We start from the raw sequence: 56,907 nt of genomic DNA, 5'->3' as shown, positions 1-56,907 counted from the left end.
GTGATCGTGGCCGGCTCGACGACGCTGCTGACGGCGCTGACCGTCCTCGGCTCGGTGTACCTGGTGTGGCTCGGCTGGAGCGTCCTGGCGGGCCCGGTGAGCCCGCAGGCGGCCGCCGAGCCCCTGGCCGCGTCCCGTTGGCGGATCGCGTGGAAGGGCGTCGGGACCAGCGGCCTCAACCCGAAGGCGCTGCTGCTGTACTTCTCGCTGTTCCCGCAGTTCATCCACCCCGACGCGGCCTGGCCGGTGGCCGCGCAGAGCGGGGTGCTCGGCATCCTGCACATGGCGAGCTGCGCCGTGGTCTACCTGGGGGTCGGCGTGCTGGCGGGGGTCGTCCTGAAGGCCAGGCCCTCGGCGGCCCGCGCGGTGACCCGCGCCAGCGGCGTCATGATGATCGGCATCGGCGCGTTCCTCCTCGTGGAGCGCCTGGCCGGGTGACCCCGTCGGCGGCCCGGACCGGCGGGCACGCCGGGGTGCGTCGCCGTGGCCGTGCGTGTACCGGCCCGCGACCTCCTCGTCCGCCTCCGCCTCGCCACCCCGAAGTCACGGTCGCCTGGGCCGACTCGGCCTACGGCGGCGACCTCGTCCCGTGGGCCAGGTCCTTCCTCGGCATCACCCTGCACACCGTCCCGCGCGCAAGAGCCAGGACGGCTTCGCCGTGGCCAAACGGTGGCGGATGGAACGCGCCACCTCGTGGAGCATGCGGCCCCGCCGAAACGTGCGGGACCACGAACGGCTCATCTCCCACAACGAGGCCCACCTCACCTGGTCCAGGCTCACCCTCATGGCCCGCCGTCTCACCCGGCCGCCCCGCCCCCCGTTACCTTCTTCGTGGCTCCGCAGTGGGGCCACCGGCCTTCGGGTCCGGCATGGCTTCCCCCCTTATTGCGGTTGATGATCCGGGGGGTGGTGTCACCGGGCCCGGAGGCATCGACGGACCGCTGATGAGGGCCTTGAGCACCGGCTTCACCGAGCCGGAACAGCTCTCCGTGACGTGGATGTGGCAGCTCGGTGCCGAGGCAAGGCCGGATGAAAGCGTGATGGAGGGGCCTGCACGTGATCGACACCGGCGACATCGACGTCTTCCTCGGCCTGGACGTCGGAAAGGGCGAACACCACGCCACCGCCGTCACCCCGGCCGGGAAGAAAGCGTTCGACAAGCGCATGCCCAACACCGAACCCAAGCTCCGCGAACTTTTCGCAAACTCCAGGCCAAGCACGGGACGGTACTTGTCGTGGTCGACCAGCCGGCCTCGATCGGGGCCCTGCCGCTGGCGGTCGCCAGGGACATGGGCTGCCCGGTCGCCTACCTGCCGGGCCTGACGATGCACCGGATCGCCGACCTCTACCCCGGCGAGGCCAAGACCGACGCGAAGGACGCGTTCATCATCGCCGACGCGGCCCGCGCGATGCCGCACACGCTGCGGGCCATCGACGGCGAGGACGAAACGATCGCCGAGCTGGAGATGATCGTCGGCTTCGACGACGACCTGGTCGGCGAAGCCACCCGGGTCGCGAACCGGCTCCACGGCCTGCTGACCCAGACCCATCCTTCGCTGGAGCGGGTGCTGGGGCCGCGGTTGCAGCACCCAGCCGTCCTCGCCGTGCTGGAACGGTTCGGCTCCCCGGCACAGATACGCAAGGCCGGCAGGCGGCGCCTGGTCACGCTGCTGCGGCCGACGGCCCCGCGGATGGCCGAGCGGCTGGTCGAAGAGATCTTCGACGCCCTGGACGAGCAGACCGTGACGGTCCCGGGCACGGAGGCGGCCGCGCTGATCGTCCCGAGCCTGGCCGCGTCGCTCACGTCCGAGCTCGACCAGCGCAAGCTGTTGGCCAGGCGGATCGAGGAATTGCTGGAGGGCCACCCTCTTTCGAAGGTCCTGACGTCCATGCCGGGCGTCGGCGTCAGGACCGGAGCCAGGACTCTGATCGAGGTCGGTGACGGCAGCACTTTCCCGACCGCCGGCCACCTCGCCGCCTACGCCGGACTCGCCCCGGCGACCCGGAGCTCGGGCTCCTCGATCCGCGGTGAACAGCCCTCCCGGAGGGGAAACAAGCAGCTCAAACGGGCCTTCTTCCTCTCCGCGTTCGCCGCCCTTGGCGACCCCGCGTCCCGGACCTACTACGACAAGAAGATCGCCCAGGGCAAGCACCACACCCAGGCCCTGCTCTGCCTCGCCCGCCGCAGGGCCGACGTCCTCTTCGCGATGCTCCGCGACGGAACCTCCGCACCGGCAGCCGCCCAGTCTTCGCGATCGACCCGCTCGCCGCCGCCCGTTACCGCGACCGGCACGGCGTCAGCCGCAAGAAGGCCCACCCCGGCGACGCCCTGGTCCTGGCGAACATCCTGCGCACCGACATGCACGCCCACCGGCCCTTGCCTGCCGACTCAGAACCCGCCCAGGACATCACGGTCCTGGCCCGAGCTCAGCAGGACGCCGTCTGGGCCCGGCAACAGCTCGCCAATCAGGTCCGCTCCCTCCTGCGCGAGTACTACCCCGCCGCCCTGCCGGCCTTCCAGGGCAAACAAGGTGGCTTGACCAGGGCGGATGCCCGCGTCGTCCTCACCCTCGCGCCGACCCCGGCCAAGGCCACGAAGCTCACCGTCACCCAGTTGCGGGCCGCTCTCAAACGCAGCGGCCGCCTCCGCGGCTCCGACGCCGAAGCGGAGCGGCTGCGGACGATCTTCCGCGCCGAGTACGCGCACCAGCTCCCCAGCGTCGACGACGCCTTCGGCCACCAGCTCCTGGCCCTACTCAAGCAGTCTGGACGCGACCTGCCAGGCCGCGGACGACCTCGCGGAAGCGACCACCGCCGCCTTCCACCAGCACGCCGACAGCGAGATCCTGCTCAGCTTCCCCGGCCTGGGCCCCATGCTCGGCGCCCGCGTCCTCGCCGAGTTGGGCGACGACCGGACACGATTCGCCGACGCCCGGGCGCTGAAGTCGTACGCCGGATCTGCCCCCGTCACCCGGGCCTCCGGCAAGAAGCGCTTCGTCGGCCGCCGCTTCGTCAAGAACAACCGCCTCATCAACGCCGGCTTCCTCTGGGCCTTCGCCGCCCTCACCGCCTCACCGGGTGCGAACGCGCACTACCGGCGCCGACGCGAGCACGGAGACTGGCACGCCGCCGCGCAACGGCACTTGCTGAACCGCTTCCTCGGCCAGCTCCACCACTGCCTCAAAACCCGGCAGCCGTTCGACGAACAACGCGCGTTCGAACCGTTCGTTCAAGCATCTGCGTGACCTGGAGGTAGGTACGGGTGAACGTAGGGAGCCAGTAGCCGCCTCTGTGACCTGTCAGCTAGCGGTCGTCGGCGGTTCCGCGGTGCCCATGATGAAGCTGCCGCCCACAGTCCGGACATCGGCTGACCACCCCAGCGTTGCGAGCGCGCCCGTGAGCTCGCTGGGGTCGTGAAAGACCTTCACGATGCGATACGGCTGACCGTCGTCGAGTCGGCGCAGCGCCGCAGGGATGGGCTGCTGAGCGAGAACCTCCTCGCGGGCGGCCTCTGCGGGGCCATCGTCGATAAAGACCGCTTTGCCGTTTGGCGCGAGTGCGCTGGCGACGGTGTCCCAGAACCCTGGCAGGCGGGACGGCGGGATGTGGGAGAGCCAGAAGGCGAAGAACACGGTGTCGTAGCGGCGCGGGGGCCGCCAGGTGAACAGGTCGGCCTGGACGAACTGGACGTTAGGGGAAGTGACCCTCGTACGCGCGACGCCGAGCGTCGCTGTCCATGGCCGGGACCCTACCGATCGGGGCGCCCTTCCGTCCCGCTCAGTGCGGCACTGGATTCATCGCGTGACCGAAAGATCACATCTTCCTGACCCACGTACCGACTGTCGAGGGGCCGCTTGACTTCTTAGCCCTCTGAGATGTCTTGACCAAAGACATAGGGGCACCTCCCCACCGCATCCCATCCTCCGGGGCGGGCCGACCGGGCGGCCGAGCTTGTGTCCATCCGTATCCGGACGCGCGCGCAGCAGCACACGGTCCGTCGCTCCCACAGCGTTGGCCTGAGGCGTGTGTCTGGCACGCGATGGTGATGACCTGAGCTTTCGGCGGCGGCGATGCCTGTCGGTGACCGCCTCGCACCAGAAATCGAGTTCGGCGCAGAGAGCCTGACAGCCCGCCCTTGACCCGTCCCCCAAGGTCCGGGTTTAGCGTTCTGGACGAAGCGAGGAGGTGCACATGCGTGCAGGTGAGGCGGCGGCCGCCGCCGGCGTGACGATCAAGGCGCTGCGCTACTACGAGGATTGCGGGCTGCTCAGCCCCGGCCGTGCGGCCAACGGCTACCGCGACTACACCGGGGAAGACGTCCGGCTGGCGGAGGAGATCCGCAGCCTCGGGGCGCTCGGTCTCACCCCCAAGGAGACAGGGCCATTTCTTGCCTGCCTTCGCGCGGGACACGATACGGGCGACCACTGCGCGGAGTCCCTGGCGGCCTACCAGCAGAAGATCGAGGCACTTGACCTCCTCGTCGCCCGGCTGACGCACACCCGGGAACAGTTGATCAGCCGCCGGGACGCGGCGGCCCGGAGAGGTTTCCCCTCCGCCACCGACCCATCGAAGGAGCCCGACGAGATGCTGTCCAAGGCCGACCCCCTGCCCTCCGACCTGCCGGTCCCGGTGGACGACGGCGCCGCGGCCCATCTGCCGGGCCGAACGCTCCCCGCCCTGTCGTTCCACGGCACGGACGGCAGCGACATCCGCCTGGACACGGTCCCCGACGGCCGTTGGGTGCTCTTCCTCTACCCGCTCACCGGGGACCCGGCCGCCGACATCCCCGAGGGCTGGAACGAGATCCCCGGCGCCCGCGGATGCAGCCAGGAAGCGTGCAGCTTCCGCGACAACCTGGACGCCCTCAGGGCGGAAGGCGTCGACCGTGTTCTCGCCCTGTCCTCGGACCGAGTCGAGTACCAGCAGGCGCTCGTGGACCGCCTGCACCTGCCTTATCCGATGCTCTCCGACCCCCGGCTCACGCTCGCGGACGAGCTGAAGCTCCCGACGTTCGAGGCCAACGGCCAGACGCTCTACCGGCGTCTCACCCTCGTCCTGCGCGGCGCCACGATCGAGCACGTCTTCTACCCCGTCTTCCCACCGGACACCCATGCCGACCAGGTCGCGCAGTGGTTCCGGAACCATGGCGACGCGTAACTGAACCGACGAGGGCCGCCACCCCTCCCGGGTGGCGGCCCCTCTCCGCTGTGGGCAAGGACGTGCGAGGTCGCGCTGCCAAGGTGGGAACCAGTGCGGCCGATGCCGACTAGGCTCACCACCATGTCCGAGCCAGCCCCTGACCCTCGCATGCAGTCCTTGATCAACCAGCTCCTCCTGCCGGGGGCTGTGAGAACGGTGAAGGTCATCGGGTTCGACGGAGCGGACGTCCTGGTGGAGCTTGTGGATGCCGACGGAGGGATGGAGATCGGCCTGATTCCTTCACAGGAGGCGTCGATGCGTCGGATGGAGCATCCATCCGAGCTGTTTGAGGTCGGCCAGGAGATCAACGCCGAGGAGATCGGGCGTTGGCACGAAGGCCGGCTCCACCTCTCCGCCAGGGCATGCGAGATTCCGGCCTTGAGGTCCTTTCTCCTCGCGTGCGAACCAGGGCAGGTCGTCACTGGGACGGTCTCCGAGGTTCACAACTTCGGGGTCTTCGTCCACGTCGACGGCGAACCGGACGGCCTCCGCACCGGCTTCATCCGGGTGCCGGACCTGACGTGGGACTGGATCAGCCACCCCTCCGAGGCAGTCGAAGCCGGCCAGCGGATCACCGCTGAGGTGATCATTGCCGAGACGCGCTCCGGGCAGGTCACCCTCTCGTTGAAGGCTCTGCAGGAAGATCCACTCATTCGGTTCGCGGATCAGGTCGGTCGGATTCTCACCGGGCCGATCACCAAGATCGTTCCGTTTGGCGTGTTCGTGCAGCTCGCTCCCGACGTTGTGGGATTCCTTCACCTCTCGGAGCTGGCTGCTGACGAGCCGGTGGAAACCCCGGATCAGCTTGTCGATGAAGGCGAGCTGATCACGGTTGAGGTCACCGAGGTCGACCTCCGGCATCACCGGGTGCGGCTGGGCGTCACCGGCGGAGCGGACAGAACCTAGCGCATGAGCATGCAGGTGCCCGATCCGATCTCCTCGATGAGGGTGTCGCCGTGCTGGCACAGGAGTCCGCGCAGGGCCGCGTAGAGCGGCGCGCCGCAGTGTCTGTCCGCGCGAGCGGACGCGTTCTTCGAGCTGGACGACGCGTTGTTGTGTGCCGATGGCCCGACCAGGACACCCGTCGAACTGCCGCTGTTGGCCGAGCACCAGCGCGGCTACGGCTCGCTGTGCGGCGCCCTGAACCATGGTCGACTCGACACGAGCGCCCTGCGGGACCTGCTGGTTTCCCTGCCGCTTCCGCGATTCGACGGGCGGATCGTGCTCACCGTGGACGTCTCGCCGTGGCTGCGCTCGGACGCCGCCTGCTCGCCGGAGCGACTGTTCTGCCTGGTCCACGGCCGCAACGGCCGCTCATCGGACCATGTGGTAACGGGCTGGCACCTGGGTCCTGCGTGACCTGCCCGTCGAGCTGGTCGGGCGTCTGCGCTCGGACCGCGTTCTCCGGCTGCCGAAGCCACCGCGCCTCTACGATCCCAGGGGCGGCCGGCCGCCCCGGCACGGCAAGGAGTTCAGCTTGGCCAGGCCCGCCTCCCGGCCCGAGCCGTCCGTGGTCACGGTGAACGACACAGCCCGCTACGGCAAGGCCGAGGCCCATGCCTGGGACCGGCTGCATCCCCGGCTACAGCAGCGGTCCGCGTGGATTGACCATGACGGTGAACTCCCGGTCGGCGACAGGGACGTTGGTCCGGTTCAACGTCGATCACCTACCTGGCGACCGGGACGCGCCACCGGTCTGGCTGTGGTCCTCCGCCACCGATGCCACCCCGGACGACGTCGACTTCGTCTGGTCGTGCTACCTGCGCGGATTCGATCTGGAGCACACGTTTCGCCTGTTCGAGCAGTCCCTCGGCTGGACACGGCCCCGGCTTCGTGCCCCGCAGGCTGCGGCCCGCTGGACCTGGCTCGTGGTCGTCGCGCACACCCAACTCCGCCTCGCCGCACCGCTCGCGGCCGACCGACGCAAGCCCCGGGAGAGGGCCACGCGACCCTGCGAGACGTTGACGCCGACTCGCGTCCGGCGCGGGTTCCGGCACATCCGTCCGCACCTCGCGTGTCCGGCCCGTGCCCCGAGACCCAGCCGCCCCGGCCCCGGACGCCCGCCCGGCTCCAGGAACCGGCACCCCGCCACCCGTTACGACGTCGGCAAGACCCTCAAACGCTCCGCGACCCTCACCGAACGTGACCGCCGAGGATGAGGAACAAGCTCACGCCGCGCCCGCGAGGGCCACCAGGGCGAGTGTCGTCACGGCCAGGGCGGCGTACACCGCGGCCGCCACCCGCAGGCCGAAGCGGAGCAGGGTGTGCTCGGTGACGCCCGCCTGTCCGGCGCGGTCCCCCGCCACCGCCAGGATCAGCATGATCATCGGGAGTGAGGTGAAGACGGCGTGGCCCGCGGCGCTGTTCTGCACGGCGGCGAACCACGTGCCGAGGTCCGCGCCGCTCGGCGCCAGGCGCTCCTGGAGCGGCATCATCAGCGCGTTGCCGCCGACGTTGGAGCCGGTGAGGAAGCCGCTGAGCATGCCGAGGGCGGGGGCGGCCAGGGCGATCACGAGGGGCGGGGCCCCGGCGACCGCCGCGCCGAGCTCCTCGATCATGCCGCTGTCCGCCATCAGCCGCCCGAGGGTGACGAAGCCCGTCAGCGCGAGCAGCGGCCGGGCCACGCGGCTGAGCGCGGCGCGCGCGTCCGGGCCGTGCGGCCTGCCGCGGTCCAGCACCAGGGCGGCGGCGAGGAGCGGCAGCCCGGGCGAGGTGAGCAGCGCGAAGCCGACGTCGCCCGCGCGCAGCTCCAGCGGCGGGACGCCCGCAGCCTTGGCGAGACGGGTCAGGGCGATGCCGCCCAGGACCAGGCCGTAGGCCGACAGGACTGGCCGCGGCGGCAGCAGCCGGCCGCCTGTCCGAGCGCCGTGCCGGCCGCCGGCGCGGCGCGCGCGGACGGCGGTGAGCAGGAGGCCGACGGCGGTGGTCACCAGGCCCGCGAGGACGCCCGCGGGCTGGACGGCGCCCGCCCGGTTGAGGGCGAGGAACCCGAGCGCGAGCACGGCGACCGCGCCCGCGGCCGCCACGGCGGTACGGAGCCGGCGCCGCGGCCGGGCGAGCAGCGCGGCCCAGGTGGTCACCAGGGGGAAGACGAGGGCGCTGGTGACCGCGGTCGCGGTGCCGAGCGCGGCCGTGCCGGTGGAGACGAGGGCGGCGCCGATGACGGTGGCCAGACCGAGGGTGCCCCACGGCATGATGTTCAGGCCCAGCATGGCCTGCCGCAGCGCGGTCGCCGGGGGCGCGAGGGCGAGCAGCACCGGCACGGTCACGAGCAGCGAGACGCCGAACCCGGTGAGGGACTCCACCGTCGGCGCGATGCCCGCCACGACGAGCGCGGTCGTCGCGGGCCCCGACAGCGGCAGGGCGCGCACCCACTCCTGGAGCGACCGGTGCACCGCGCGGCGGGTGAGGACCTGGCTGAGGTAGACGCCGGGCAGCATCACCGCGGCGGCGTTGAGGACGAGGAGGGCCGCTCCCGCCCCGGTCCCGGCGAGCGCGTCGCGCGGCAGCGCGAAGTCCGGCACCCACCGGATCAGCGCGGCCGCGACGACGACCCCCGCGACCGCCGCCCAGTGCGCCGCCCGGCGCAGCCCGGTGATCATCCCGAGGACCACCACGATCGGTGACACCGCTATCGCCCACACCATCCCGCTCAGGCCGCCTTCCTTGGTTCGTCACCCGGCGGGAGCAAGCCTGGCGGCGCGGGGGCCGGCGGTCTTGAACGAAAGTCGCGGCACCGCGGTCCGGCCGCGCACGGGCGACCGGACCGCGGCGCGGGTCACGGCTCGGTGGGGTCGGCGGCCCCGCGCCCCTGGCGCGAGGCGGCGTACGCGGCCTCCCGGAGCCCGCCGAACCGGGGGGTCGGCCGCAGGTGGGGAAGGCGGTTGAGGTAGGGGTCGTACGCGACGCGGTCGTCGGGCGGCCGGTCGTGCACGGGGCCGGTGGTGAGGGTGCCCAGGGCCCGCCAGCCCCGGCCGGGCGGCGCGGCGCACAGATGGAAGGCCAGAGGCTCGGCCTCCACGGCCGCGCGCAGCCGCGTCAGCGTGTTGGGGACGAGGGGCGAGGTGACGGCAGGGTGGACGGCCAGCAGTGCCTCCTGGCTGCCGATCCGGTAGGGCAGCAGGGTGGAGTACGGACCGGCCAGGGCGTCGAGGCGCGGCAGCGGCAGGTGCCGTGTCCGCCGCCCGCTGCCGCTGCTGGTGAGCAGCAGGTCCAGGAGGCTCCCCGGTCCGCCCGCGTCGTACACGCGTACCGCGAGCCCCAGGGCGTCCGGCAGTCGGCCGGGCAGGCCGACGGCGCGTGACCAGCGCAGCCTGACCGCGTACTCGCCGGGCTCGTCGAGCCACGGCTCGCCCCAGGGGCGCCCGGCAGGCCGGACGGTGAGCAGGCCGTCGCAGATGACGCCGTACGGGTGCAGGGCCGGGGCGTGGCGCCGACGCGCGACGCGGTGGGCCACGCGGGCCGCGAGTCCCGCGCCCGCGGGCGGGTGGGTGCGGGCGTCCGTGGGTCGGTGGGTGCGTGTGTCCGTGGTCTCGTCGGGCGGCACGGTCTCGTCGGGCGGCATGGGCCGCTCCTTCCGGTCGTGCGCGGTGGGGACGGGCCGGGTCACGCGCTGTTCTTCTGGATGAGGTTGTCGTAGCTCAGTTGCATGACGTCGGCGGCCGCCAGGGCGGTGACGCCTCCCGTCACGGCCCGGGTGGCGCGCGGCCACAGCAGATGGGCGCCGGTGAGGGTCGCCGTCATCCAGACGCTGAGGCAGAACGGGCAGGTGACGAGTTCGCCCACGGTCGACCTCACGGTGCCGCCCCGGGCGTCCTCGCTGACCTCGGCGGGGCCCGTCGCCTCCTCGTAGCGGGTGAACGGCGCCCGCAGCGGGCTGGTGACGGAGCCCTTGCTGAGCAGTCGGCTGAGCCGGAAGGTGGCGGCCGCCGTGAACAGGACGTCCAGGGGGTCGTGGCGGTCCGGCAGTTTCGCCTTGCGCGCGCCGACGGCCACGCCCCAGGCTGCCGTGTAGGCGCCGAAGGCGGCGACGGCCGCCAGGTGTCCGCGCAGTCCGCGGTTCTCCTGCGGGGAGTAGGCCCTGCCCACCTGCCGGAGCACATCTTTCACCCGTTGCACAGGGGTGTCTTCCCTTCACACGTCGTGGTCCACGGCGGTCCCGCCGCGTGCCGTCGTCGTCGCGCTCGCTGTCCGGCGCCGCGAGCCGCTTCGTACGACGGTTCGGCCGTGCGCGCCCCTGGTGCGTCCGTTCCTCCGTGGGTGCCGGCGGCACCGGTGCGGAGGCGTACGTCCGCGGGGCGCGCGGGGTTCCGCGCGTGCTGTCGTCCTGAGAGACCGTCCCGACCCGTCCGGCAGCGGCGCGGGCCACCGCGCCGGTACCAGCGTAGGCAGCCGTCGCGCTCCGTTCCCGGGGAAGCTCCCGGGAGACTCCCCGAGGAGACGGTCGTGGCGGTCATGGGCGCCGGGTATCCGCCGGGCGGCCGGGGAAACGGCCGAGCGGGCTCGGAACGCGACATCAGCGCCCTGGTGGTGCGACAGGCGTGCCCTGTGGCGCGCGCCAGGGCCTCGTCGGCCCCCGTACCGCCATCCGGGTGGTCCGGCGGTGACGGGCGGACGCGATCCCGTCGGGTGGGGCGAACGGGGTCGCGTCGCGCGGGGCGGCGGTGATCCCGTCGCGCGGGGCGGACGCGGTCCCGTCGCACGTGGGGGTGCCCGCCGCTCACGGCGCCGCCGTCTCGCCGGTGACGAGGGCGGTGACCGCCGCCACCCCGCCCTCGGCGAAGGCCTGGCGCTGCCGGTCGGCGGGGGTGCCCTGGCGCAGCAGCCGGTGGACGAGGGAGGTGACCTGGCGGAAGTCGCCCGCCGCCTCCAGCGCGGGCTCGATGTGCTCCATGAGCCGGGCCACCGCGTCACCGGCGCTCAGGCGCCTCCCTGCCGGGTCGAGGAGGGAGCCGCTCAGGCCGTGCCGGGCGGCCTGCCAGTGGGCCGCCTGCAGGAGCTCCGGCAGGCAGTCGGGCTCCTCGGTGCCGTTCTTGATGTCGGTGACGGCGGTGCTGACCAGGCCGCGGACGATCCCGGCGAGCATGACCGCCTCGTCGGCGCGCAGTTGCACGTCCGGGCACCGCACCTCGACGGTCGGGTAGCGGCGGGACGGGCGGGCCTGCCAGTAGAGCTGGCCGATGTCCTGGATCACGCCGGAGGCCAGCAGCCCGCGGACGCGGTCCTCGAAGTCCGCCAGGTCAGCGAAGCGGGGCGGCGGGCCGCTGACGGGCCAGCGGCCGAAGACGACCGTGCGCCAGCTCGCGAAGCCGGTGTCCTGCCCCTCCCACAGGGGCGAGTTCGCCGACATGGCGCTGAGGACGGGCAGCCAGAGCCGGATGCGGTTCAGCACGGCCACGCCCACCTCCGGCGAGGGCACGGCCACGTGGACGTGCATCCCGTTGATGAGCTGTTCGTCCACGAGCTGCGGGGCCTGGGCGTAGATGGCGCGGTAGCGGGGCTCGTCGGTGACGGGCACCGGTGCGCGGCTCCTCGCGGGCGCCGTGGCGCAGGCGGCGAGGCGGCAGCCGACGCTCTCGGCGGCGGCCGCGAGCGCGAGGCGCAGGCGCAGCAGGTGCCCGCCGACCTCCTCCAGCTCCTCGCACACCGGGGTGGCGACCTCGAGCTGCGCCTGGAGGAGCTCGGACTGCACTTCCTTCTCCTCCGCCAGCGGCGCCAGGTCGGCGGCGGCGCGTACCTCGTCGGCGCGGGGCAGGGGCAGCCCGGTAGCCGGGTCGAGCAGCAGGTACTCCTCTTCGACACCGACTGTGATCATGTTCTCTCCCGGCACGGTCACTCGGCGCCTCTTCCGGCGCGGGTCACTCGGCGTCGTCGTCCTGGCGCGGGTTACGCGGTGCCGTCGTCCTCGGTGGCCTCCGGCGTGTCCTCGCCCTCCGCCTGCGACGGGGTGGTCCGGGGCGCGTCGCGGCCCTCGGACGTCTGCGGCTCCCCGTCCGTCGCGCCGTCCTCCGGTCGCTCGCCCTCGGCCTGCGACGGTGTGTGCTCGCTCATGTCGGTCCTCCGTGTCGATGTCTCGTGGATGTGTGTCTTGTGGACGTGTGTCTCGTGGGCCTGTGTCTCGTGGGCCTGTGTTCCGTGGGCCTGTGTTTCGCAGACCTGTGTTTCGTGGATGTGCTGTCGACGTGTCGTCGGTGATGCCGGGGTGCGTCCGGGTGTCCCGGCTCAGGGGTGTGTCCGCGTGTGCCGGGCGGTACGGCGGGTGCGTCGGGCGCGCCGGGCGCGTGCCGGGCCCCGGGGGCGCGGGGCGCGCAGCCAGGCGGCGATCCAGGCCGCCTCCATCGCGGCGTCGAGGAGGTACGTGGGGCGGATGCGGCCGCGGGACACGTAAGCCAGGTCGACCGCCAGCAGGGTCAGGGCGGTGCCGAGGCCGACGCGGCGGGCGTGCGCGGAGCCGTGGGGTTCGGTGGCGGCCGCGAGCTGGGCGAGGCCCGCGGAGACCAGCAGCCCGCCCGTCGTCCGCTGCAGCCATACGTCCGTCTTCGGCCCGAACACCCAGGTGAAGCTGCGCAGGTGCGCCAGCGGCCACAGTCCGCCCACGACGTTGAAGGCACCGTGGGCGAGCGCGAGCGCCTGCCCGGGCCCGGGCACGGGCCGCTTCGCCGTCCTGTCCATGCTGCCCCCTTCCTCTGCTCACTCGGCTGCCCCGGCCGGGCCTGCTCGTCTGCTCACTCGGGTGCCCCGGCCGGCCCGGCTCCAAGCGGAGGCAGTGCCACCGTCGTCGTGACCCGGGTGAGGGCGGGCCGGCGCGGCACCGAGCCGAAGCCGAAGCGCACCGGTGGCGCGACCGGGGCCATGGGCCCGAGGTCGGTGCCGTCGAGCACGGCCGAGACCGCGCGGATGGGGCGCAGGTCCCGCGCCCCGTACCACTCCGTGCGGCCCCTGCCCGCGCTGCCGCGGGTCCGCACCCCGGGCATCAGGGCACGGGCCGGCCAGTAGGTCAGGGTGCTCCACGCCGGCCGGCGGGCGAGCGCGGTGGGCACGGTGCGCAGCGCGCGTCCCAGCAGTCCTCGCCCACCGGTGGTGAAGCGCAGTTCCAGCGGCTCCGTCATGACGGTCCAGGTGTCACCGGCGACGTCCACCTCGACGGGGACGACGTCGACGGCATCGAAGGTGTAGGTGTCGCTGACGAAGTCCGCCGTCTCCCGCGTGGGGGCCAGCAGCCGCCGTCCTCCGCCGGCGTCTTCCAGCATCACATCACTGAACGGTCCGAACGGCGACCGCTGCCAGTGGCCGAGCACGATCCGCGTCCCCGACGCCGTACCGGTGCCCGCGATCCAGCCGTCGAAGCGCAGCCGCGGGCGCCGTCCGGCGCGGTCGGTCCCTGTGGTCATCCGAGGTTCCTCGTGTGGTCGGTGGCGTGCGTACGGCGACGTCACGGCATGTCGGCCCCCTGGCCGCGGCCGCACACGCTACGCGCACCCGCCGCCGCCCACCGGCACCTCAGGGCGTTTCGGGCCGGGCGGCCTCCCGGGCACCTGATCGGCCGCGGGCCGGTCCGACGGTGCCCGGCGTCACCCCGAAGTAGCGCTTGCACACCCGGGTGAGGTGGGCCTGGTCGGCGAAGCCCGTGGCGGCGGCGACCTCGGCGGGCCGCCGCCCGGAGAGCAGCAGCCGGCGGGCCCGGTTGGCGCGCAGCCGCAGCAGGTAGGCGTGCGGCGGCAGCCCGTACGTCCGGCGGAAGGCGGCGATGAGCGAGGCCCGGGGCATGCCCGCGGCGGCGCAGAGGTCCGCGACGGTGACGGGCTCGGTCCACCGGTCGTGGAGCACCTGCCGGGCCAGGTCCACGCCCCGGCCGCCGCGCCGCGGCGGTGCCGTCGCGGGGGCCCGGCCGGTGCGGGCGTGCCGGCGCAGGACGGTGGTCAGGGCGCCGAGCAGCAGGGACTCGGCGGTGAGGGGGTCGCGGATGTGTTCCTGCGCGCGGTGGACGCGGCGCAGCGCGGCGAACAGGCCGGGGTCGCGCACCGCGGTCTGCGCGAACCAGACGTCCCCGACACCCAGGTGCGCGCGGGCCAGTTCCGCCACCAGCGCGGTGTCGAAGTAGAACATGCGGTAGCGCCAGCCGGACTCCTCGGCGGCGTAACCGGTGTGCACCTGACCGGGGTTGAGCACGACGAGCTGTCCGGCGGGGACCACGACCGTGCCGCCGGACAGGTGCAGTCCCTCGGCGCCGTCCTCGATGACGCCGACGGAGAGCTGTTCGTGGCTGTGCCGGTCGAAGGCGAACCGCTCGAACCGGGCCGCCAGCAGCTCCACCTGAGGGCTGCCGGGCGCGGCCCACAGCCGTGCGTGCTCACCTCGTGTCGTCACCGGCGCATGGTCGCAGAGGACCGCGGGGCGCCGTAGGACCTTGATCACAGCGGGGCCGGGCGGTGGCGGGCCCTCCGTGCCGCGCCGTGCCGCGCCGTTCCGTGTGGTGTCTGCCGTGTCGTGCTGTTGCGTGCCGTGCCGCGCCATGCCGTGCCATGCCGTGCCATGTCATTGCGGTGTCGCGCCGTGTCGTGCACCACGGGGCCAGAGCCGGTGCGCTCGGGGGCAACTTCCGGCGTATGCGCGGCTCTAGCGTGGCGATCAGTCGAGGCCGCCGGACCACCGGCAGGCCCGCGCCGACAGCTAGGAGAACCACCCGTCATGAGCGCCACCCCCACCGTCCTTCTCGTCCACGGCGCCTTCGCGGACGCCGGTAGCTGGTCCGGAGTCGTCGCGGAGCTGCAGCGCGACAGCATCCCCGTGGTGGCCCCGCCGAACCCGCTGCGCGGCCTGGCGGCCGACGCCGCCTACATCGCGTCGGTGGCCGCGCAGATCGAGGGGCCGGTCGTCCTGGTCGGCCACTCCTACGGCGGTGCGCTGATCTCCGTGGCCGGCACCGCGGAGAACGTCGTCGGCCTCGTGTACGTCGCCGCCTACCTGCCCGACGAGGGCGAGAGCCTCGGCGAGCTCCAGGGCCGCTTCCCGCTGTCCGCCCTGGTCAGCAACCTCAAGGAGACGACGTACCCGGTGCAGGGCGGTGAGCCCGCGGTCGAGGTGACCATCGCCGCCGAGGCGTTCCCCGGCATCTTCGCCGCCGACGTCCCGGCCGAGGTCACCCAGGTGCTGGCGGTGACGCAGCGCCCGCTGGCGGCGGGCGCGTTCACGGAGGCGGCCACGGCCGCCGCGTGGCGGACCAAGCCGTCCTGGGTCCTGGTGGCGGGCGCGGACCGGGCCATCAACCCCGACGTGCAGCGCTTCGGCGCCGAACGCGCCGGGGCGAAGGCCGTCGAGGTCGAGGGCGCCTCGCACGCGGTGGCGCTGTCCCGGCCCGAGGAGGTCGCCGCGGTGATCCGTGAGGCGGTGCGCGCCACGGCCTGACCGGCAAGCACACTCCGCCCCCGCGGCGCGCTCCTGTGATCGACGCCTCGTCATGCTCATGCACAGATGAGGCACAATGTGCGAACACGGCGTGACATGAGGGGGCGGAGTGCTGCTGGTCGACCTGGACGACGTGGCGCCGGGACAACGGGTGGAGGCGTTCCACCACGCCCTGACCAACGAGTCGGTGCCCAACCACGTCGTCCACGAGGAACCCGCCACGGGCATCCGCGCGCGGATGGAGGCGTGGCGGATCGGCGACGTGCCGATGTTCGCCACCCGCAACACGGGCTTCACGGTGCGCCGCACGGTGGGGCACGTGCGGCGGCAGCGGAGCAACCCCGTGGTCTCGGTGTCGCTCCAGCCCCGCGGGCTGCACCGGGGCGAGGTCGCCGGGCAGCGGCTGACGTACGGGCCCGACGACATCTGCGTCTTCCACGAGTTGACGCCCCGCGCCTACGGCTGGTCCGGCGACGGCTCGTCCCAGGCCATGCTCTTCGACGTGGAACGGCTCGGTGTGCCGCTGGAGACCGTGGTCAAGGCCTCCCTCCAGCTCCGCGCGAGCCCGCTGCACGACCTGGTGCTGAACCACCTGCGCGGCCTGTGGCGCGACCCGGCCCGGCTGGCCGCCGACCCCGGCGCGGCCGCGCTGGCCGGCGCCACCACCGAGCTCGTCCGGGCGCTGCTGCTCTCCGCCGCCCACGGCGAGGCGGCGCCGGCCGCCCGTGACGCCCTCGACGACACGCTGCTCACGCGGGTCCTCGCGTACGCGCGCCGCCACCTCGCCGACCGCGACCTGACACCGGAGCGGATCGCCGCGGAGCACGCCGTGTCCGTCCGCAGGCTCTACCTCGTGCTCAACGACGCGGGCATCAGCCTGGAGCAGTGGCTCATCTCCGAACGGCTCACGAAGGCGCGGCGGATGCTGGCCTCCCCCCGTCACGACGGCCTCACCGTCGCGGCGGTCGCGGCCCGCTGCGGATTCACGAGCCCGAGCCACTTCAGCCGCCGCTTCCGGGCCGCCTTCGGGGCGACGCCGCAGGAGTGGCGGCGCCACGAACGCGCCCGCGGTGCGGGCGGCGGCGCCCACGCCTGACGCGCCGCGCCCGCGCCACGCGCCCGCCCCGTGCCGTGCCGCGTCGGCGGGACGTCAGTCGCCCTGTTCAGTCGTCCTGTTCCAACGGTTCCGGCTACTCCGGCTGCTCCCACTGCTCCGGCTGTTCCCGCAGGGCGATGTGCAGCGTGTCCGTGATCTGCATCCGGGCCGCTCTGGCCGGGGGCGTGCCGCGCAGCGGGTCCAGGAGCACGAAACCGTGGATCGTGCCGTGGTAGCGGACCGACACCACGGGCACGCCCGCCTCCCGCAGCCGCGTGGCGTACGCCTCGCCCTCGTCGCGGAGCACGTCGGCCTCGGCGGTGAGGACGAGCGCGGGCGGCATGTCGCACAGTCGGCCCCGCGGCGCCCGCAGGGGTGAGACGGTGCCCTGCCGCCGGACGCCGGGGTCGGGGGCGTAGCGCTGCCAGTAGCCGCGCATGGCCTCGCTGCCGAGGAAGTAGCCCTCCGCGAACCGCCGGTAGGAGCCGGTGTCCATCGCGCCGTCGGTCACCGGGCAGACCAGCACCTGCTGGACCAGGCGCGGCTCGCCGTGGTGGCGGGCCTGCAGGGTCAGGGAGGCGTGGTGGGCGCCCGCGCCGACGCCGACGACCGCGATCCGGCGGCCGTCGAGGCCGGCCTCCCGCCCGCCGTCCGCGATCCAGCGCAGCACGGTGTGCGCCCGCTCGACGGCCGCGGGGTGGCGCCCGTCCTCCGGCCCGTCGCACTCGGGGACGACCACCACGGCGTCCGCGCCGAGGACCAGGTCGCGCACCAGGCTCAGATGGGGGCACACCTCGTTCGGCATGGAGCCGAGGCCGTGCAGGTAGAGGATCACCGGCAGCGGTCCCTCGCTGCCCGCGGGCCGCAGCAGCCGTACGCGGATACGGGTGCTGCCCGCGCCGCGCACCGCCAGCCATTCCTCCTCGACGTCCGGGTCGTCGCCGTCGCCGCCCCAGAGGTCGGTCATCCGGGCCCTGAACTCCGCCGCCTCGGCGCCCTCGCACGTCGTGGGGCAGCGGTACCGGCGCACAAAGGCACGCGCCTGCGGTTCGAGGACAGGCGCCGGCTCATGGGCCTGTACGTCGTCTTGCACACGGACTCCTGCAAAAGGGGGATCGCCACGGGCCGCACGTCACGGGCGCCCGGCGGCCGGGCGGCGGAGCCCGCACCCGCACCGGCTCGTCCCGACAGCAGAGCTACCCTACGGACCCCGGCGGGCCACGGGAACGGCGGCCGCGGAACCACACATGCCGCTCCGTGCACACTTCCCGCCCCGCCTACCCGCCCGGCGAAAGAGCAGTCATATGACCTAACGGCCCGCGGCCGGGTCCGCGCAGGCTGGACGCGAGAGCCGTGGAGAGGCCGCCGACTCCTCTCCTGCGCACCGTGCCGGTCCCGTCGGCGCCGATGAGGAGCCCCTCATGCGCGCAGCTTCCGAGACGGCCGCGTCCAGCGACGACCGCGCCACCCTGCTGCGGGACACCCTCTCCGGCTGGCTCGCTCCGGTGGTGGTCAGCGCCCGCGGCGACGGCCCGCTCCGCGGGTCCGCGCACCTGCGCCGGTTCGGCTACCTCCGGCTCATCACCCAGGAGGCCGGTCCGCTGCGGCTGACGCGCAACGCCCGGATGCTCGCCCGGCAGTCCGGGGACGCCGTCGCGCTCGTGCTGCCGCGCGCGGGCACCGCGCGCCTGACGCAGGACGGCCGCGCCGCGTCCCTGGCGCCCGGGGAGCTGGCGCTGATCGACCTGCGCGCGGCCTTCACGTACGAACAGGCCGAAGGCGCCCGCGTGCTGATCTACCGGGTGCCGGCGCACGCCCTGAACGTCCCGCAGACGGCGGTGCGCTCCGTCACGGGGCGCGCCGTGCCCGCCGCCGAGGGCGTGGCCGCGCTCCTCGCCCCGCTGCTGCTGAGCCTGGACGAGCCCGCCGCCCCGATCCCGGACGCGGCGGGCGACGGCCTCGGCGGGGTCGTCACGGAGTTCGTCGCCGCACTGGTGCACGAGCTCACCGAGGACGAGGAGTCCCGTGGCGCGGGGCGCGACGAACTCGTCCGCGCCGTCCGCGCGTACATCGAGCGGAACCTGCACGACCCCGACCTGGCGCCGGAGCGCATCGCGGCGGAGCACCGCATCTCGGTGCGCTACCTCCACCGGCTCTTCGAGGCCGAGGGCGTCACGGTGAGCCGGCTGATCCAGCAGTCCCGGGTGGAGCGGTGCGCTCAGGAGCTGGAGCGCCGCGAGCGGGTGGGCCGGTCCATCGCGGCGGTGGCGCTGCGCTGGGGGTTCCGCAGCCCGGCGCACTTCAGCCGGGCCTTCAAGGCGGTCTACGGCCACTCGCCGCGGCAGTGGCGCGCACGCCAGTCCGAGGGCGACATCCCGTAGGCCGTACGGAAGCTGCGGCTGAAGTGCGCCGCGCCGGCGAAGCCCCAGCGGCTCGCGACCGCGGCGACGCCGGACGCGCCGCCCCGGGGCCGGGCGAGCTCCCGGCGCGCCTCCTCCAGGCGACGGTGCTGGATCCACCGGGCCATCGTGGAGCCGTGGTCGGCGAAGAGCTTGTGCAGATAGCGGATCGAGATGTGGTGCGCGGCGGCGACGCCCGCGGGCGCCAGGTCCCGCTCGCCCAGGTGGTCGTTGATGTGGGCCAGCAGCCGGTGCCGCAGGGCGCGGCGCTCCGTGCCGGGCCCCGCAGGCCCCGGGCCCTCGGGCTCCACGGCCAGCAGGGCCGTGAGCGCGGTGACGGTGCCCGCCAGGTGCAGGGCGGTCCCCGGTGAGTAGGGGGTGTCGGCCGTGGCGAGGGCGGCCGCCAGCGGGGCGAGCACGGCGGCGAGGGGGCCGCCGGGGCGCGGGTGCGCGCGGGTCAGGGCGCGCAGCCGGGCGTCGGTGAGGGCCGGCGCCTCGCGGGGGACGCGCACCACGCACAGGGTGAAGGGGCCGGGCTCACGCAGGGTCAGCGGCTCGGCCGGGTCGTGCACGAACAGGCCGCCCTCCGGGCAGGGGACGTCCGCCCCGTGCCGCAGGAGACGCCCGTCCCCGGCGGTGTGCAGCACCAGCAGCAGGTCGGCGCGGGCGGCGGCGGCGGCGGCGGGGCCGAGGGTGAGGGAGCACTCCGCGCCGCGCACGGTGCTCACTTCCAAAAAGCCCAGCGGCCGGGTGGTGACCTGCCCGGTGAACCCGGTGCGGGAGCCGGCCGCGACCGGGGCGGGCCGGAACGCCCCGGCGAGCGCGTCGGCCGCCCCGGACGGCCGGGGGAAGTGCGCGCCGCCGGGCCTCGCGGTGACGGACGGTGCGACGGACATCGGGCTCATACGGCTCCCCCGGGGTGTGCGTGCGGGGCCGCGGCCGCCGAAGCCCGCCGAAGCCCCTCTCAGAACGGGGGCGGTGTGCTGCGCGTGCGCCCCTTCACCCCTCCAGCCTGCGGTTTTACCCGTGTGAGCGGCGAGCCTCCAGGGGTTTTCTGCACACAGGGGCAACACCGCTGCGCTCTGGGACAACGCCGCGCGTGGCGGATACTGGACCGGCGCCGCCGGGGAGGCTCCGTCGGCCGGGAAGGGCGGGAGAGGCGGCGGTGGCGGCGATGGCGGAGGCGGCCGGGTGTGCGGACACGGAGGGCCTGGTCGGCCGGCGGCGCGAGCGCGCGCTGCTGGAGCGGGCACTCGACGACGCGCGGGCCGGGGCCGGGGGCTCGGTGACGGTGCTGCGCGGCGAGGCGGGCATCGGGAAGACCGCGCTGCTCGACTGGGCGGCGGACCGCGCGGACCGGGCCGGGTACGCCGTCGTCCGGGCCGCGGGCGCCGAGGCCGAGGTCGCCGTCGCCTTCGGGGCGCTGCACCAGGTCCTGCGCCCGCTCCTGGAGAGCGCCCGGGACGCTCTGCCGCCGTACCAGCGTCAGGCCCTGGAGAGCGCGCTCGGGCTGCGGGACGCGATCCCCCCGGGCGGCTTCGCGGTGGGCGCGGCGGCGCTCGCCCTGCTCACGGACGCCGCCCGGCGGCGGCCGCTGCTCATCGTGGTGGACGACCTGCACTGGGTGGACTCCTCCAGCGCCGCGGTCTTCGCCTTCCTGCACCGGCGGATCGACGACCTGCCCGTGGTGCTCGTGGTGGCGACCCGGGCGGAGGGGTCGGCGCCGGAGGGCTGGCACGTCCACCCGGTCGACGTGGAGCCCCTGCCGGACGCGGACGCCGACGCGGTGCTGCGCCGCTGGCACCCGGACCTGACCGCCGTGGTCGCCGAGCGGGTGCGGCGCGAGGCCGCGGGCAACCCCCTGGCGCTGACCGAACTCCCGCGCCAGCTCCGGGCGGAGCACCGCAGCGGCGTCGTCCCGCTCCCGGAGCGGCTGCCGTGGGGGCGGCGCCTCGAGCGGCTGTTCGCCTCCCGGCTGCGGGCGCTGTCGCCGGAGGCGCTGCGGGCGCTGCTGCCCGTGGCCCTGGGCGGCGACGGGGACGGCGGCACCTGGTGGTCGTCGGTGGGCGACCGCCACGGCGACCGGGCCGAGCGGCTCCTCGACGACGTGGAGGCGAGCGGCCTGGCCCGCCTGGACCACACGGGCAGGCTCGTCTTCCGGCACCCGCTGGTGCGCAGCGCGGTGATCGCGCTGGCCCCGGAGGCGGACCGGCGCGCCGCCCACCGACTGCTGGCGGCACGGCTGCCCGAGGACGAGCCGCGCGGCCTGCTGCACGAGGCGCAAGCGGTGCGCGGACCCGACGAGGAGCTGGCGGCGCGGCTGCAGGAGGCCGGGACGCGGATCGCGCTGCGCGGCGGTGACGCGGAGGCGGCGCTGCTGCTCGACCGGGCCGCGGGCCTGAGCCCCGACGCCGACGACCGGACGCGGCGCCTGGCGTGGGCGGCGGTGATGTCGGCGCGCGGCGGTCGCCTGGCGTACGCGGCGCGGCTGGTGGAGCAGCTCAGGACGCGGTCGCTGCCCGACGACGTCGCGCCGGTGTTCGCGTACGCGGTCGTGTACGTCGACCAGAGCCACCACGTCGACTTCGCCTCGTCGTTCACGCTGCTGCCGCGGGCCCTGGCCGCGCTGACCGCGCCCGGCGCCCCGGACGTCCCCGGCCGCGGAGACCTGGTGGAGCAGGTGTTCTTCAAGCTGCTGCTCGCCTCGTCGTACACGGGGGACGCCCGGGGGTGGCGGGCGCTGGCCCGGCACCTCGGCGACGTCTCCCCCGCCGCCCGGCTGTGCCACCGCGTCTGGGCCGACCCCCCGCGCACCGCGCACGGCACCGGGCGCGAGCTGCGGGCCGCCGCCGAGGGCGCGGCGGGCGACGGCGCCGGCCACGCCTGGCTGCTCCTGTGGGCCGCCCTGGGCGTCGACGGCACCGACGCCGGTCCTGGCCTGCTGCTCGGCGGACAGCACGCGTACGCCACCCAGGGCTCCGTCGCGAAGGTCAGGTGCCGTCAGGACTTCCTGCTGGGGCGCTGGGACGCGGCCGACGACTGGCTGCGCGAGGCGGACAGCGCGGAGGAGCTGGGCTACCACTGCAACGCGTTGCTCTTCCGCCACTACTACGCCCATGTGCTCGCGGGCCGCGGCGACGGGCCGGGGTTCGACGAGCTGCGGGCGCGCGTCGAGCCCGCCGCCCGCGCCGCCGGGATGCGGTTCGTCACCGACCACCTCGGCCGCCTGCGGGCGCTGGTCGACCTGGCGCACGGGCGTGACGAGGAGGCGTACGAACGGCTGTGCGCGCTGCTGCCTCCGGGGCGGTTGCCGAGCGGGCTCTCCTGGTTCCACCTGCCGTTCTTCGACCTCGTGCAGGCCGCGGTGCGCTCCGGGCACCACGCGGCGGCCCGCGCGCACGTGGCCGCGGGGCGGGCCGCGCGGATGGAGGAGATCTCCGACCACCACGCGTTCCTGCTGGCCGCCGCCGCCGCGCTGACGGCCGGCGAGGACGAGCAGGACGAGGCGTTCGCGGCGGCGTACGCCCTGGCGGGGACCGGGCCGTGGGTCTTCGCGCTGGCGCGGCTGCGGCTGGAGCACGGCGCCCGGCTGCGGCTCGGGGGCCGCCGCGCCGAGGCCGAGGACGTGCTGCACATGGCGCGGCACGCCTTCCGTGAGCTGGGCGCCGGTCCCTGGGCGGACCAGTGCTGCCGGGAGCTGCGGGCCGCGGGCCTCTCGGCGGAGGTGCCCGCGGCCCGCGTCGAGCTGCTCACGGCGCAGGAGCTGCGCGTCGCCCGGCTGGTCGCCGCCGGGCTGACGAACAAGCAGATCGGCGCCGAGCTCAACCTGTCACCGCGCTCCGTCGCCTCCCACCTCTACAAGATCTTCCCCAAGCTGGGGATCGCCTCGCGGGCGGCGCTGGGGCGGGCGCTGGCGGAGAGGTGACCCGGCGGGGCGGGGCCCTGGGGGGCGGCCGCTCCTGAGGCCCTGTCAGCCTTCGGCGTCCGGTCCCCGCCGCCCCCGTGTCTCGGCCAGGGCCCGGGCGATCCCGGCGCGGGTGCTGATGCCGAGCTTGGGGAAGACGCGGTACAGGTGCGCGCCGACGGTGCGCGGTGACAGCCGCAGCCGCTCGCCGATCTCGCGGTTGCTGAGTCCCTGCGCGGCCAGGTCGGCGATCCTCGACTCCTGTACGGACAGCAGCGGGTGGCCCCGCGCGGCCCCGGCCTCCGGGACGCCCGCGCCCGCCGCGCCGAGTTCGCACGCGGCCTGCCCGGCCCAGGGCCCGGCCCGCAGGCCGGTGAACACCTCGTGCGCCGCGCGCAGATGGGCCACGGCCTCGGTGCGGCGGGAGCGGCGGCGCAGCCGGGCCCCGTGGGCGAGGCGCAGCCGGGCGAGTTCGAAGGGCCACTGCCGGGCGCCGGGCACCGCGTACGCGGCCTCGTAGGGGCCCTCGTCGGCGTCGTCGGCCAGGAGCGCCTCGGTGGCGGCCACGAGGAAGGCGTGGTGGGGCGAGACCCGGGCGAGCCCGGAGGCGCGCACCGCGCGGAGGTGGTCGCGTGCCTCGTCCAGGTGCCCGGTGTCCGCCGCGGCCTGAGCGATGTCGAGGAGCGACAGGTGGGACCAGGGGGTGCGGCGCCCGAGGGCGGCGGGCGAGACCGAGGTCCGGACGTGCTGCCAGGCCTCGCCGGGGGCGCGGTGGGCGAGCGCGCACAGCGCCTTCAGCCCGCGCAGCCGGTCGCCGACCCCGCGCAGGCGCCGTTCCTCGGCCCACGGCTCCAGGACGCGCAGGCACTCCTGGAGCCCGGCGCGGTCGCCGCGTCCCGCGAGGACCTGGGCGGTGTGCATCAGGAACATCATCTCGTGGAACGCGTAGCCGCGGGCGGCGGCGGTCCCGGCGCCGCGGCGGGCGCCGTCGAGGACCGCGTCCCAGTCCCCGCGCAGGATCCGGTCCTGGGAACCGGAGAGTTCGGCCAGCGTGCGGGTGGCGTACGAGTGCCGGGGAGCGGCGCGGTGCCACAGGGCGGCGTGGTCGCCGACGGTGTCGACGGCCGTCGCGGCCCAGACCAGGGCCCGGAACGTCGCGGGGTCGTGGGCCTCGGGCAGCGCCGTGACGGCCTCGCGCACGCGCCCGGGGAGGTCGGCGGGGTCGTCCGGTGTCGCGGTCCACGCCGCGCGGCACAGGGCGGTCGGGGCGGTGGCGTCCGGGGCGTGCCGGTCCACGGCCTGCCAGGCCCGCTCGTCCGAGGCGTGCGCGGCGACGACGAGCAGCACGAACAGGATGGGCTCCAGGAGCGTGGCCCGCTGCTCCTCGCGGCCGGGCGCGCGCAGCAGGTCCAGGGCCTCGGGCAGCAGCCGGAGCGCGGGCTCGGGGGTGCCCTCGCGCTGGAAGCGGATGTAGGCGACGACCAGGGCGTACAGCGCGGCGGGCTCCGGCCGCGCCGTGCCCGTGGTGTGCTCGGCCTGGTCGAGGAGGTGGGCCGCGAAGCGCAGCCGCCCGCCCCTGGCCGCGAGGCCCGCTGCCTGGACCAGGCGCGAGGCGCGGGCGGGGCCGTCGGTGGTGAGGCCCGCGGCCCGTGCCATCAGGGTCGCCGCCCCGGCCTCGTCGGCCGCCTCCGTCAGCAGGTCCGCCTCCTCGTGCAGGCGCCGCGCGAGGGGGTCGTCGAAGCCGATGGTGGCGGCCGCCAGGTGCAGGGCCCGCCGGGTGTCGTGCGGGGGCAGCGCGTCCGCGAGGAGCCGGTGGGCGGCGCGGCGCTCCGCCGCCGTGGCCAGGTGCACCACTCCGGCGCGGACCAGGGGGTGCCGGAACAGCAGCCGCCGCGACTCCGGCTCCACGTGGGCGAGCCCGGAGCGCAACACGTCCCGTGCGCTCACGTCCCAGGGCGCGGAGCCGCTCCGGCGGGCGAGTTCGGCGAGGGTGTCCTCGTCCGCCGCGGCCGCTCCCCCGAGGGCGGCGAGCAGCAGCGCCTGGCGTGCGGCGTCCGGCAGGGCCCGGACGCGGTCCTCGTACAGGCCGCCGAGCCTCTGCCCGAGCGGCGGCACGGCGAGCGGCCCGGTGCTCTCCGGGTCGGCGAAGTCACCGGCCCGCCGAAGCTCGCGGGGCAGCTCCCGCAGGGCGAGCGGATTCCCCCCGGCCAGGCGCAGCACCCGCTGCCGCGCGGGGACGTCGAGCCCCGGGTGCAGCACGTCCAGCAGGCGCCCGGCCACGGCATCGGACAACGGCCCCAGGTCGATCACGCGCTCGGCCGGGCCCACGGCCGGGGCGTGTTGGTGGCGGGTGGCTGTGATGACGACGGTGGGGGGTGGGGCGGGGGTGGTGGGGGCCGGGTATGCGGTGGGCTCGGCGGGCGCTGGGGGTGTGCTGGGGCTTGTGGGCGCCGCGGACGCGGTGGACCCCGCCGGTGCCGCAGGGCTGATGAGCCCCGCAGGTATGCCAGGCCCCGCGGATGTGCTGGATACGGCGGGCACCGCGGACGCGGTGGGCTCGCTGGGTGCAGCGAGCGCCGGGCGTGCCGTGGACCCGGTGGACGCCGCAGGCCCGATGGGCTCCGAGGGTGTGCTGGGCCCGGTCGCTGCCGCAGGCCCGATGAGCCCCGCGAGCATGCCCAGCCCCGCGGACATGCCCTGCCCCGCAGACGCGCCGGGCCCCGCGGGCACACCAGGCCCCTCGGACACGCCGACCCCCTCGGACACGCCGGGCGCGCTCGACGCCCCGGGCTCCGTAGCCAGTTGGCGCCGTACGGCCGTGAGCACGAAGGCGCTCTCCGGGTCGGCCCATTGGAGGTCGTCCAGGAGCAGCACCAGCGGGCGTGCGGCGGCGGCGCGGGTGAGCAGTCCGAGCGTCGCCCGAGCGGCGTCGGCCGGTGCGGGAGGGGTGCCGTCCCGCAGGCCCAACGCCCGCTCGAGCAGCTCCCGTTCGGGCTCCGGGGCGACCCGCAGGTCGTCGAGCAGGGGCCACAGCACCTGGTGCAGGGCCGCGAAGGGACACGTGGCCTCGGCGACGACACCCGCCATGCGCAGCACCCGCAGCCCGGCGCGCTCGGCCCACCGGGCGGCCCGGTCGAGCAGCGCGGTCTTCCCGAGCCCCGGGTCGCCTCGCAGCAGCACGGCCGCACCGGAGGCACGGATGCCGTCGAGCGCCGCGCGCAGCACAGCCTCTTCGTCCGCACGGCCGGGCAGGACGTCCGCGTGCTCCGCCTCCTGGCCGGGCAGGGCGTCCGCGGCCCTCGGCTCACGACCGGCCTCGACGTCCCCGGCCCCCGCCGAACGCCCGCGCAGGGCACCCGCCTCCGCCACACGCCCGTGCGGGGCACCCGCACCGCCTCTCGGGGCGCCCCCGCCCCCGCTGTCCACGTCCACGCCCCTACGCCTCCCGCCCCTCCGTCAGGGTGTACCGCCGTCCCTGGCCAGCGCACAGTAGCCCAGACCTCCCCACGCGGCGGAATGCGCGCCCGGGCGACGTCGCGCAGGTCACAGGCGCATCCGCAGCCCGGCGTCCGCCCGGCGCAGGCGAATGCGCGGCCCTGCATCCACCCAGCCCTGGCGCATCCACATCCCTGCATCCGCCCAGCGCAGGCGAGCGCGCGGCCCTGCATCCACCCAGCTCAGGCAAATGCGCGACCCAGCACCCGCCCGACGCAGGCGCATGCGCCGCCGTGCACCCCCGTGCAAGAGCTGTGCACTCAGCGGCGGCTACGGGCCCGCGCCCCCGCATAGCGTGCCGCCTGTCCTGCCATGAACAGGGCCGCGCCGCACAGGCGTTCCGCATCCCCTCCCAGACGAACGGGCCGAACATGACCGACCAGACCCCCGCTGTCCCCGTCCTCGAACCCGCCGCCGCGGCGTTCGCCCAGGCCACCGCCGAGCCGCCGTACCTCTTCCAGATCCCGCCCGCCGAGGGCCGCAAGGCGGTCGACGAGGTGCAGGGCGGCCCGGTCGACAAGCTGCCCGTGGACGAGGAGTGGGTCACGGTCACCGGCGGCCCGACCGGGTCCGTGCGGGCCCGGATCGTCAGGCCCGAGGGGGCCGCGGGGCCGCTGCCGGTGATCGTCTACATCCACGGCGCGGGCTGGGTCTTCGGCAACGCCCACACCCACGACCGGCTCGTGCGCGAACTGGCCGTCGGCGCCGGGGCCGCGGTCGTCTTCCCCGAGTACGACCTGTCGCCCGAGCACCGCTACCCGGTCGCCCTGGAGCAGAGCTGGACCGTCGCCCGCTGGGTCGTCACCGACGGCGCCGCGAAGGGGCTCGACACCGCCAGGATCGCGGTGGCGGGCGACTCGGTCGGCGGCAACATGAGCGCGGCGCTCACCCTGCTCGCCAAGGAGCGCGGCGGCCTCCCGCTGCGCCAGCAGGTGCTGTTCTACCCGGTCACGGACGCCTCCTTCGACACCGCCTCGTACCACCAGTTCGCCGAGGGGTACTTCCTGCGCCGCGACGGCATGCAGTGGTTCTGGGACCAGTACACGACCGACGAGGCGGAGCGCGCGCGGATCACCGCGTCGCCGCTGCGCGCCACGCCCGAGCAGCTCACCGGCCTGCCGCCCGCCCTCGTGATCACCGCGGAGGCCGACGTGCTGCGCGACGAGGGCGAGGCGTACGCGAACAAGCTGCGCCAGGCCGGGGTGGCGGTCGCCGCCGTCCGCTACCAGGGGGTCATCCACGACTTCGTGATGCTCGACGCGCTGCGCGGCACGAACGCCGCGCAGTCGGCCATCGAACTGGCCACGACCACGCTGCGCCGGGCCTTCGCCCGGGCCTGAGACGCGGCCGCCCCTCCCCGGGACCGCGCCGTCCCGCACACGGACGGCGCCGCTCCCCTTCCGCTCGGGGCGGACACCGCTCCCGGTGCCGCCACAGAGACGAGCCACACCCCGCTGGAGCCACACCCATGACCGCGAGCGGACCCTCCCCCGCCGCGCCGCCCGAGGGGCGGCACTTCGAACCGGACCTGCGCCGGATGACCCGCATCAACCTGCGGCCGATCGCCTCGCCGATGCCGCTCGGCTTCTACGCCGTGGCCATCGCCTCGGTCCTCGTCGGCTGCCTCCAGCTCGGCGCCTTCCCGGACGGCGCCGCCCGGGCGGTCGCACTGGCCGTCCTGCCCGCCTTCGTCCTGCAACTCCTGGTCGGCATCCTGGCGTTCGGCGCCCGTGACGTGCTCGCGGCCACCCTGATGACCTGCTTCTCCGGCATGTGGCTGGCCAGTTCGCTCGTCCTCGTCGTGGAGCCGCCCGGCGGCGCCCGCGTGCTCGGCGTACTGAACCTGATGTTCTCCCTGTTCGCCCTGCTCATGGCGAGCGTCGCCGGGCGCAAGCGGGCCCTGTGGCTCGTGCTGTGCACGGCGGTGCCCCGGTTCGCGGTGGCCGCGCTGGCCAACCTCACCGGCGTGCACTGGGTGGTCATCCTCTCCGGCGCGCTGGGGCTGCTGCTCGCCCTGACCGCGATGTACACGGCCTTCGCGCTGATGCTGGAGGACATGCGCGGCCAAGAAGTGCTGCCCATCGGGCGCAGCGGCCCCGCGCACCACGCGGTCGAGGGCGGCCTGACCGTGCAGTTGCGCGACGTCGAGCGCCAGGCCGGCGTGCGCCGCACGCTGTGACCGGCGAGCCCCCCGGCCCCGTAACGGACCCTTGCCCACCCCTCACGAAAGCGACGGCACCCTCATGACCACCATGCCGGTCGGCGGCCTCACGCCGCCCGCCGCTCCACCGCCGGACGGCCCGGCGGACCTCGTCCTGCGCAACGCGAAGATCCACACCGGTGATCCGGCCCGGCCCGCCGCCTCCGCGCTCGCGGTCCGCGACGGTGACGTCGTCGCGGTCGGCGACGACGGCGACGTGGCCGCGCTCCTCGGTCCCGGCACCCGCGTCCTGGACGCCCTCGGGCGCCGCGTCGTCCCCGGGCTCAACGACTCCCACCTGCACGTCATCCGGGGCGGGCTCAACTACGTCCTGGAGCTGCGCTGGGACGGCGTACGCTCGCTGCGCCAGGCCCTGGCGATGCTGCGGGAGCAGGCGGGGCGCACCCCCAAGGGGCAGTGGATCCGCGTCGTCGGCGGCTGGAGCGCCGACCAGTTCGCCGAGCGCCGGCTGCCGACGCCCGCCGAGCTGACCGAGGCGGCGCCCGACACCCCCGTGTTCGTGCTCCACCTCTACCAGTCCGCGATCCTCAACCGGGCCGCCGTCCGCGCGGCCGGCTTCACCCGGGACACGCCCGACCCGCGCGGCGGCCAGATCGTCCGCGACCGCGAGGGGCACCCCAACGGCGTGCTGCTGGCCGCGCCGAGCGCGCTCATCCTGTACTCGACGCTGGCCAAGGCGCCGACGCTCGACGACGCCGGCAAGAAGACCTCGACCCGGCACTTCCTGCGCGAGCTCAACCGGTTCGGCCTCACCTCCGCCGTGGACGCGGCGGGCGGCTTCCAGAACTTCCCCGACAACTACGCCACGGTCGTGGAGCTGGCGCGCGCCGGACAGCTCAGCCTGCGCATCGCCTACCACCTGTTCCCGCAGACCGCGGGCCAGGAACTCGCCGACCTGCGCCGGTGGATCGACACCGTGCGGCCCGAGGACGGCGACGCCTGGCTGCGCCTCAACGGGGCCGGTGAGAACCTCACCTGGGCGGCGGCCGACTTCGAGAACTTCTCCGAGCCGCGGCCCGAACTCGGGCCGTACGAGGCGGAGTTCGAGCAGGCTGTGCGGCTGCTCATGGAGAACGGCTGGGGCTTTCGGCTGCACGCGACGTACGACGAGACGATCCGCCGCGACCTCGCCGTCTTCGAGAAGCTCGCCGCCGACGGACTCTTCCCCGCCGGGAACCGCTGGCTGTTCGACCACGCCGAGACCGTCTCACCGGCGAGCCTGGAGCGGATCGCCGCCCTCGGCGGCAGCCTGAGCGTGCAGAACCGAATGTCCTTCCAGGGCGCGGCGTTCACCGAGCGCTACGGTGCCGACGTCGCCGCCCGCACCCCTCCGCTGCGCGAGATGCTCACCTCGGGCATCCCGGTGGCCGCGGGCACGGACGCCACCCGCGTGTCGTCGTACAACCCGTGGGTGGCCCTGCACTGGCTGGTGACCGGGCGCACGGTCGGCGGCCTTGGCCTGTACCCGGCCCAGCGGCGGGTGCCGCGCGAGACGGCACTGGAGATGTACACGCGCGGCGGGGCCCGCATCACCGGCGAGGAGGACGTCAAGGGCGTCCTCAAGGAAGGCTGTTACGCCGACTTCGCCGTCCTGTCGCACGACTACTTCACCGTGCCCGACGACGACATCGCGCACATCGAGTCCCTGCTCACCGTCGTGGGCGGCCGCGTGGTGTACGCCGCGGGCGAGTACGAGGGCGTCGACGAGGCGATCGAGCCCGTCAGCCCGTCCTGGAGCCCCGTGGCGCGCTTCGGCGGCTACCAGGCCTCCCCGCCGCCGTCGGCGACCGGCGCGCGCCAGGCCGACCGGGTCGCCGAGGCCGTCGCCGCGTCCGAGCAGCACCGGCAGTGGCGCGTCGACCGCGGCTTCACGCCCGGCCGGGGCGGTCCCGAGGTCTTCGACCCCTGCTACGTGCTCTGACCCGCGCCCGCCCCACCCCTGAAGACCCTCTTCTCCCATCCCTCACCCCTCTTCTCCCATCCCTCATCCCTTATCCCTCGTCCCTCGTCCCTCGTCCCTCATCCCTCATCCCTCATCCCTCATCCCTCATCACGATCACTCATCACCATCACGATTACGAACACGAGGAACTGACCATGACCGAGTTCTCCCTGGACGCCGTCTCCGCCGCCCCGAGCCCGGATCTGCTGACGCCCGACAACGCGATGATGCTGTTCGTCGACCACCAGCCGCAGATGTTCTTCGGCGCGGCCAGCGCCGACCGGGCCGGGGTCATCAACGCCACCGTCGGCCTGGCCAAGGCCGCCCGGGTCTTCGACGTGCCGGTGGTGCTGTCCACCGTCGCGGCCGAGTCGTTCTCCGGCCCGATCCTGCCGCAGTTGCGCGAGGTCTTCCCCGACCACGAGGTCGTCGACCGCACCTCGATGAACGCCTGGGAGGACACCGCCCTGGTGGAGGCCGTGAAGGCGACCGGGCGCCGCAAGATCGTCCTGTCCGGCCTGTGGACCGAGGTGTGCCTCGTGCTGCCCGCGCTGTCCGCCCTCAGCCAGGGCTACGAGGTGTACGTGGTCGCCGACGCCTCCGCCGGGGTCACCCCCGCCGCCCACGAGCACGCCATGCAGCGCATGGCGGCCGCGGGCGCGGTGCCCGTGACCTGGCTCCAGGTGCTCCTCGAGCTCCAGCGCGACTGGGCCCGCACCGAGACGTACGTGGCCACCACCGACGTCGTCAAGGAGCACGGCGGCGCCTACGGCCTCGGCGTCTTCTACGCCCAGTCCATGATCAACCCGCACGCGGCCGGCTGACGGACCGCTCGACCATGGACTTCGGACTGCTCGTCCTGCGTCTCCTGACGGGGCTGCTCATCGCCGGTCACGGCGTACAGAAGATCAGCTTCCGCCTCGGGGGCGAGGGACTCGCGGGCGGGGCCGAGGAGTTCCGGCACGACGGCTTCCGCGGCGGGCGGCTCACCGCCCTCGCCGCGGGGGCCGGCCAGATCGGCTCCGGCCTGCTGCTCGCCGGCGGCGCGCTCACCCCGCTGGCCGCGGCCGGGGCGGTCGGCGTGATGACGGTCGCGCTGACCGTCAAGTGGCCGCACGGCCTGTGGGTGCAGAAGGACGGCTACGAGTACCCGCTCTTCCTCGTCGTCGTCGCCTCCGCGCTCGCCCTGACCGGCCCCGGCCGCTACTCCGCCGACCAGGTGCTCGGCCTGCTGCCGTGGCCCGCCTGGGCGGCGGGCGCCGCGGTGGCCGTCGGCGTGGGCAGCGGACTCGCGGTGCGCGTCCTGCTGCACCGGCCCGCCCCCTCCACTCCCTCTTCCACCACTGACCTCAGGAGTACCGCATGACCCCCACATCGGCCGGCACGACGGCACCCGCCGCGGCCCAGCCGCTGCTGCACCAGAAGGGCCGGGAGGTGCAGCGCTTCGGCACCGTCAAGCAGGTGCCGCTCGGCCTGTCCCACGACACCCGGATGTACGCCTGCCAGGTGCTCAACCAGATCCTGGCGGACACGCAGATGCTGTACGCCCTGTACAAGAAGCACCACTGGCTCATGCGGGGCGCCACGTTCCACCAGTTGCACCTGCTGCTCGACCAGCACGCCGAGGCCCAGCTCGCCCTGGTCGACGCGCTGGCCGAGCGCGTGCAGAGCCTCGGCGGCGTGGCGGTGGGCGACCCGCGGCACGCCGCGGAGATCACCTCCGTGCCCCGGCCGCCGGACGGCACCGAGGAGGTGCCCGCGATGCTGTCCCGGCTCCTCGATGCGCACGAGACCATCCTGGTCGAGGCGCGTACGGCCGCGCGGCGCCTCGCGGACCTCGGTGACGACGGCAGCAGCGACCTCGTCGTCTCCGAGGTGGTCCGCGGCGGCGAGGCCCAGGCCTGGTTCCTCGCGGAGCACCTGGTGGACACCCCGCTGACGCGCCTGTCCCCCGGCCCGGAGGCCGTCGCGTAGCACCCCGCTCAGCCGCCCGCCGCCGTGCCACGGCGGCGGGTGGCGGTCCCGTGCCCGCCCCCGCACGTGCCCTCGCGGGCCGGGGCGCGGGCGCGCACACCCCGGAGGTCCGCCCGTCCCGTCCGCCGCGCCGCGGCCGGCCGGACGCCGCCACCTCCCCGACCGGGCCGCCTCACGGCCCCCATGTCCGCACCTCCGCCCCTGCGGGGGCCTCAGGGAAGGCATCACCATGTCATCGACCACTCCGGACGCCGCGCGCGCCCGTGACCTCGCGCAGGTGGAGCGGGCCAACGCCTCCGGCCGCGTCCCGGTCGTCTTCGTCCACGGCCTGTGGCTGCTGCCGACGAGCTGGGACCGCTGGGCCGCCGTCTTCGAGGAGGCCGGTTACACCGCCGTCACCCCGGGCTGGCCGGACGACCCGGAGACGGTCGAGGAGGCCAGGGAGCACCCCGAGGTCTTCGCCGGGAAGAGCGTCGGCCAGGTCGCCGACCACTTCTGCGGCCTCGTCCGGTCGCTGGACCGCGCGCCGGTCGTCGTCGGCCACTCCTTCGGCGGCCTGGTCGCGCAGATCATCGCGGGCCGTGAGCTGTCCCGGGCCTCGGTGGCCATCGACCCGGCCCCGTTCCGGGGCGTGCTGCCGCTGCCCCTGTCGTCCCTGCGGGCCGCGCGCCCGGTCCTGGGCAACCCGGCGAACTACCACCGCGCGGTCCCGCTGACGTACGCGCAGTTCCGCTACTCCTTCGCCAACGCCGTCGGCGAGGAGGAGGCCCGCGCGCTGTACGCGGCCCACGCCGTGCCCGCGCCCGGCGAGCCGCTGTTCCAGGCCGCCGTCGCCAACCTCAACCCGTGGACCGAGGTCAAGGTGGACACCGAGGCGGCCGGGCGGGGGCCGCTGCTGGTCGTGTCGGGCGAGAGGGACCACACCGTGCCCTTCGCCCTCGCGCACGCCGCGTACAAGAGGCAGCTCCGCAACCGGCACGCCGTCACCGAGTTCGCGGAGATCCCCGGCCGGGGGCACTCGCTGACGATCGACCACGGCTGGCGTGAGGTGGCCGACACCGCCCTGGCCTTCGTACGCCGCTTCGCGGACCCCTCCTGACCCGGTCCCGCGGCCGGTGCGCCCGCCTGGTCGGCGTCAGGGGCGGCGCTCCCCGCGCGTCCAGGCCAGGAGGTCCTCGACGGTCCAGGTGGTGACGACGCGCTCCGCCGGTACGCCGCACTCCTCGGCGCGGGCGCAGCCGATGTCCTGCCAGGAGAGCTGGCCGGGCGCGTGGGCGTCGGTGTCGACGGCGAACAGGACACCGGCCTCGACCGCCCGGCGCAGCAGCCGCCGGGGCGGGTCCTTCCGCTCGGGCCTGCTGTTGATCTCCACGGCGGTGCCGGACTCGGCGCAGGCGGCGAAGACCGCGTCGGCGTCGAAGGTGGACTCGGGGCGGCCCCGGCCGGTGACCAGGCGGCCGGTGCAGTGGCCGAGGACGTCGGCGTGCGGGTTGCGGACGGCCTTGATCATGCGGCGGGTCATGGCGCGGGCGTCCATGCGCAGCTTGGAGTGGACGGAGACGACCACGACGTCGAGTTGCGCGAGGAGTTCGGGCTCCTGGTCCAGGCCGCCGTCCTCCAGGATGTCGCACTCGATGCCGGTGAGCAGCCGGAACGGCGCCCAGGTCTCGTTGAGTCCGGCCACCACGCGCAGTTGTTCGCGCAGCCGCTCGGGCGACAGGCCGCGCGCGATGGTGAGGCGGGGCGAGTGGTCGGTGAGGACCGCCCACTCGTGGCCGATGTCGGCGGCGGCCCGGCCCATCTCCTCGATGGGGCTGCCGCCGTCGGACCAGTCGGAGTGCAGGTGGCAGTCGCCGCGCAGCAGGGCGCGCAGCTCCTCGCCCCCGGACACCAGCGGCTTCCCGTCCTCCTCCTCCAGGTGGGCGAGGTAGCCGGGCACGCCGCCGTCGAGGGCCTCGCGCACGACCTGGCCCGTCTTGGGGCCGATGCCCTTGAGGGTCTCCAGGGTGCCCGCCCGGACGCGCTCGGCCAGCTCGTCCGCGGGCAGCGCGGCGACGGCGGCGGCCGCGGTGCGGAAGGCGCGCACCCGGTAGGTGGGGGCCCGGCCGCGCTCCAGCAGGAAGGCGATGCGGTTCAGCGCCTCGACCGGCTCCATGGGTGCCACCTGCCGTTCCCGGGGGCGTTCACGCGCCGTGCCACACGGTGGTGGCGTTGCAGAACTCCTTGATGCCGTGGCCCGACAGCTCGCGGCCGTAGCCGGAGCGCTTGACGCCGCCGAAGGGGAAGGCGGGGTGCGAGGCGGTCATGCCGTTGAAGTAGACGCCGCCCGCCTGGAGGTCGCGTACGCAGCGCTCCTGCTCGGCCGTGTCGCGCGTCCAGACGTTGGAACTCAGGCCGAACGAGGTGTCGTTGGCGAGGGCGAGGGCCTCGTCGAGGTCCGCGGCGCGGTACACCGTGGCCACCGGGCCGAAGGTCTCCTCGCGGTGGATGCGCATCTCGCGCGTGATGCCCGTCAGGACGGTCGGCTCGTAGTAGAAGCCCCGCTCCAGGCCCTTGGGCCGCTGTCCGCCGCAGACGGCGGTGGCTCCCTTGCGTACGGCGTCGTCGACGAGCTCCTCCAGGTCGGCGCGGCCCTGCTCGCTGGAGAGCGGGCCGACGTCGGTGGCCTCGTCCGTCGGGTCGCCGACGGTCAGCTCCCGCATGCCCGCGGCGAAGCGCTCCAGGAAGGCGTCGTACACCTCGCCGTGCACGATGAACCGCTTGGCGGCGATGCAGGACTGCCCGGCGTTCTGCGTCCTGGCGGTGACGGCGGTGCGCGCGGCCGCGTCCACGTCGGCCGACGGCATCACCACGAAGGGGTCGCTGCCGCCCAGTTCGAGGACGGTCTTCTTGATCTCGTCGCCGGCGATCGCGGCGACGGAGCGGCCCGCGCCCTCGCTGCCGGTGAGCGTGGCGGCGGCGACCCGCTCGTCGCGCAGGATGTCCTCGATGGCGCCGGAGCCGACGAGCAGGGTCTGGAAGCAGCCCTCGTCGTAGCCCGCGCGGCGGAACAGGTCCTGCAGGTACAGGGCGGTCTGCGGCACGTTCGAGGCGTGCTTGAGCAGGCCGACGTTGCCCGCCATCAGGGCGGGCGCGGCGAACCGCACCACCTGCCAGAGCGGGAAGTTCCACGGCATCACGGCGAGGACCACGCCGAGGGGGCGGTGGCGGACGTAGGCGCGGGCCGCGCCGGAGTCCCGTACGTCGTCCTGTCCCGGGTGCTCGTCGGCGAGCAGGGCCTCGGCGTGCTCGGCGTACCAGCGCATGGTCTTGGCGCACTTGGCGGCCTCGGCCCGGGCGGCCGTGACGGGCTTGCCCATCTCCGTGGTGATGGTGCGGGCGACCGCTTCGGTGTCCTCGTCGAGGAGGTCGGCCGCGCGGCGCAGCAGGGCCGCGCGCTCGTCGAAGCCGGTGGTGCGGTAGCGGTCGAAGGCCTCGGTGGCGCGGTGCAGCCGCGCCTCGACCTCGTCGGCGCCGAGCGGCTCGAAGGTCCGCTCGGTCTCGCCGGTCGCCGGGTTCACCGTCGCGATGGGCATGCGTCCGCCTCCTTGTGCACCTCTTCCGACCTTGGCGCGTCACGCGCGGCGGCGCAACGCAGGACCTGCCGCGTACCCGGCCCCGGCGCGGTCATGCCCGGCCCGGGGGCACCGCCCTGACCTGGGGCGGGGCCGGGGCGGCGGGCGGCTCGGCGGGGGTCGGCCGCGGGGTGTCTGGGTAGGGTGGACGGGAGGGCGGGTACGAGGACCGCCCGCGACCGTACGAGCACGAACCCAGACGACAGGAGCTGACGTGAGCCAGCCGGCGGCCATCGCCCAGCAGCAGGAGATAGCCAGGGAACTCCAGGTGGCGGAGGTCTTCGACGCCGAGCGGGAGATCGAGCGCCGGGTGGCCTTCCTCACCGAGCGGCTGACCACCACCGGTCTGCGCTCCCTGGTGCTCGGCATCAGCGGCGGCGTCGACTCCACGACGGCGGGCCGGCTGTGCCAGCTCGCCGTGGAGCGGGCGCGGGCCGCCGGGCACGAGGCGCGGTTCCACGCGATGCGGCTGCCGTACGGGGTGCAGGCCGACGAGCACGACGCGCAACTCGCGCTCTCCTTCATCCGGCCCGACGACGTGCTGACGGTGGACGTCAAGCCCGCGAGCGACGCCGCCCTGGAGGCCGCGCTGGCCGGCGGTGTGACCTTCCGCGACGCCCGCCACCAGGACTTCGTGCAGGGCAACATCAAGGCCCGGCAGCGCATGATCGCCCAGTACGCGGTGGCCGGCGCGTACGACGGCCTGGTCGTGGGCACCGACCACGCCGCCGAGGCGGTCTCCGGCTTCTTCACCAAGTTCGGCGACGGCGCCGCTGACCTGGTGCCGCTGACCGGTCTGACCAAGCGCCGGGTGCGTGCCGTGGCGGACGCCCTGGGCGCGCCCGCCGAGCTGGTGTGGAAGGTGCCGACGGCGGACCTGGAGACCCTCGACCCGGGCAAGACTGACGAGGACGCGCTGGGCGTCACCTACGACGAGATCGACGACTTCCTGGAGGGCAAGCCGGTCGACGAGGACGTCTTCGAGACGATCGTCCGCCGCTACCGCCTCACCGACCACAAGCGCCGGCTGCCGATCGGGCCGTGAGGCGGTGACCGCAGTGAGGCGGTGACCGCAGTGAGGCCGTGACCGCCGTGAGGCCGTGACCGCCGTGAGGCGGTGACCGCCGTGACCGCCGCGAGGCCGCAGTCGCCGTGAGGCCCGGCCGTCGCGCCGCCGCGTCGGTGGCGCTCTCCCCGGCCGGGCCGCGCGTCTCAGACGGGTCCGGCCGGGGTGTGGCGCAGGTAGGCGAGGACGGCGCTGACCCGGCGGTGGAGCTGTGGTATCTCGGCGAGGCCGAGCTTGGCGAAGGTGGAGTTGACGTGCTTCTCGACCGTCGACTCGGACAGGTTCAAACACGCGGCGATGGCGCGGTTGGTCTTGCCCTCGGCCATCTGCCGCAGCACGTCCAGTTCCCTGCGGGTGAGGTGGGACAGCGGCGCGTCGGCGGCGCGCGCGTGGCTGCCGATGAGCACCTCCACGATGCGCGGGTCGACGACGGAGCGCCCGGCGGTCACCTCGTGCAGGGCGCGGAGCAGTTCGTCGACCTCCCCGATGCGCTCCTTGAGCAGGTAGGCGAGGCCGTTGGTGCCGCACCGGAACAGGTCGAAGGCGTAGTTCTCGTTGGCGTGCTGGGACAGGACGACGACCCCGATGCCGGGGTGGGCGGCGCGGATGGCGTGGGCGGCGGTGATGCCCTCGGTGTGGTGGCCGGGCGGCATGCGGATGTCGGCGATCACGACGTCCGGCAGCAGGCGCCCGACGGCGTCAAGCAGCTCGGTGGCCGTGCCGACGGCGGCGAGGACGCGTACCTCGCCGGTGTCCTCCAGGAGCCTGCGGGTGCCTTCGCGCACCAGGTAGTGGTCCTCGGCGATGACGAGGCGCAGCGGGGCGGTGCCGGGGGGTTCAGGCACGGGTCTCCTCCCTGGCGCGCTCGGGGAGCCGGGCGCGGATGACGGTGCCGTGGCCTGCGCGGCTGGTGATGGTGAGCTCGCCGCCGACGGCCTCGGTGCGGTCGCGCATGCCGGTGAGGCCGGAGCCGTGGGTGGTGGCCGTGGGGAAGCCCTTGCCGTCGTCGGCGACCTCCACCTGGAGGCGGCCGTCGGCGTGGGTCATGCGGACGGTGACGTGGCCGGCGCCCGCGTGCTTGAGCACGTTGGTCAGGGCCTCGGAGACCAGGTAGAAGGCGGACTCCTCGATGTCGAGGGCGAAGCGCTCGTCGGTCAGCGGCTCCGCGCTGTGGACGGTGACGGGGATGGGCATGCGGCGGGCGCAGGAGGTCACGGCGGCGACGAGTCCCTGGTCGGTGAGGATCGGCGGGTGGATGCCGTGGGCGAGCTCCCGCAGATCGTCGATGACGTGGTAGGCGTCGTCCTGCACCTCGGTGAGGGCGGCGTCGATGTCGCCGCCGCGGTGCAGCCGGTTGCGGGCGAGGGCGAGCTTGGCGACGAGGGCGACGAGTTCCTGCTGGATGCCGTCGTGCAGACGGCGTTCGATGCGGCGGCGCTCGGTGTCCTGCGCGTGCACGATACGGGCGCGGGAGGCGGCGAGTTCGACGGCCTGGCGCTGGGTCTCGCGGGCGTGCGCGGACAGTTCGGCGGCGAGGCGGACGTTGTGCACGGCCAGGGCCGCGGACCGGGCGAGGGTCTGCCCGATGTCGTCGTCCTCCGGGGTGCGCCGGCCCGCGGCCTTGGGACCGTACTCGATGACGCCGAGGGCGTCGTCCCCGTAGAGGAGCGGGTACTGCGCCGAGGGCCGTTCGCCGGGCGGCGGGCGGCCCGCCTCGGCGGTGGACACGGGCAGTCCGGCGCCGCCGAGCCGGACGCGCACCCACCGCAGGTTGAGGCCGTCGCGCAGGCCGGTGGCCAGCCGCGGGGCGAGCCGGTCGAGGTCGTAGGCGTGCTCCAGGGCGGCGCTGAACTGCACGAGGAGCCCGAATCTGCTCAGGCGGCGGCCGAACGCCCGTCGCTCCGCCAGGGTGTTGAGGCGTGCGCGCACCGGCTGGAACAGGGCGGCGGCGACGACGGCGACCAGCAGGGACAGGCCGACGGGGAAGTACAGGCCGGCGGTGAGCCCGAGGGCCAGGGCCATGCCGACGTACCAACTGTTGATGATGAGCCACAGGGAGCCGTAGACGGCGGAGCGGCGCAGGACGATGTCGACGCCGAGGAGCCGGTGGCAGAAGGCGGCGTAGAGGAGCGTGACGGAGATCGACACGTAGGGCAGGGCTCCGAGGAGGGCGCCGACGAAGTAGAGGGCGCCGTGTTCGCCGTGCCAGGCGCGGAAGAGGCGGGCGGAGCCGCGGGCCAGGAACACGGCGGCGCCGAGGGCGGCGAACGGCAGCAGCGCGGTGATGTCGGGCCGGTCCGCGGCCCGGGCGCGCAGACAGCGCACGACGAGGAGGGCGGCGCCGACGCCGGGCAGCCAGGCCTCGGAGTGGTAGGCGACGACGTAGTAGACGGTGAGGTCCGACATGCCGACGCAGGGCAGCAGGACCGGCAGCGCGAGCAGGCCCCACAGGGCGTTCAGGACGCGGCGCTCGTGGCGGAACAGGACGTGGCCGTCCGGCAGCAGGGCGAGCAGCCGTACGACGAGGATGCTCACGGTCAGGTTGCACACCCGGCTGATCATCAGGAGGACCTGGTCCAGCGGTACGAGGACGCCGGCGGGCTGGGGACGCAGGTCCCAGCCCAGCTCCTGGCTCAGCAGCGTGGTGGTGTGGCGGACGGCGGCGGCGACGGACAGCCAGACGCCGAGGAGCAGCAGCCTGCGGGCGACGGGGCTGTTCGGGGCGTGCCACCAGATGAAGAGGCCCGCGAAGAAGCACGGCACGACGGATCCGAGTATCCACGGCGAGACGTAGCGGTTCTCCAACTGCGTCGTCCCGATCAGCGTTGCCCACAGCAAGCACGCTCCGCCACCCGCGGCGACGAGGTGCATCCCCCCGCTTCTCCCAGCCACGGCCGCATTATCGAGGGCCGCCGCGACGGGCGTCCAGAGAAGTAATCCTCCGCCGCGACTGGCGGAAAACCTCCAGTGGGTTCGGGGGCTGACCGGGTGCCGCGGCGGGGCCCGGACGCAGAACACTCTGAGGGCGATCGGCGGCGGGCCTGTCCGAAGGCCGGAGGGGTTCCGCGAGCCGGGGGGAACGGGGGACGGTCATGTGTCGTTGCGCACCGGCGCTGCTCGGCCGGGTGACGGGGGACGGAGCGCGGCCGTACGGGGGCGGCCACGCCTCGGTACCGGCCTCATGGGGAGCGGCGCGCGGCGGTGTTCGCCGGATCCGCCGCACGGGTGCGCGCCGCGGGCCTGAGCCGTTCCTCCCCGTGTCCTTCCGCGGGCCTCCGCCCGCGGCCCGCCGCCGGTCTCCAGCGCTCCCGTCCGCGTTCCGCGCGGACTCACGACGGCTGCCCGACCCGTGGTCGGTCTCTCCTCCCGACCGCTGAGCGGGCGGCCCGGGCCGGGGGACACCCGGCCCTTCCAGGGCGCCTCGCCGACAGCCAGGAACGGCCTGTCGGCGGGGCGCCGGACACCGACCGCCGGGCGGGACCGCTCCACGCCTCCACCCCGCCCGGCCGACCCGGGCCCCGCGGTCTTCGCCCTGCCGCGGGGCCCGGGCGTTCACCGTGCCGGCGCGCGATCAGGGCGTCCGGCGGCGCGGGCTCACGGCGTCATCTCGTACGCGCCGGCCAGCGCCTCCACGCGCTCCCAGACGCGCGCGGAGCGGGCCTCGTCGACGACGGGGCGGCGCACCGCGCCGAGCGCCCAGCTCTGCTGCTCCGTGGTGGCGGAGTCCTTGCCGTGCAGTTCGACGGCGGACGCGGAGAAGTCGCGGACGAGGACGGCGAAGAGCTCGTCGAGCACGTCCTCGTCCAGGCCGGTCAGGCGTGCCTGCTCCAGGATGAGCTGGCCGTGCACCACCAGGGCGAAGAGCTGGCCGACGGCGAGGAGGAGGTCGAGGTCGCGGCTCTGCTCCTCGTCGGGTGCTGCCGTGGTGACGAACGCGCAGAGGGCGTCGGCCTGTTCGCGGAAGCGGGCGACGTTGGGCACCCCGGCGTAGGCGTCGTAGGCGGTGCGCCAGTCGTGGAAGCGGATGGAGCCGAGGCCCCGGGCCGGTCCCTGCCGGAAGAGGAAGGTGTCGTCGGCCGCGTCGGGGCGGGGCGGCACGGGCGCGTACTCGGCCGGGTGCAGCAGGTGGTTGCCCATGAACTTCAGGATGAGGGCGAGGTTGACGTGGACCGTGCCCTCCAGCTTGGGCAGGCTGCGGATCTCGGTGGCGGCCTGGGCGAAGTAGGTGTCCTTCTCGAAGCCCTTGGCCGCGATGACGTCCCACATGAGGTCGATGACCTTCTCGCCCTCGGTGGTGACCTTCATCTTCGTCATGGGGTTGAAGAGGAGGTAGCGCCGGTCGTCGGGCCCCGCGGAGCGGAAGTAGTCCACGGCGCGGTCGCTGAACAGCTTCATCCCGACGAGGCGGACGTAGGCGTCGGTCAGCTCGCGCCGCACGTGCGGGAAGGCGGTGACGGGGCGGCCGTAGAGGATGCGCTGATGGGCGTGGGTGACGGCCTCGTACATCGCGTGCTCGCAGATGCCGATGGAGGCGGTGCAGAGGTTGAACTTGCCGACGTTGACGGTGTTCAGGGCGGCGTCGAAGGCGGCACGGCCGGTGTGCAGGACGTCCCGTGCGGCCACCGGGTAGTTCTCCAGGCGGAACTCGCTGACGTACTTGGAGGAGTCCACGACGTTCTTGACGAGGTGGTACGCCTCGTGGCGGCTGTCGGCGGCGAAGAAGACGTAGCCGTCGGGGCCCTCGACGTCGGTGCGGCGGCCGAAGACGGAGACGAGTCCTGCGGCGTTGCCGTTGCCGATGTAGTACTTCGAGCCGGTGGCGCGGAAACCGCCGTCGCCGTCGGGTTCGAGCAGCATGTCGGTGGAGTAGATGTCGGCGCCGTGGGTCTTCTCGGACAGGCCGAAGGCGAACACCTCGCCCTGGTCGAGGAGTTCGGCGGCGCGGGCGCGCGCGGCGGCGTTGTCACTCTGCCAGACGGGTCCGAGGCCGAGGATGGTGACCTGCCAGGCGTACCAGTAGTCGAGCCCGTAGAAGCCGAAGATCTCGTTGAGCGCGGCGATGCGGGCGGTGTCCCAGCGCTTGTCCGTCTGCCCGTCCGCGGCCTGTGCCGCCGGGGTGAGGAAGGTCGCGAACAGGCCCTCCTTCGCGGAGAACGCGAGGAAGTCGGCGAGCCAGGCGCGGGAGCGGTAGTCCTCGATCAGCTTGCGCTTGCCGCGCGCCTCGAACCAGTCGACGGTCGCGCGCAGCAGCCTGCGGGTCTCGGGGTCGAAGTGCGTCGGGTCGTAGGTGTGCGGGTGGAACAGCAGCGGGTCCGCCACGGTGGTGTGCCTTTCCGGCTCGGGAGGTGGGGCTGGGGTGGGAGAAGGCTTGGGGGGCTCGGGTACGCGGGAGCGGCGCGCCGCCGGGGTCCGGCCGGGGGCCTGCCTGCCGGGCGGCTCCGGGGACGCGCGCGCCGGGTCAGCGCGGGGAGCCGAGCCGCCGGAGGGTGGCCAGCACGTCGTCGAGCCAGTCGAGCGTCATCCGCTCGTACGCGATGCCGCCGCGCAGGACGACGTGCTGGAGCTCCTGTCCGGCGTCGAGGGTGCCGGGCGCCTCGGGCCCGGTGAAGTCGCGCCGCTCCCCCGCGAGGTAGCGCGTGAGCCGGTCGGCGTGCGCCCGGCGGTACCGCTCGACCTCGTGGACGAGGGCGGCGGGGTCGTCGAAGGCCGCGGCGCGGATCTTCACGGCGAGTTCGTGCCGGACGGTCTCGGGCTCGATCGGCTCGTGCAGCCACGCGGTGAGCGCGGCCCGGCCGGGCGCGGCGACGGAGTACTCCTTCTTGTCCGGCCGGTCGTCCTGCGCGACCTCGCGGACGTCGATCCAGCCGTCGCCCTCCATGCGCTTGAGGACGCGGTAGATCTGCTGGTGCGTGGCGGCCCAGAAGTAGCCGATGGACCGGTCGAACCGCCGGGCCAGCTCGTAGCCCGAGCCGGGCTTCTCCAGCAGGGAGACGAGGATCGCGTGGTCGAGCGCCATGCCCGCATCCTGGTATGCAACTCGTTGCATAGACAAGCGGAGACGCCCAGGTGAGACACGGCTCACCTGGGCGTCTCCGCTGTGGCGGGGCGCGGCGGCCCCGGTTGTCGACAGCCTCCGTTGTCGGCGGTCCCGGTCGTCGGCGGTCCCGGTCGTCGATGGCCCCGGTCGTCGGTGGCCCCGGCGACCGGGCTGGGCCCGGGGGTCAGGCGGCGGGCAGCCGGTCGCGCACGGTGCCGGCGGCGGAGCGGGCCGCGGACACCGACGCCTGGGCCCGCTTGCCGGCGGAGCGGCGGGCGTCCCGCGCGGCGTGGCGGGTCCGGTAGGCCACGGAGGGCTTGCCGTGCGTGTCGGCCGCGGCGATGAGCAGGCCGCCGAAGAGGGACAGGTTCTTCAGGAACTGCGTGCGCTGCGCGGCGCGCTGCTCCTTGTCCTCCTCCTTCCACCAGGCGTGCCCGGCCAGCGTGGTCGGCACCAGCGTCCCGGCGAGGGCCAGGGCCGAGAGCCGGGGGAAGCGTCCCAGCGACAGCAGCAGCCCGGCCCCCACCTGCACCGCCGCGTTGAGGCGCACCAGCTCCACCGGATCCTCGGGCAGCCCCGGCACGCGTTGGGCCAGGGGCACCACGACGGGTTCGGCCGCCGGTGCCACGTGCTCCGGCGCCTGGAGATGCTTGATGCCGCTCGTGACGAACACGGATGCGAGCAGGGGACGGGCGATCTTCCTGAGAATCGGCATACAGCCCGCGTTCCCCGGTCGGCCCGGAGCCACACCGCCCGTGCTCCGCTTGCCGGAACGCGCCGGTCGCCGCCGGTCGTCGCCGGTCAGCGCCGCGGCGGCAGCCGGTGGAGCGTGACGTCGCGCAGCGCGCCGGCGTCGGCGGTGAGGGTGAGGTAGGTGCAGAAGGGCTGGCGCCTGCGGTCGGTGGGCGAGCCGGGGTTGAGCAGCCGCAGCCCGCCGGGGGCCCGTGTGTCCCAGGGGATGTGGCTGTGGCCGAAGACGAGCACGTCCAGGTCGGGGAAGCGCGCGGCGCACCGCCGTTCGCGCCCGGTGGCCGCCCCGGTCTCGTGCACCGTGCCGAACCGCAGCCCGGCCAGCTCCACCCGGGCGACCTCGGGGAGCCGGCGGCGCAGCCCCGGGCCGTCGTTGTTGCCGTACACCGCGACCAGCCTGCGCGACCGGGCCTCGAACAGGTCGAGCGTGGCCTCGTCGATCCAGTCGCCCGCGTGGAAGACCACGTCCGCCTCGTCCATGGCGGCCAGGAGGGCGTCCGGCAGGCGCTTCGCCCGGGCGGGCACGTGCGTGTCGGAGGTGAGCAGCAGCCGCATGGGGTTCAGCGTAGGCCAGGGCGGACGCCCCGGCCGCCCGCGGTGCGGGCCGCGCCGGGCCGTGGGCGCGGCCGACGGCCTGCCGGGGACGGGCTCGTACGCGTTCCGGCGGCCTGGCGGGGGACAGCATGCCGCGGCCGTGCCGGGTGTTCCGGCACGGCCGCGTGGCGGGGTGGCGTCCTCAGTCGGTCGACAGGGCCTGGACCAGGTCGCCGACCTTGGGGTCGGGCAGGGAGCGGGCGACGTCGGCCAGGGCCACCATGCCGACCAGGTCGTGCCCGTCGATCACGGGCAGCCGCCGGACCTTGTGCGCGGTCATCGTGCGCAGGATCTCCTCCGCGTCGTCGTCGGCGCCGATGGTGACGGCCTCGCCCTGCGCGAGGTCGCCCGCCGGACAGGACGCCGGGTCCTTGCCCGCGCCGAGGACCTTCACCACGACGTCGCGGTCGGTCAGCACGCCCTTGAGCTTGTTGTCGGTGCCGCAGATGGGCAGCGCGCCGACTCCGAGGTCCTTCATCTTCCGGGCGGCGTCGAGCACCGTCTCCTCCGCGCCGATGCACTGCGCCCCGCCGGTCATGATGTCGCGTGCCTTGGTCATCCCAGAGTCCTCTCACTCGGTACGGACGCGAGCCGTCTCGCCGGTGGCGGGCTCGCTGTTCGGTGGACGTGGTCACGTGTTCCCTGTGATCGCACGTGGTAACGAGGCAGGGCCGGTACAACTCGAATGCTTCGGGCGCGGCCCGGCGCCCTCCCTGGCACGCGTCCGCCTCCGGCTCCGCTGCCCCCGGGGCCGGGCCCAGGGGCAACCACGCCCCACCCGGTCGGCGCAGGCCGGCGGCTCTCCGGGATGCCGCGCGCCCGTGCGCCGGTGAGGCTGGGCGATGAGCGCCGTACGCCGTGTCGCGGGCGGGAAAGGCCGGTTCGGTTCGGTGAGGCTTGAGGACGATGGGGCGTAGGGGCGCGGGGCGCGGCACGGAACCCGATGTGGAGGCCCTGCTCGACGAGCTGTACGCGACCCCGCCGCCCGGCTTCGTGGCCCGGCGGGACGAGGTGGCCGCCGCGGCCAGGGCGGCCGGGCGGGCCGAGGACGCCCGGCGCGTCCGTGGCGCCCTGGGCCCCACCCTCGCGGCCTGGGCGGCGAACCTCCTGCTGCGCTCCCGCCCCGAGGAGAGCCGGCAGTTCCTGGACCTGGGGCGGCAACTGCGGGAGGCGTACCGCGCCCTGGACGCCGCCGGGTTGAGGGAGCTCTCCGCCCAGCGGCGGCGGCTGGTCGCCGCGCTGGCCCGGCAGGCGGCGGAGCTGGCGCAGGAGGCCGGTCACCGACTCTCGGGCGCGGCACGGCAGGACGTCGAGGCCACGCTGCACGCCGTGCTCGCCGATCCGGACGCGGCCGAGCGGTGGGCCACCGGGCGCCTGCACACCGCGCTCACGCCGCCGTCGGAGTTCCCCACGGGCCTGGACCAGGCGGGCGGCACTCCCCCTCGGCCGGAGCCCGCGCGGCGCCCGGGGACGCGGCGGCCCGAGCCCGCGAAGGACGAGCTGGCCGAACGGCGCCGGGCCCGCCAGGAGGAACTCGCCCGGGTGCGGCACGCCGCGCGGGAGGCGGACCGGCGGCTGCGCGACCGCCGGGCGGAACACGCCGACGCCGAGGAGGCCGCGGACCGGGCCCGGGCGCGCCACGCCGAGGTCACCGAGGACGTCTCCGCCGCCGAGGAGCGCCTTGAGCACCTGCGCGCCGAACTGCACCGGGCCGAGGCGGAGCGGCGGGAGGCCGAGGAGCGGCAGCGGACCGCCGCGGAGGCCCTCGACCGGGCCGGGGAGGAAGCACGTCGCGCGGCGCGGGAGGCGGACCGGCGCGCCGCCCGGGCGCGGTGACCCGCTGGGTGGGCACCCCGGCGGGCGGCGGCGTCACGGCCGGCCACCGGCCCGCGTGGCCGAACGGTCGACCACCGGGCCACGTGACCGAACGGCGAGCCCCCGGCCCACACTGCCGAACGGCTGACCACCGGCCCGCCGTGCCCAACGGCGGGCCGCGCGGCCACGGTCACCGGCCGCCCGGAACTCCCTGGGGCACGTCGCCGGTGCGGCGCCAGGTGTCGGTGCGCGGGTCGTGCGTGACGAGGCCGCGGCGGGCGAACTCGTGCAGCCAGCCCTCCATGGGCCAGGTGCCCCAGCGGTCCCTGAAGGTCCGCCCGTTGCGCAGGATGTCGTCGAGGTGCTCCACCGGGGGCCTGCTCACCGGGTGGTGCTGGTGGTACGCGGGCGCGCCCCCGACCCACCACAGCTCCACCCCGTGGGCGGCGGCGGTGCGGGCGAAGTCGGTGTCCTCGCCGCCGTATCCGGTGTAGTCCTCGCAGAACCCGCCGACGGCCCGCCAGGTGGCGGCGGTCAGCGCGAACGAGAGGGACCAGAACAGCCGGTGGTCGCCGTCCCGGACCACCTCCGTGTCGCCGGGGACCGGACGGCCCGGGTGCGGGGGCGCGAGGGCGGGCAGGGTGCTCAGCCGGTAGCCGTCCGGCGGCGGAGGCGGCAGATAGGCCACCGTGCCGCACAGCAGCGCGCCGTCGGCGGCGGTCCGGGCGTAGCGGGCGAGCAGGTCCGGGCCGGGGACGCAGTCGACGTCGAGGAAGACCAGGAGGTCCGCTCCGGCGTCCAGGGCGCGTCGCGCGCCCGCGTTGCGCGCGGCGGCCAGGGGCAGACGCCCGTCGGCGCCGGTGGGGACGGACACCGTGTCGGCGGCGGGCCGCCTGCCCGCGAGCACGCTCCGCGCGCCCGGGTCGTCCATGGTCACCACCACGTAGTGGTCGGGCTGCCGGGTCCCTGCGGCCAGACCGTCCCGCTGGAGCCGGAGGTGGCGGTGGCGGCCCGCGACCAGGGTGATCACCGCGACGCGCATACCGTCTCCCGTCCGTGCGGGGCCGCCGCGAGCCGCTCCAGGTGGCGGGCGGCGCGGCGGGCCCCGTCGCCGGGTGCCCACAGGGCCCAGCGGTCGCCGGGGCGGCGTGCCGTCCGGTCGAGGAGCGTCTGCCACTCCTCCGGCGCGGGCCAGTGCGTCCGTACGGTCGCGAGCCCGGCGGCCGCCAACGCCCGGGCGGTGGCGTGCTGTTCGCCGTGGGGGCGGTCCTGCGGGACGACGACGGCGGGGGTGCGGGCGGCGGCGCACTCGGCGATCGCGTTCTGCCCGGCGTGTGTGACGACGGCGTCGGCCCGGCACAGCAGCGGCCACGGGTCGTCGGTCCACCGGCCTTCCGGTCCGCCCAGGAACGTCCAGGTCCAGCCGGTGGTGGACTCCGCGGCCTTGCGGAGCGCGGCGGCGTCGACGTCGGTGCCGCCCGCGCCGAGCAGCACGACGACCTCGCGGCGGCCGTCGGCGGGGCGGGCCGCGGGGGTGCGGGCGCGGTCGTCGTAGCGCGAGAACGCGCCGGTGTGCAGGGTCTTCTCGCGCCAGTGGCCCGGCCAGTCCGGCTCGGGCGCCGCTTCGGGCCAGGGCGCGAGCAGCGCGTCGGCCGTGTCGTAGCCGAGGCGGTGGGCGGGGTCGGAGCGGTCGCCGCGCATCGCGGCGACGGCCACCGGGACCCCCATCAGGCGTGCCAGGAGGGCGACTTCGACGGAGACGTCGCTGACGAACAGCCGCGGCCCGGTCCGCGTGATCCAGGCGGCGATCGCTCCCATGCGGTCGCGCAGGCCGGGGTGGTGGCGGGGCGCCCAGTGCAGCCTGCCGCGCGCGGTCGGGTCGGCGGCGGACGCCGCGGCCGGGGCGTCCACGCCCCCGTACGCCTCCTCGCCCGTGTCCAGCGGCAGCCGGACCCAGTCGCCCGGCCAGCCGGCCGGGCGGGGAAGGGAGGAGAAGCCGGTGACGGGCAGGCGGAGGTGGCGGGCCACGCAGACGGCGCGGTGCAGATGGCCGCGCCCCTGGTGGTGCACGTAGTAGCCGATCACGCGACCACCTCCCGGTACAGGGAGACGTAGCGGTCGGCCATGGCGTCCACGGAGCAGAACCGCTCGGCGCGGCGCCGGGCGGCGCGGCGGTCGAGCCGGGTGACGGGTTCGACGAGGTCGGCCAGGGCGCCGACGTCCTCCGGCGGGGCGAGCGCGCCGCACTCCGGCGTGAGGATCTCGCCCAGGGCGCCGCGGTCGGTGCCGCACACGGGGGTGCCGCAGGACAGCGCCTCGGCGACGGTCAGCCCGTACGGCTCGTCCCAGCAGGGCGTGACCAGGGCCGCCGCGGCGCTGCCCACGAGGCGGGCCAGGTCGCGGCAGCCGAGGTGGCCGACGTAGGTGATGTCCTCGTCGAGGAGCGGGGCCACGCGCTCGGCGAAGTACGCGCGGTCGCCGACCGGTCCGGCCAGGCGCAGCGGGCGGCCGGCCTTGCGGGCCGCCTCGATGGCCAGGTGGGTCCCCTTCTCCGGCACGATGCGGCCGAACCACACCAGGTGCCTGCCGCCGGGGCCCTCGGGCCACCGCTCGGTGTCGACGCCGTTGTGGACGACGCGGGCGGCGGGTACGAGGTGGCTCCAGGCGGTGGCGGTGTGCGCGCTGACGGCGGTGAACGTCACCGGGCAGGTGTCGTGCGCCTGTATGGCCGACTCCAGCCACGGGGTGGGCGGGGTGTGCAGGGTCGTCACGACCGGGGTCGGGACCGCCGGGGCCATGGCGACGGGCAGGTAGTGGAGGCTGTTGTTGTGGACGACGTCGAAGCGGCGCCCGCCGCCGTCCGCGAGGTCCAGCATGAGGCGCAGGTAGGCGTGGTGCTCCTGCATCCAGGTGGCGTCCGGCATGGAGACGTCGGAGCGGGCGGCGGCGCTCAGGGCGGGGCGGCGCACGGGCAGTTCGACGACGTCCAGGTCCGGGTCGGAGCCGGGCGCGGCGAACAGCTCGACGTGGTGGCCGCGCTCCTTGAGCGCGCGGGCGAGGGTCCAGGTGTGGGCTTCCAGTCCCCCGGCGAACGGCTCCCGTACCGGGAAGCGGGCGGATGCGACGAGGGCGATGCGCAGCGGCCCCGTCATGCCATGAGCTCGCGGTACAGCGTCTGGTGGGCCGTGGCGACCCGGGCGCGCTCGGCGGCGCGGTCCGCCGGATCGGCGCGCCGGTGCGGCCGGGTGCGGTGGGCCTCGCGGACGGCGTCGCTCAGGGACTCCTCGTCCAGGCCGTCCCGCTGGGTGTGGCCGTAGGTCAGGCAGGGGCGCTGCTCGGCGTAGAAGCCGCAGGACGGGGCGGCGACGGCGGTGCCGAGGTCGTGGCAGGCCTCCAGCCACCCGGAGTGGGTGCCGAAGGTGTAGGGGAGCACGGACAGGTCGAGCCCGGACAGGTAGTCCCACAGCTCGTCGTCGTCGAAGTAGTCGTGCTCGCGCAGGCGCAGCAGCCCGCTGTCGGCGAAGGACCGCAGTTCCGCGAGGACGTCCGGGGCGTAGGCGTGCGCGTCGGGGTCGCCCACCTCGTGGTGGATGTTGACGTGCAGCTCGGCGTCGGGGAGGTCGGCCACGGTCTTGGCGAGGACGCGCACGACCGGCAGGAGCGACATGTTCGGGCGCAGACTCTTGGCGTGCACGCCCACGCGGAAGCCCGGGTGCGGCGGGCGTGGGCGCAGCAGGCGGGGCCGCTCCACGACGTGGGGGTGCGGCAGGACCGTGGCCGTGCGGTTCCAGCGGCGCCCGATCTCCCTGGCGGCGCCGGGGGTCAGCGTGAGGAGGCGGTCCGCCGCAGGGACGAGGACGTCGAGGGCCGCGTCGTGGGGGCGGGGGTCGGCCTGGTGGGGGTTCCGCAGGTCGTGGACGGTGTACACGAGCGGCTTGCCGTGCCGCCGCAGGCCGGCGACGAGCGCCTCAAGGTCCCGCGGGCCCTGGGCGTCGAACCCGAAGTGCAGGTGGAACACGTCGAAGTCCTCGTGGTGCGCGTCCACCCAACCGGGGTCGAGCATGACCGGTGGCCACCACCGCTGGGACGTGCTCGGCGCCCCGTTGGGCCGCGGGTCGGTGAGCCGGACGACGTCGGGCGCGACCCGCTCGTCGGCGCAGTGCCGGACGTAGACGTGGCCGGCGGGCACCGAGGCCACGCGTATGGGCCCGGCGGTGGTCGTGCCGCCGCTCCGCGGGGTGGGCGCGGTCCTCTGGTCTTCCATGGCCGTGGTGCTCCTGCCTCTGGTACACGTGCTACAGGTGCCGCTCTGGCCTGACGGCGCCTCCTCCACCCCTCCCGTATCACCACGAATGTCTGTTCCTAACCTGACCGCGTCCGGGTGTCCGCCTTCGGGACATCAGTCCCGCCCTGCCCGTTGTGCCGCTTTTGCATACCCTGAGGGAAAGATCACGTGTGGGGCCGCCCCTGGCCCGCTCCCCCGCCCCCGGCGCCACCGCCGCCGGTTAACCGGAGGGGCCGGGGGAACCCGCACGTCCATGAACGTCGAGACCAGGGAGACCGCCATGGCTGCCGCACCCCGTACCCGGACGGCCCCGGACACCGCCGTGGAACCGGCATGACGACGACACCCGGCCCGCTGCCGGGCCGCCCCGAGTCGTACTGGATGGACACCACCGAGGCGACGTCGTACCCGCCGCTGACCGAGGACGTCGAGGTGGACGTCGCCGTGGTCGGCGGCGGCATCGCCGGGCTCAGCACGGCGTGGGAACTGGCCCGCGCCGGGCGCAGCGTGGCCGTCCTGGAGGCCGACCGCGTCGCCGCGGGCGTGACGGGCTACACCACCGCCAAGGTGTCGTCGCTGCACATGCTCGTGTACGACAGGCTGCGCCGCACCCGCGGGCCGGAAGCCGCCCGCCTGTACGCCCGGTCCCAGCAGGGGGCCGTCGAGCGCGTGGCGGCCGTCAGCGCCGAACTCGGCATCGACTGCGACCTGGAGCGGGTGCCCGCCTACACCTTCACCACCCGCGCCGAGGGCACCGACGAGCTGCGCGCCGAGGCCGAGGCCGCCCGCGAGGCCGGACTCCCCGCCGCGTACACCGAGACGACCGACCTGCCCTTCGCCGTGGCGGGCGCGGTCCGCGTGGAGGACCAGGCGCAGTTCCACCCGCGCGCCTATCTGCTGGCCCTCGTCGAGGACCTCGTGGCCCGGGGCGGCCTCGTGCACGAGCGCACGCGGGTGACCGGCCTGAAGGAGGGCACCCCCTGCCGGGTGACCACCGAGTCCGGGCGCACGGTCACCGCCGGGGACGTCGTCGTGGCCACGCACTACCCCGTCTTCGACCGCGCCCTGCTGTTCGCGCGCCTGTCGCCGAACCGGGAGCTGGTCGTCGCCGCCCCGCTCGCCCCGGGCCAGGACCCGCGCGGGATGTACATCACGCAGGACGAGGGCAAGCGCTCGGTGCGCACCGCCCCGTACGGCGACGGCGAGCGGCTCCTGATCGTCACCGGCGAGAGCTTCACGCCGGGCACGGGCGACCCCGCCGCCGGGTTCCGGTCCCTCGACGCGTGGATGCGCGAGCGGTTCGACGTCGGCGGGACGGCCTACCGCTGGGCGGCGCAGGACAACAGCGTGACCGACGACGTGCCCTTCGTCGGCCCCTTCCACCCGGGCGCCCGCCACACGTACGTGGCCACGGGGTTCGGCGGCTGGGGCATGAGCGGCGGCGTGATGTCCGGGACGCTGCTCGCCGGGCTGGTCCAGGGCGAGAAGCCCGAGTGGGCCGAGCTGTACGACCCGCGCCGGCTGCTGAAGACCGTGAAGGAGGTGCCGTCGCTGCTCGGCGTGCAGGCCGAGGTCGCCAAGCACTTCGTCGGGGACCGGCTGCGCCCCTCGCACGTCGACTCCGTGGACGAGATCGCCCCGGGGTCGGGGGCGGTGGTGCGCGTCGAGGGCCGTCGCTGCGCGGTCCACCGCGACAAGTCCGGCGCGCTGCACGCGGTCTCCGCGCGCTGTACGCACCTGGGCTGCCTGGTCGCCTTCAACGACGCGGAGGAGACGTGGGAGTGCCCCTGCCACGGCTCCCGGTTCGCCCCCGACGGCTCGGTGCTCCAGGGTCCGGCGACGCGTCCCCTGGAGCCCCGGCACCTGCCCGGGGAGTGAGCCCGCCCCGGGGCGGGCCGCCGCGGCGGCTCACCCCGGGCGCAGCCACACCGTCGCCAGCGGCGGCAGGGTCAGGCGCAGGCTCACCGGGCGGCCGTGCGCGCCCTCGGGTTCCGGTGCGAGGCGGCCCGGGTTGCGCACGTTGCTGCCGCCGTAGCGGGCCGCGTCGGTGTTGAGCGCCTCCACCCAGGCGGGCACGGTCTCCGGCACGCCGATCCGGTAGCCGTGGCGCACCACCGGGGAGAAGTTGCAGACGGCGAGCAGGGGGGTGCCGTCGGCGGCGAAGCGCAGGAACGCCACCATGTTGTCCCCGGCCGCGTCCGGCGTGATCCAGGAGAAGCCCGCCGGTACGGTGTCCTGCTCCCACAGGGCGGGCGTGTCGCGGTACCGGTGGTTGAGGTCCTGCACCAGCCGCAGCACGCCCTCGTGGTCCCCCCGGGCCGGGTAGGACGGGTCGAGGAGCCCCCAGTGCAGGCCCTCCTCCGGCGACCACTCCGCGCCCTGGGCGAACTCCTGGCCCATGAACAGGAGTTGCTTGCCGGGGTGGGCCCACATGAAGCCGAGGTAGGCGCGGTGGTTGGCACGCCGCTGCCACCAGTCGCCGGGCGTCTTGGAGACCAGCGACTGCTTGCCGTGGACCACTTCGTCGTGCGACAGGGGCAGCACGTAGTTCTCGCTGTACGCGTACACCATGGCGAAGGTCAGTTCGTTGTGGTGGTACGCGCGGTGCACCGGGTCCCGCGCGATGTACTCCAGGGTGTCGTGGGACCAGCCCATGTTCCACTTCAGGCCGAAGCCGAGGCCGCCGAAGCCGCCGTGGCCGACGTGGTGGGTGGGCCGGGTGACGCCGTCCCAGGCGGTCGACTCCTCGGCGATGGTGACCACGCCGGGGCAGCGCCGGTAGACGGTGGCGTTCATCTCCTGGAGGAACGCCACGGCGTCCAGGTTCTCCCGGCCGCCGGAGGCGTTGGGCGCCCACCGGCCCTCGTCGCGCGAGTAGTCGAGGTACAGCATGGAGGCGACCGCGTCCACGCGCAGCCCGTCGACGTGGAACTCCTCGCACCAGTACAGGGCGTTGGCGACGAGGAAGTTGCGCACCTCGCGGCGTCCGTAGTCGAAGGTGAGGGTGCCCCAGTCGGGGTGCTCGGCCCGCCGGGGGTCCTGCGGCTCGTACAGGTGCTCCGCGTCGAAGGCGGCGAGCGCCCAGTCGTCCTTGGGGAAGTGCGCCGGGACCCAGTCCAGGAGCACGCCGATGCCCGCCTGGTGCAGCGTGTCGACGAGGTGGCGGAAGTCGTCGGGGGTGCCGAGCCGCGCGGTCGGCGCGTAGAAGCCGGTGACCTGGTAGCCCCAGGAGCCGCCGAAGGGGTGCTCGGCCACCGGCAGGAACTCCACGTGGGTGAAGCCCGCGCCGCGGACGTAGTCGGTGAGCTGCTCGGCGAGTTCGCGGTAGGTCAGGCCGGGCCGCCAGGAGGCGAGGTGGACCTCGTACACCGAGAAGGGCGCCCGCGTCACGGGGCGGTCCCCGCGGTGGGCCATCCACTCGGTGTCGCCCCACGCGTAGGACGAGGACGCGGCGACGACGGAGGCGGTCGCGGGCGGCACCTCCGTGGCGCGTGCCATCGGGTCCGCGCGCAGGGTGCGGGTGCCGTCGCGGCGGGCGATGTCGAACTTGTAGAGCGTGCCCTCGCCGACGCCGGGCACGAACAGCTCCCAGACACCGCTGGAGCCCAGCGACCGCATGGGGTGGGCGGTGCCGTCCCAGTAGGTGTGGTCGCAGGCGACCCGCACCCCGAGCGCGTTGGGCGCCCACACCGTGAACCGGGTCCCGGCGACGCCCTGGTGGGTCATCGGGTGCGCGCCCAGCGCCTCCCAGAGCCGCTCGTGCCGGCCCTCGCCGATGAGGTGCAGGTCGAACTCGCCGAGGGCGGGCAGGAAGCGGTAGGGGTCCTCGACGGTGAGGTCCTGTCCGTCGTACGTGACGCGCAGCTCGTAGGCGGGGACGGCGGCGAGCGGCAGCACGCCGGAGAACAGGCCGTCGCCCGTGTCCCGCAGCCGCACGGCGCGCCCCTCGGTGAGGACCGTCACCGCCTGGGCGTGCGGGCGCAGGGCGGTGAAGGCGACCCCGCCGGGCACCGGGTGGGCGCCGAGCACGGCGTGCGGGTCGTGGTGGGTGCCCGCCAGCAGGCGCCCGCGGTCCCGCTCGTCGAGGGGGGCCGCGGGCACGGCCCCCTCGCGGGCGGTGGGCCGGTGGCGGGTGGCGGTCCGGGCGGTGGCGGGCGGGGCCCGCAGGGTGGTGACGGGCGCGGCGTCGGGTGCTTCGGTGGCGTCCACGGGTGCGGCTCTCCTTCGCGGGTCGGGATGGCGGTGGCGGGCCTAGCGGCCCTCCGCCCCTTCGGCGAGGCGGGCGATGGCCGCCATCGGGACCGGCAGCCACTCGGGGCGGTGCCGGGCTTCGTAGAGCGCTTCGTACACCGCGCGGTCGGTCTCGTAGGCGCGCAGGAGTTCGGCCTCGTCGCGCGGGTCCCACCCGGAGGCCGCGGCGTACCCCGCGCAGTAGGCGTCGCGCCACGGCCGCACCCACTGGGGCCGCCCCGGGCGGCGGGTGTGCACGGCGTAGTCGAAGGACCGGAGCATGCCCGCGACGTCGCGCACGGGGCTCTGGGTGCAGCGCCGCTCGGCGAGCAGCCGGGCCGGTTCGCCCTCGAAGTCGATGAGGAACCAGCGGTCCCCGGCCTGGAGCACCTGGCCGAGGTGCAGGTCGCCGTGGACCCGCTGGGGCGGCCGCCGCAGTCCGCGTTCGGCGACCGTGCCGTACGCGGCCATCAGCCGGGACACGTACGGGCCGAGCGCGGTGACCTGGCGTGCGGTGGCGCACAGGCGTTCGGTCATGGCGGCGGCGAGCCGGCCGCCCTCGTCCGGGTCCGGGGGGCCGGGCTCGAAGGCCTGGGCCAGGGCCAGGTGCACCTCCGCGGTGGCCCGGCCCAGTTCGTACGACTCGTCGGTGAAGTCCTCACCGGAGTCGAGGGCGCGCAGGGCGAGCGTCCAGCCGTCCGTCGCGCCGCCCAGGAACGGCTGGAGCACCCCGAGCGTGGCGCCGCGCGGCTCCGTGGTCCAGAACCAGGCGACGGGGGCGGGCACGCGGCGGCAGCCCTCCCGGGCCAGGGCCTGGGTCACCTCCAGGTCGGGGTTGACCCCGAACTGGATGCGGCGGAACAGCTTGAGGATGAAGGACTCCCCGTACACCAGCGAGGTGTTGGACTGCTCCCCCTCGAGGAGCCGCGGCGCGAGTCCGGACGGCACCCTGGTGCGCGTGTCCCGGGCGAAGCGCAGCGGGCCCGCCGAGCCCGGGACCCGTAGCCGCTCCAGGAGCAGCCCCGCCGAACGGGGGTCCAGCAGCGCGTCGTACACCACGAGTCCCGCCAGCGGTCCCGCGCCGGGGCGGCCGATGACGGCGTGGTGCAGCCGCGCCGGCACCTGGTCGCCGACACCGAGGACGAGCTGGTAGCAGTCCTCGCGCGGGCCGGTGCGCCCGGTGCACACCAGCACGTGCAGGCACCCCGGGTGCAGCTCGGTCATCGACACCACGGCCAGGTCGGTGAGGGGCTGGTCCTTGCCCGCGAACCACCGCTGCCGCGGCAGCCACTCCCGGAGGAGTCCGGCCAGCGAGGTCAGCAGCGACGGAGGGCTGAGGCCGTCGGGTGACGGGAGGGTGGTGTTCAGCATGCGACACGTCCCTTCAAAGTCGCACGGGGGGCGCGGCCGGACGTCGTGGGGGCTCGGTCAGGCGGAACCAGTAGAAACCGTGACCCGCCAGGGTCAGCAGATAGGGCAGGTCGCCGATGGCGGGGAAGGAGACCCCGCCGAGCAGCTCCACCGGGTGGCGACCCCGGTGGGCACCGAGGTTCAGCTCCGTCGGCTGCGCGAAGCGGGAGAAGTTGTTGACGCACAGGACCAGGTCGTTCCCGTGCTCCCGCAGGAAGGCGAGCACCGCCGGGTTGGACGAGGGCAGTTCGGTGTAGGAGCCGAGGCCGAAGGCGGGGTTCTGCTTGCGGATCTCGATCATGCGCCGGGTCCAGTGCAGCAGGGAGGACGGCGAGGACATGGCGGCCTCGACGTTGGTGACCTGGTAACCGTAGACCGGGTCCATGATCGCGGCCAGGTAGAGGCGGCCGGGGTCGCAGGAGGAGAAGCCGGCGTTGCGGTCGGGGGTCCACTGCATGGGGGTGCGCACGGC

At 74.9% G+C, this 56,907-nt stretch carries 45 protein-coding genes and 3 pseudogenes (1 of these 48 only partly in view); 20 read left to right on the top strand and 28 right to left on the bottom strand.

What is annotated here, in order from left to right; translation table 11 throughout:
- The 3 genes and pseudogenes from IE330_RS14840 to IE330_RS14825 form a co-directional block, all read left to right on the top strand.
- Positions 1-438: the 3' portion of a LysE family translocator gene (locus tag IE330_RS14840; protein WP_190136453.1), read on the top strand. 180 nt of this gene lie to the left of the window's left edge; the window shows 438 of its 618 coding nt (coding positions 181-618); its start codon lies off the left edge, out of view; it ends in the stop codon at positions 436-438.
- Between the two features lie 618 nt (positions 439-1,056).
- Positions 1,057-2,225 (top strand): annotated as a pseudogene (locus IE330_RS14830) (IS110 family RNA-guided transposase); the annotation flags it as partial.
- Positions 2,225-3,245 (top strand): annotated as a pseudogene (locus IE330_RS14825) (IS110 family transposase); the annotation flags it as partial. The pseudogenes IE330_RS14830 and IE330_RS14825, both read left to right, overlap by 1 nt.
- A gap of 54 nt (positions 3,246-3,299) precedes the next feature.
- Here the strand turns inward: IE330_RS14825 and IE330_RS14820 are convergent.
- On the bottom strand, positions 3,300-3,632 hold the full coding sequence (locus tag IE330_RS14820; RefSeq protein ID WP_308439010.1) for a class I SAM-dependent methyltransferase: 333 nt from the start codon (positions 3,630-3,632) through the stop codon (positions 3,300-3,302).
- A gap of 559 nt (positions 3,633-4,191) precedes the next feature.
- Here IE330_RS14820 and IE330_RS14815 point away from each other — a divergent pair.
- The 3 genes and pseudogenes from IE330_RS14815 (at position 4,192) to IE330_RS14805 (ending at position 7,358) form a co-directional block, all read left to right on the top strand.
- Positions 4,192-5,157: a MerR family transcriptional regulator gene (locus IE330_RS14815; RefSeq protein WP_190136451.1), complete on the top strand. Its 966-nt coding sequence runs from the start codon at positions 4,192-4,194 to the stop codon at positions 5,155-5,157.
- Positions 5,158-5,307: 150 nt separating this feature from the next.
- Complete coding sequence (locus IE330_RS14810; RefSeq protein WP_229925649.1) at positions 5,308-6,105, top strand: S1 RNA-binding domain-containing protein; 798 nt, start codon at positions 5,308-5,310, stop codon at positions 6,103-6,105.
- 102 nt (positions 6,106-6,207) lie between these two features.
- Positions 6,208-7,358, top strand: a pseudogene (locus tag IE330_RS14805) (transposase).
- A gap of 9 nt (positions 7,359-7,367) precedes the next feature.
- On the opposite strand, the gene IE330_RS14800 reads toward IE330_RS14805, so the two are convergent.
- The 8 genes from IE330_RS14800 to IE330_RS14765 all read right to left on the bottom strand — a co-directional run bounded on the left by IE330_RS14800 (position 7,368) and on the right by IE330_RS14765 (position 14,565).
- Positions 7,368-8,846 (bottom strand): L-lactate permease, encoded by a 1,479-nt coding sequence (locus tag IE330_RS14800; protein ID WP_190136450.1) that lies wholly within the window; start codon positions 8,844-8,846, stop codon positions 7,368-7,370.
- A 131-nt stretch (positions 8,847-8,977) separates the two neighbouring features.
- Positions 8,978-9,763 carry a phosphodiesterase gene (locus IE330_RS14795; protein ID WP_229925647.1) on the bottom strand — a complete coding sequence of 262 codons (786 nt, stop codon included), beginning with the start codon at positions 9,761-9,763 and terminating at the stop codon, positions 8,978-8,980.
- A 41-nt stretch (positions 9,764-9,804) separates the two neighbouring features.
- Positions 9,805-10,287: a DUF1360 domain-containing protein gene (locus IE330_RS14790; RefSeq protein ID WP_229925646.1), complete on the bottom strand. Its 483-nt coding sequence runs from the start codon at positions 10,285-10,287 to the stop codon at positions 9,805-9,807.
- Positions 10,288-10,918: 631 nt separating this feature from the next.
- Positions 10,919-12,013: a glutamate--cysteine ligase gene (locus tag IE330_RS14785; RefSeq protein ID WP_190136449.1), complete on the bottom strand. Its 1,095-nt coding sequence runs from the start codon at positions 12,011-12,013 to the stop codon at positions 10,919-10,921.
- 71 nt (positions 12,014-12,084) lie between these two features.
- Entirely contained in the window at positions 12,085-12,249 is a 165-nt protein-coding gene (locus IE330_RS14780) for a hypothetical protein (RefSeq protein ID WP_190136448.1), read from the bottom strand.
- Between the two features lie 171 nt (positions 12,250-12,420).
- Positions 12,421-12,870, bottom strand: a complete 450-nt coding sequence (locus tag IE330_RS14775) for a hypothetical protein (protein ID WP_229925645.1) — start codon at positions 12,868-12,870, stop codon at positions 12,421-12,423.
- 53 nt (positions 12,871-12,923) lie between these two features.
- Positions 12,924-13,589 (bottom strand): hypothetical protein, encoded by a 666-nt coding sequence (locus IE330_RS14770; RefSeq protein WP_190136447.1) that lies wholly within the window; start codon positions 13,587-13,589, stop codon positions 12,924-12,926.
- 109 nt (positions 13,590-13,698) lie between these two features.
- Positions 13,699-14,565 (bottom strand): AraC family transcriptional regulator, encoded by an 867-nt coding sequence (locus IE330_RS14765; RefSeq protein ID WP_190136446.1) that lies wholly within the window; start codon positions 14,563-14,565, stop codon positions 13,699-13,701.
- A gap of 321 nt (positions 14,566-14,886) precedes the next feature.
- Here IE330_RS14765 and IE330_RS14760 point away from each other — a divergent pair, with 321 nt between their 5' ends.
- Positions 14,887-15,603 carry an alpha/beta fold hydrolase gene (locus IE330_RS14760; RefSeq protein ID WP_190136445.1) on the top strand — a complete coding sequence of 239 codons (717 nt, stop codon included), beginning with the start codon at positions 14,887-14,889 and terminating at the stop codon, positions 15,601-15,603.
- Positions 15,604-15,712: 109 nt separating this feature from the next.
- Positions 15,713-16,699, top strand: a complete 987-nt coding sequence (locus IE330_RS14755) for an AraC family transcriptional regulator (protein WP_190136444.1) — start codon at positions 15,713-15,715, stop codon at positions 16,697-16,699.
- Between the two features lie 94 nt (positions 16,700-16,793).
- Here the strand turns inward: IE330_RS14755 and IE330_RS14750 are convergent, their stop codons facing one another.
- Entirely contained in the window at positions 16,794-17,666 is an 873-nt protein-coding gene (locus tag IE330_RS14750; protein WP_229925644.1) for an alpha/beta hydrolase, read from the bottom strand.
- A gap of 454 nt (positions 17,667-18,120) precedes the next feature.
- Here IE330_RS14750 and IE330_RS14745 point away from each other — a divergent pair, with 454 nt between their 5' ends.
- Positions 18,121-19,080 carry a helix-turn-helix domain-containing protein gene (locus IE330_RS14745; RefSeq protein WP_190136442.1) on the top strand — a complete coding sequence of 320 codons (960 nt, stop codon included), beginning with the start codon at positions 18,121-18,123 and terminating at the stop codon, positions 19,078-19,080.
- Here the strand turns inward: IE330_RS14745 and IE330_RS14740 are convergent.
- Positions 19,023-20,003 carry a helix-turn-helix domain-containing protein gene (locus IE330_RS14740; protein ID WP_229925643.1) on the bottom strand — a complete coding sequence of 327 codons (981 nt, stop codon included), beginning with the start codon at positions 20,001-20,003 and terminating at the stop codon, positions 19,023-19,025. The genes IE330_RS14745 and IE330_RS14740 overlap by 58 nt on opposite strands.
- 269 nt (positions 20,004-20,272) lie before the next feature.
- Between IE330_RS14740 and IE330_RS14735 the strand changes: the two genes are divergently transcribed.
- Complete coding sequence (locus tag IE330_RS14735) at positions 20,273-23,023, top strand: helix-turn-helix transcriptional regulator (RefSeq protein ID WP_190136459.1); 2,751 nt, start codon at positions 20,273-20,275, stop codon at positions 23,021-23,023.
- Between the two features lie 45 nt (positions 23,024-23,068).
- Here the strand turns inward: IE330_RS14735 and IE330_RS14730 are convergent, their stop codons facing one another.
- Positions 23,069-26,371, bottom strand: coding sequence for a LuxR family transcriptional regulator (locus IE330_RS14730; protein WP_190136441.1), 3,303 nt, complete (start codon positions 26,369-26,371; stop codon positions 23,069-23,071).
- Positions 26,372-26,868: 497 nt separating this feature from the next.
- Here IE330_RS14730 and IE330_RS14725 point away from each other — a divergent pair, with 497 nt between their 5' ends.
- The 7 genes from IE330_RS14725 to IE330_RS14695 all read left to right on the top strand — a co-directional run bounded on the left by IE330_RS14725 (position 26,869) and on the right by IE330_RS14695 (position 33,733).
- Positions 26,869-27,837: an alpha/beta hydrolase gene (locus IE330_RS14725; RefSeq protein WP_190136440.1), complete on the top strand. Its 969-nt coding sequence runs from the start codon at positions 26,869-26,871 to the stop codon at positions 27,835-27,837.
- A 128-nt stretch (positions 27,838-27,965) separates the two neighbouring features.
- Positions 27,966-28,676, top strand: a complete 711-nt coding sequence (locus tag IE330_RS14720; protein WP_190136439.1) for a GPR1/FUN34/YaaH family transporter — start codon at positions 27,966-27,968, stop codon at positions 28,674-28,676.
- A gap of 64 nt (positions 28,677-28,740) precedes the next feature.
- Positions 28,741-30,639: an amidohydrolase gene (locus IE330_RS14715; RefSeq protein ID WP_190136438.1), complete on the top strand. Its 1,899-nt coding sequence runs from the start codon at positions 28,741-28,743 to the stop codon at positions 30,637-30,639.
- A gap of 176 nt (positions 30,640-30,815) precedes the next feature.
- Positions 30,816-31,484, top strand: a complete 669-nt coding sequence (locus IE330_RS14710; protein ID WP_190136437.1) for a hydrolase — start codon at positions 30,816-30,818, stop codon at positions 31,482-31,484.
- A gap of 14 nt (positions 31,485-31,498) precedes the next feature.
- Complete coding sequence (locus IE330_RS14705; RefSeq protein ID WP_190136436.1) at positions 31,499-32,026, top strand: DoxX family protein; 528 nt, start codon at positions 31,499-31,501, stop codon at positions 32,024-32,026.
- Entirely contained in the window at positions 32,023-32,634 is a 612-nt protein-coding gene (locus IE330_RS14700; RefSeq protein WP_190136435.1) for a Dps family protein, read from the top strand. Before IE330_RS14705 ends, IE330_RS14700 begins: the two co-directional genes overlap by 4 nt.
- 229 nt (positions 32,635-32,863) lie before the next feature.
- On the top strand, positions 32,864-33,733 hold the full coding sequence (locus tag IE330_RS14695) for an alpha/beta hydrolase (protein WP_190136434.1): 870 nt from the start codon (positions 32,864-32,866) through the stop codon (positions 33,731-33,733).
- Between the two features lie 36 nt (positions 33,734-33,769).
- On the opposite strand, the gene IE330_RS14690 is transcribed toward IE330_RS14695, so the two are convergent.
- Both IE330_RS14690 and IE330_RS14685 read right to left on the bottom strand, forming a co-directional pair.
- On the bottom strand, positions 33,770-34,789 hold the full coding sequence (locus IE330_RS14690; protein ID WP_190136433.1) for a PHP domain-containing protein: 1,020 nt from the start codon (positions 34,787-34,789) through the stop codon (positions 33,770-33,772).
- A gap of 28 nt (positions 34,790-34,817) precedes the next feature.
- Positions 34,818-36,209: an NADP-dependent succinic semialdehyde dehydrogenase gene (locus IE330_RS14685; RefSeq protein ID WP_190136432.1), complete on the bottom strand. Its 1,392-nt coding sequence runs from the start codon at positions 36,207-36,209 to the stop codon at positions 34,818-34,820.
- Positions 36,210-36,462: 253 nt separating this feature from the next.
- Between IE330_RS14685 and nadE the strand changes: the two genes are divergently transcribed.
- The gene (gene nadE / locus IE330_RS14680) at positions 36,463-37,293 is read left to right on the top strand and encodes an NAD(+) synthase (RefSeq protein ID WP_308439009.1); all 831 of its coding nucleotides are present in this window, start codon (positions 36,463-36,465) and stop codon (positions 37,291-37,293) included.
- Between the two features lie 167 nt (positions 37,294-37,460).
- Here nadE and IE330_RS14675 read toward each other — a convergent pair whose 3' ends face one another.
- The 7 genes from IE330_RS14675 to IE330_RS14645 all read right to left on the bottom strand — a co-directional run bounded on the left by IE330_RS14675 (position 37,461) and on the right by IE330_RS14645 (position 45,254).
- Positions 37,461-38,159 carry a LuxR C-terminal-related transcriptional regulator gene (locus IE330_RS14675; RefSeq protein ID WP_190136431.1) on the bottom strand — a complete coding sequence of 233 codons (699 nt, stop codon included), beginning with the start codon at positions 38,157-38,159 and terminating at the stop codon, positions 37,461-37,463.
- The gene (locus IE330_RS14670; RefSeq protein WP_190136430.1) at positions 38,152-40,152 is read right to left on the bottom strand and encodes a sensor histidine kinase; all 2,001 of its coding nucleotides are present in this window, start codon (positions 40,150-40,152) and stop codon (positions 38,152-38,154) included. Before IE330_RS14670 ends, IE330_RS14675 begins: the two co-directional genes overlap by 8 nt.
- A 756-nt stretch (positions 40,153-40,908) precedes the next feature.
- The gene (locus IE330_RS14665; protein ID WP_190136429.1) at positions 40,909-42,633 is read right to left on the bottom strand and encodes an acyl-CoA dehydrogenase family protein; all 1,725 of its coding nucleotides are present in this window, start codon (positions 42,631-42,633) and stop codon (positions 40,909-40,911) included.
- Between the two features lie 139 nt (positions 42,634-42,772).
- Positions 42,773-43,330, bottom strand: a complete 558-nt coding sequence (locus tag IE330_RS14660; RefSeq protein WP_190136428.1) for a PadR family transcriptional regulator — start codon at positions 43,328-43,330, stop codon at positions 42,773-42,775.
- Between the two features lie 205 nt (positions 43,331-43,535).
- Positions 43,536-44,066: a DoxX family protein gene (locus IE330_RS14655; RefSeq protein ID WP_190136427.1), complete on the bottom strand. Its 531-nt coding sequence runs from the start codon at positions 44,064-44,066 to the stop codon at positions 43,536-43,538.
- Positions 44,067-44,152: 86 nt separating this feature from the next.
- Entirely contained in the window at positions 44,153-44,656 is a 504-nt protein-coding gene (locus IE330_RS14650) for a metallophosphoesterase family protein (protein WP_190136426.1), read from the bottom strand.
- Positions 44,657-44,837: 181 nt separating this feature from the next.
- Complete coding sequence (locus IE330_RS14645) at positions 44,838-45,254, bottom strand: CBS domain-containing protein (protein ID WP_190136425.1); 417 nt, start codon at positions 45,252-45,254, stop codon at positions 44,838-44,840.
- Positions 45,255-45,601: 347 nt separating this feature from the next.
- Here IE330_RS14645 and IE330_RS14640 point away from each other — a divergent pair, with 347 nt between their 5' ends.
- On the top strand, positions 45,602-46,531 hold the full coding sequence (locus IE330_RS14640) for a hypothetical protein (RefSeq protein ID WP_190136424.1): 930 nt from the start codon (positions 45,602-45,604) through the stop codon (positions 46,529-46,531).
- A 169-nt stretch (positions 46,532-46,700) separates the two neighbouring features.
- Here the strand turns inward: IE330_RS14640 and IE330_RS14635 are convergent, their stop codons facing one another.
- Genes IE330_RS14635 through IE330_RS14620 form a run of 4 tightly spaced genes read right to left on the bottom strand, consistent with a single transcriptional unit; the run spans position 46,701 to position 50,774 of the window.
- Positions 46,701-47,552 (bottom strand): glycosyltransferase family 2 protein, encoded by an 852-nt coding sequence (locus IE330_RS14635; RefSeq protein WP_190136423.1) that lies wholly within the window; start codon positions 47,550-47,552, stop codon positions 46,701-46,703.
- Positions 47,537-48,595 carry a glycosyltransferase gene (locus IE330_RS14630; protein WP_190136422.1) on the bottom strand — a complete coding sequence of 353 codons (1,059 nt, stop codon included), beginning with the start codon at positions 48,593-48,595 and terminating at the stop codon, positions 47,537-47,539. Before IE330_RS14630 ends, IE330_RS14635 begins: the two co-directional genes overlap by 16 nt.
- Positions 48,592-49,662: a glycosyltransferase family 4 protein gene (locus tag IE330_RS14625; RefSeq protein ID WP_190136421.1), complete on the bottom strand. Its 1,071-nt coding sequence runs from the start codon at positions 49,660-49,662 to the stop codon at positions 48,592-48,594. The genes IE330_RS14630 and IE330_RS14625 overlap by 4 nt, the downstream gene beginning before the upstream one ends.
- A complete protein-coding gene (locus IE330_RS14620) occupies positions 49,659-50,774 on the bottom strand; it encodes a glycosyltransferase family protein (protein WP_190136420.1) in 1,116 nt (371 codons plus the stop codon). The genes IE330_RS14625 and IE330_RS14620 overlap by 4 nt, the downstream gene beginning before the upstream one ends.
- 354 nt (positions 50,775-51,128) lie before the next feature.
- On the opposite strand from IE330_RS14620, the gene IE330_RS14615 reads away from it, so the two are divergent.
- Positions 51,129-52,673, top strand: coding sequence for an FAD-dependent oxidoreductase (locus tag IE330_RS14615; RefSeq protein WP_190136419.1), 1,545 nt, complete (start codon positions 51,129-51,131; stop codon positions 52,671-52,673).
- Positions 52,674-52,703: 30 nt separating this feature from the next.
- On the opposite strand, the gene glgB is transcribed toward IE330_RS14615, so the two are convergent.
- From glgB to IE330_RS14600, 3 genes are all read right to left on the bottom strand, one after another.
- Positions 52,704-54,896, bottom strand: a complete 2,193-nt coding sequence (gene glgB / locus IE330_RS14610) for a 1,4-alpha-glucan branching enzyme (RefSeq protein ID WP_229925648.1) — start codon at positions 54,894-54,896, stop codon at positions 52,704-52,706.
- A gap of 150 nt (positions 54,897-55,046) precedes the next feature.
- On the bottom strand, positions 55,047-56,396 hold the full coding sequence (locus IE330_RS14605) for a maltokinase N-terminal cap-like domain-containing protein (RefSeq protein ID WP_190136417.1): 1,350 nt from the start codon (positions 56,394-56,396) through the stop codon (positions 55,047-55,049).
- Positions 56,397-56,409: 13 nt separating this feature from the next.
- A partial coding sequence (locus IE330_RS14600; protein WP_190136416.1) for an alpha-glucosidase C-terminal domain-containing protein occupies positions 56,410-56,907 on the bottom strand: 498 nt, incomplete at its 5' end.

The organism is Streptomyces longispororuber, assembly GCF_014656095.1.
Taxonomy (GTDB): domain Bacteria; phylum Actinomycetota; class Actinomycetes; order Streptomycetales; family Streptomycetaceae; genus Streptomyces; species Streptomyces longispororuber.
This window is presented reverse-complemented; position numbering and strand designations above follow the sequence as displayed.

Bases quoted from the DNA above. Each gene is read 5' to 3' on its own strand.
- IE330_RS14740 (WP_229925643.1), bottom strand. From the start codon at position 20,003: ATGAGCCCGATGTCCGTCGCACCGTCCGTCACCGCGAGGCCCGGCGGC.
- IE330_RS14690 (WP_190136433.1), bottom strand. From the start codon at position 34,789: ATGGAGCCGGTCGAGGCGCTGAACCGCATCGCCTTCCTGCTGGAGCGC.
- IE330_RS14780 (WP_190136448.1), bottom strand. From the start codon at position 12,249: ATGAGCGAGCACACACCGTCGCAGGCCGAGGGCGAGCGACCGGAGGAC.
- IE330_RS14815 (WP_190136451.1), top strand. From the start codon at position 4,192: ATGCGTGCAGGTGAGGCGGCGGCCGCCGCCGGCGTGACGATCAAGGCG.
- IE330_RS14705 (WP_190136436.1), top strand. From the start codon at position 31,499: ATGGACTTCGGACTGCTCGTCCTGCGTCTCCTGACGGGGCTGCTCATC.
- IE330_RS14810 (WP_229925649.1), top strand. From the start codon at position 5,308: ATGCAGTCCTTGATCAACCAGCTCCTCCTGCCGGGGGCTGTGAGAACG.
- IE330_RS14750 (WP_229925644.1), bottom strand. From the start codon at position 17,666: ATGACCGACCTCTGGGGCGGCGACGGCGACGACCCGGACGTCGAGGAG.
- IE330_RS14770 (WP_190136447.1), bottom strand. From the start codon at position 13,589: ATGACCACAGGGACCGACCGCGCCGGACGGCGCCCGCGGCTGCGCTTC.
- IE330_RS14700 (WP_190136435.1), top strand. From the start codon at position 32,023: ATGACCCCCACATCGGCCGGCACGACGGCACCCGCCGCGGCCCAGCCG.
- IE330_RS14715 (WP_190136438.1), top strand. From the start codon at position 28,741: ATGACCACCATGCCGGTCGGCGGCCTCACGCCGCCCGCCGCTCCACCG.
- IE330_RS14655 (WP_190136427.1), bottom strand. From the start codon at position 44,066: ATGCCGATTCTCAGGAAGATCGCCCGTCCCCTGCTCGCATCCGTGTTC.
- IE330_RS14800 (WP_190136450.1), bottom strand. From the start codon at position 8,846: ATGGTGTGGGCGATAGCGGTGTCACCGATCGTGGTGGTCCTCGGGATG.
- IE330_RS14625 (WP_190136421.1), bottom strand. From the start codon at position 49,662: ATGACGGGGCCGCTGCGCATCGCCCTCGTCGCATCCGCCCGCTTCCCG.
- IE330_RS14660 (WP_190136428.1), bottom strand. From the start codon at position 43,330: ATGGCGCTCGACCACGCGATCCTCGTCTCCCTGCTGGAGAAGCCCGGC.
- IE330_RS14635 (WP_190136423.1), bottom strand. From the start codon at position 47,552: ATGCGCGTCGCGGTGATCACCCTGGTCGCGGGCCGCCACCGCCACCTC.
- IE330_RS14760 (WP_190136445.1), top strand. From the start codon at position 14,887: ATGAGCGCCACCCCCACCGTCCTTCTCGTCCACGGCGCCTTCGCGGAC.
- IE330_RS14775 (WP_229925645.1), bottom strand. From the start codon at position 12,870: ATGGACAGGACGGCGAAGCGGCCCGTGCCCGGGCCCGGGCAGGCGCTC.
- IE330_RS14710 (WP_190136437.1), top strand. From the start codon at position 30,816: ATGACCGAGTTCTCCCTGGACGCCGTCTCCGCCGCCCCGAGCCCGGAT.
- IE330_RS14725 (WP_190136440.1), top strand. From the start codon at position 26,869: ATGACCGACCAGACCCCCGCTGTCCCCGTCCTCGAACCCGCCGCCGCG.
- IE330_RS14745 (WP_190136442.1), top strand. From the start codon at position 18,121: ATGCGCGCAGCTTCCGAGACGGCCGCGTCCAGCGACGACCGCGCCACC.
- IE330_RS14605 (WP_190136417.1), bottom strand. From the start codon at position 56,396: ATGCTGAACACCACCCTCCCGTCACCCGACGGCCTCAGCCCTCCGTCG.
- IE330_RS14735 (WP_190136459.1), top strand. From the start codon at position 20,273: ATGGCGGAGGCGGCCGGGTGTGCGGACACGGAGGGCCTGGTCGGCCGG.
- IE330_RS14695 (WP_190136434.1), top strand. From the start codon at position 32,864: ATGTCATCGACCACTCCGGACGCCGCGCGCGCCCGTGACCTCGCGCAG.
- IE330_RS14685 (WP_190136432.1), bottom strand. From the start codon at position 36,209: ATGCCCATCGCGACGGTGAACCCGGCGACCGGCGAGACCGAGCGGACC.
- IE330_RS14720 (WP_190136439.1), top strand. From the start codon at position 27,966: ATGACCGCGAGCGGACCCTCCCCCGCCGCGCCGCCCGAGGGGCGGCAC.
- IE330_RS14795 (WP_229925647.1), bottom strand. From the start codon at position 9,763: ATGCCGCCCGACGAGACCGTGCCGCCCGACGAGACCACGGACACACGC.
- IE330_RS14785 (WP_190136449.1), bottom strand. From the start codon at position 12,013: ATGATCACAGTCGGTGTCGAAGAGGAGTACCTGCTGCTCGACCCGGCT.
- IE330_RS14645 (WP_190136425.1), bottom strand. From the start codon at position 45,254: ATGACCAAGGCACGCGACATCATGACCGGCGGGGCGCAGTGCATCGGC.
- IE330_RS14650 (WP_190136426.1), bottom strand. From the start codon at position 44,656: ATGCGGCTGCTGCTCACCTCCGACACGCACGTGCCCGCCCGGGCGAAG.
- IE330_RS14620 (WP_190136420.1), bottom strand. From the start codon at position 50,774: ATGGAAGACCAGAGGACCGCGCCCACCCCGCGGAGCGGCGGCACGACC.
- IE330_RS14615 (WP_190136419.1), top strand. From the start codon at position 51,129: ATGACGACGACACCCGGCCCGCTGCCGGGCCGCCCCGAGTCGTACTGG.
- IE330_RS14640 (WP_190136424.1), top strand. From the start codon at position 45,602: ATGGGGCGTAGGGGCGCGGGGCGCGGCACGGAACCCGATGTGGAGGCC.